The following is a 41,687-nucleotide window of genomic DNA, read 5'->3' as shown; positions in this document are numbered from 1 at the left end:
CGCAGCTGGAGCGCAACCGCGTCGCCAAAAAACCTCGGAGACGCGAAAATCGTCAATTAATCAGCGTTTCCCTAGGGTAGATGTCCGCTTCTCCGAGAATCCAGGTTTCCAGTTTTTCATGTTGAATTCGGAGCAAATCCAACGGTCGATTCGTATAATGTTTCTCAACCGTAGCGCTGGGCTTATGTCCTTGGATTTGTGCGATAACCCCAGCGGGCAAGTCGAGCCATTCTGACAGCGACTTGAACGATCGCCTCAGCCCATGCAATGTTAGCGCCTCAATGCCAGAAACTGCACATACGGACTTGAGTTGATAGTTCGGACTAGTGATATGTCCACCTTTGGTACTTGAGAACACCCAATCATTCCGGCAAGGTAAGGCAGCAAGAAGGGTTGCAACGTATGGGGTCAGCGGAATCTCCCGTTCGCCCTCTACCTTATCCCGAATCGTGAGCCCTTTCCATCGAAGGTTTAGATCGTCCCACCGCATTACCATAATTTCGCCCGGCCGCGCCCCGGTGAGAAGCAGCGTCTGCAAATAAGCCGCCATCACAGGGTTGCCAAGGCTTCGAACTGCGGCAAACCATGCAGCAAGTTGCTCCCGCTGTAGCGAGTCACGTTTGACACCAGGCTTGCCCAAGACCTCCCGTGCCCTCTTGCTGCGGGCACCATTAGTGGTAACGGCGCTACCGTAGACAGGATGTTCGATACACCAGTTCAGAAAAGCCTTGAGCATACGGTGCGCAAGTCTCGCACTCGTCGGCCTTTTGGCTGCCTCTACCTTTGCCCACGCTTCGATTCGTTCTGGTACGAGATCGACAAGGCGCACATCCGCGAGAGCCGCGAGCGGACCAGGTTCCGTTACCTTCTTCTTGCTTCGCGTCCGCGGTTCGCCACCTTCTTTGATGAGCTTAAAGTGGTCAGCGTGGTGGCGCTCGCCCCAGTGCGGCGCCCGATCCGCAACATACGTTTCCCAGACTGTTTTCAAAGTGAGGGCGTCTCGCGCCGCCGCGTGTTTCGCAGCCAGTTCAGCGGCAGCCTTCTCGGCGGCAGCCGCCTTCATGGCGTCGATTTCGTCTTGCTTGACTTGGCGCGGATCCTTACCGCTGTCAACGATGGTTTGCAGCCTCCTAGCCTCGCTCTCGGCCTGTTCGATCGTCCAAGCCTGAGGCGAGCCGATGGTGATGCGAATTGTCTTGCCGACCAAGGTTGATTGAAAGATAAAGGCTTTGGCTCCGGTGCTAGTAGCCCGCAGCGCTAGCTGATGCACCGTCGCGTGCCATAAGAACGACTGCGATTTCCCGTCCTCGCATCTAAACGCCTCGATGCGGCCTGCTGTCAGTTTTACTCTCGACATTCGTTGCTGTGTCCTTGTCCGCTGATGGGTTCCATGTAACGGCTGTGTAAGTGAATTTCGAGTATATCAATGAACTCTCATCAACACCAATAGCCAGCAAGAAAATCATAAGGCTATGATTTCTAAGGATTTTGTCGAAATCTTCAACATTGATCAACGCGCCTAAATACCCATTTTTGCGGACTCATAATCCGTTGGTGCCCGGTTCGACTCCGGGGAGGCCTACCAACAAAATGAACGACTTGGCCCAGCCGATTTGGTTGGGCTTTGTTGTATTTAGACAGCAGGGCTGGATTTCTCGGGCATGCGGTAGGCCAGCGCTAGCATGCGTGCCAGACGTTCGTTCATTACAGGTTTGATGGAGGCCGCGAAGAGCAAAGGTAGAAACGCGGTCAAGTTCGTCGCTTGCGGCATACTAAAAGCAAATGGCCGGACCATTTGCATCATGGCAGCGTTCGCCGAGCACGAAGTCAAGCGAATTAGCGAGCGAACGAAACAACGCACTAAAGGAAGCTACGACCCTTGGCGGTCGTCTCGGCGCGGCAGGTTCTGCCAGAGCAGATCAGTCGGAACTATATGCTTGAACTATTGCCCACCAAAGTTCCCTACGGTGGCGATCAAGGTTGCGCCACAAGTGGTCTTGTGCCCATCGTAGGCGACGGCAACCCCGTCAATGACGTGGTTTGGGTCTCCTTCGGCAATGGTGCATTTGTCATGTCCTTTGATGGGGCAACTGCATATATCCCCAACGCGAGCCACTGGAATGCCATCAACCGTAAAATGATCTGCGTCGGCACTCTCGACCTTGCCGCCGTGAGATGTGGGGTCGCCAAGACGAATCACATTTCGCATGGATTAACCTTTTGTTTGCGGCGAGCTTTGGTCGTTTCGACTTCTTTCGGTTGTGTTGCCACTAGCGTTTTTGGCAGCAACGTTATCGGGAGAACCTTGTACGAGTGTTTGCGTCTCCTCGATTGTGTCGACGTGAACTGGTGCATCGTCATAGCTGACTAGTTTCCACATCGTCGCCGTGCGGTAAGTAGGCCTTTCTCCCTTCAGCTTTTGCCATATGGACGGTTCGCCGAGAGATATCACATGCGGCATACGTTCGCCTGCCTTGATGTGCTGCCGCCGATCACCCTGCGTATCTTTCGGTTCATCCGGCACCCACCAGCCAGTTTGCGGGCATGCACGGCCAGTTGCCGCAAGCTCGCCGAGTGGAAGCCGAGGGGCAGAGTCCGTTTCGGCCGTTTTGACCGCCGCGGCGCCGGTTGGACGCACGCGGATAGTGCTGGTGATCTTGTCCCAAACCGCGATGGCTTCTTCGTCAGTCAGGCTAGCTTTAGTTGCGCCGGCGACGTTGTCGGCAACGCCAGTCTGCATCTGTATTTCTACATAAGGTTTCAGCGGGTCCGACGGCACGCCTCTAAAATCCATGGCGAAGTCATGGATCGAGTGTATTTCCGCCTGTTCTGGGGTACGCGACAGGGCCTCAAAGCCGTTTAGCCACCCGTGGATCTGCCGCTCCCCTCTGCGCAAGTCTTTGGTTTTTATCAGCGGATTGTTGGGATCCTGAGCTTTCTGGTTCTTCTCGAGCTGAGTGAGCCGCCACTCCAGCGAGTGGCTCTCTTCGTAATGGGGATTCGACGGTCCGACAAAAACCGAGAGGTGCGTGTCAGGGAACTCCTTTAACCGAAAGCCGATACGAATGAGTTCTACGGGCGGTTCCTCGCCTGGAGCCGGGTTGTCAGGGAGGAAGGCATATTCGATACAGTTGCCAGGCTCGGCGGGGATTTCGTTTTCAGCGCGTTGCTGCAAACGCCGGGCGATGCTGGTTATGTCTGCGATTACCTGATCTTTTCGAGGCCTTAAAGGGCGTGAGTCGATGACAACACCGTCATTGTTCAATGTAAAGTACCCATTGATTTTTAGCCCATTAATAGCTTCAAAATCTTCGTAACCGACGACTATTTTTCCTTCAGGTTGGTTCACTTCGTGGACCGAAATTAGCAAGGGGACATCGTTTTGATTGATAGCTTTGTCGCTCATTAGTTCATCAATGAATTTTTGTGCCAACGTTTTTACTTCAGCTGTACCGTTAGGGTAGACGTTCACACCCAGAGGCACTGCAACCTCCCCCCAAGCCACGGTCGCTGATGCAGGCACATCGACCATAAAGCGGCCAAAGCATACGGCCTTGGTTTTCTCGAACATGGCTTGCAGGCGAGGTGTGGGAGGGGTCATGTTTGGCGTCTTCCATTCTTTCGGGCTGCGGTTGCAGGCGTTAAGTATTAAAACTGCGGCGAGAGGAACTAAGCACAGGCGTTGAATGACTGACATTTGCAATCACCCTTTATCACAGGTCCATGTTGCCTTTTGGGCAATGCGAACGATGCTGTACAAAGTCGAGGCAATCGCTCGAGGATTCTTGTAACTTGACTGGTGTTCGTATCCAGTCTGCCGGAATACGCCTTTGAACATGCCACTCTTTAGTTGATGGTCGGCAGATTTGGCTGGAACGGTCTGATCGCCTGGAGCCGAAGGTGGCAGGATCGTGGCATGTATCGGTCCGGGCACCTCAAAATCGGTTATTTTGAAAGTTTTACTGCCCGGATGTGAAGGATCCCATCGAACGAGCTCCAGCCGGCCTTGTTTAGTGTCACGAAGGATAGGCCAGTTCTGCCACCCGGCAGGGTCGGCACAGTGCTTGTCGATTTCCCATATGACTTGACCAAAGCTCCGCCGCGCCTGGTCGTTGCCGTAGTGGCTATAACTGTTGGGGTGAAAAGTGTTTGCGATCGCTTGATGGAAGCTCTGTGCCTTATCAAGATATTCGCACGTTCGCTGAAACGTTCCGCCCCCCTTATCGGCAGGCCACCTAGACGGATTGATCCATTCTTCCCTAAACAGGGAAAACCACTTGCCGCGTACTTTGTAGATTTCAATGTAGGGATCGCCTTGTTTCGGCCATGAATCCAAGTCGCGTCCGTTATGCGTTACGCGCAACCATCCATTGCCGTAAGATTCGCTGGGTAACAATTCGAGTCCTCCCTGCGCATTCGCCAGTACCGCTGTGACTTCGTCGCCATAATTGCCAGCCACTTTGGCGGCGATACTGTTTTCGGGGTCAAACGCTACACCGGGATCCTCAAATCCCGCCCTCATGCGCTTATAAGCGGCCGGGGCGCCAATGGCGGGCATTACCCCATGAACGATGCCCAGCACCTTGTCCTGCAAGTTGCCATATTTCAGATGAACTAGTGCCCGTCCGACTAGTCCCCCCATGGAATGGGTTACAACGATTACTTGGTTACATTCATAACCGGACTGATTGAGGTCGTCCATGAGCTGGCCGATGCGTTTAGCAATGATTCTCGCGCTTGAACCATTTGATTGTAGCCAGTTGTAGCCGAACGCATATACCGCAAACCAACATCCAGTCGCAACTTTCTTGAGTTCTGCCTCGGTCAACGCCTGCTGCGGTAGGCTGGGATCGCTCATCCAGATACTTGGATCGACGCCGACGACATCGTGCCACTCCTGTCGTAACTTCCCGTCAAAGAAAGTATTGTTGAGGCGTGATTCAAGATGCTGCAATAACGATCCATAGCTTTTGAAAAAAACCTCGCCCCAGCCTCGCGCCCGGGCCTTCTGTACCGCGCTACGCGGGTTTTTTGTGGTCGGTGGGTCATCCGTTAGCAGTGGGGAACGGAAGTTTTTGTCGAGTGTCACATTGGCATGCCGACCATCTCCGCTGACGTCTGACGGCCCTGCGGGATCATAAATGTCGACTGTGGTTTGCAACGGATCCAGCCTCAGTTGTCGGCTCGCTGGACTTTCATTGGAAGCACCGCGTATGTTTGACGCTCCAAGAATGTCTGGTCGCCACGCAATGTTGTCCTCTTTATGTAGTTCCCTTTGCCGCTGCGTGCTCATGCGTAAGTTCGACCCCATGATTCCGGGCAAAAAAACAATCGGCAATACCCGCTTGGGAAGGAACTTGGCGCATTGCAGTTTTTTGTCCTGCTGCGGTGTGGCAAAGCCTTCAGCCTTCCGAGCAGCGCCTTTGTTTTGTTGAGCAGGTAACGGGTATTCGGCAGTTGTCATTGTGTTCTTTCGCCTCGGTTGAATATCGACTCGTTTGCCATTAACGCTATCAGTCGTCGATAGCTTCGACTGTGTACCGCCCGAAAGCAACGGTACTTGTAAAACGTTCGGTCAACCCGGCCGCGTCGGTGCGCCCCTCGAACGTGCGCCCATCTTCTGTCGTGATGCGATAGCGTTGATTCTTCATCGGCTCGTCTGTGCCGATCCAGCGCAGAACGGTTTGCTGATCGTGCGCCAGCTCGCTCTTGGGCAATTTCACGTCAGGTGGGCTGCCGCTTCCCGGTTTGATATGAGCAAACTTCGACGATTTGATGGTGTGCTCGCCACTGCTTTGCTGCGTGATGGTGCCGCCACCAAGATCCACTTGAGCACCTTGCGCGACGAAGCGCAGTTTGGGGGCCTGCAGCACGATTTCGTCGGCTGCGGTCAACACGATGCGTTTGGCGGAGGTGACCTCGATGTCGTCACCATGTGTGTGTATTTCCAGCTTGCCGCTTGCAGCGATGAGTTTTATGCCGAGTCTATGCGCGAACAGGCTGATACTTTCCGATACGCGGGCGAGCAATTTCTTGCCGACGGAAAGCTGCGTATTGCCGATACTGACCATGTCGATATGCGTTTGCGAGCCAATCGCAATGTTGTCCTGGCTCGTCACTGCCACACCAGCAGGCGCGGACAGTGCCACGACGGGTTGGGCACCGGCGCCCGGGCTGCCGACTTCGGTGTTGCTGCCGGATTCCCACCGCTTCAGGTGAGCAATCAGTTGACTGAGTTCTTTGTCGTCGGTGCCGTCTGCATGATGCGTCGCCGACAGCTCGGACAGGTACTGCTGCACGCCTTGCAGCGCATCTACCAAGCCAATTAATTCATTACGGTCGAGTTGCTTGCCGCTGGCTTGCTGGCGTGCGGAGGCAGTGATGAGTACCCCTTGTGCGCCGCGTACCGCAACAGCGCAATCACTGCGCAACTCTGCCCCTTCGCCTCGCGCCTCGCCCTTGCCGTCATTTCGAGGATGAGTGAGCCATCCTAAATTCAGCTCGCTATGCCCGTGCTCGGAGGCCAGCTGAGCATTGATTTGCCCTGGTGTGTCGTCTAGCCGCAGCTGGTTGTAACGGGTACCTTGCACTTCCTTACTCTTGATGCCCGCTAGGTACCTGTTCCCGGGTAGTTCCCCAATATGGCTGAATGAAGTTGGCTTGATTGTGCCGCCGTAGACCTGCGCCACAATAATGGGCTTGTCGGGGTCCCCGCTTAAAAAATCGACAATGACCTCATCGCCCACACGGGGAAGGGTAATTGATCCCCAGTGATTGCTGGCCCAAGTGCTGGCGACACGTACCCAAGCGGAATCCAAGTCGCTATCGCTAGCGCCGGCCCCTTGCGCATGGCTGTGGTCTTCCGGTTTGGTACTGGGAAAACGCACCTTGACTCGGCCATATTCGTCGCAATGCACTTCTTGGCTGGCCGGACCGACCACAATTACGCTTTGCAGCTGTGGACGCGGCAAATCGGAACGGGGGTCGAACTCGGGAACAATTGGAATACCACGACGCACGCAAGAAAAGCGATTGGTGTAACGCATGCCACGATCTGCGCTGGCTTGCTGTAGAGCGTTGCTGTACGGCCTTTCGTCCCAGCGGTTGAGGGCAAACAGTCGTTCCACCTGCTCGTCTACGGTCTTGGGAAGGTTGTTTTCTGCATCAATGTCAAGGCGCGTGACGATGAACTCGCGCTCTTTTGGCGGATGCATGTCGATTTCTCGATGACCGGTCAGGGCAATCCACTCCCCGACGCGCAATGCGCGCACACTGCTTTCGCCAAAAAAGCACTTGGATTCGTACTCATGGCGCCTCATGCGCATTTCGCCGAGTTGCCGATAGTCGTTGTAGTCTTTCCCTGCATGAGGCACATCGACCAAGTAATCATCGATGCTGACCGCGAACTGGTTGCCCATCGTTCCCTGATTTATACGGGATGGCGCGTTACTTATCATGAAATGGGTTCGCTTGTAATCCCAGCTCTGGCGAGAAAGATTGCCCGGTTTGAGTGTGCGGACCGGGCTCCATGCGGTAACGGTATCTGTTTCCTCCGTGCTGCCATCACGGTGATAGCGCACGGTGCCAGCGGCATTTTTCGGTAGGGTGTATGCGTCATCGAAAAGCACCAGGACGTGGCCGGGAATGTTCTGACTTTGCGACTGGCTAGCTTGACTGGGCCGTATGAACCACGCGATGCCACGCCGTTTCCATAACCGTCGAAGAAAGGCGGCGTCGGACTCGTTGTGCTGCATAGTGAATTCTCGAGTGGGATAGGATCCCTTTACATGCGACCAGTCCACGTCAAACGCTTTGGCCAGCACCGAATTTTTCTGGCGCCACTCACGCAGAATGATTTCCGTGATATCCAGTTCATTTTTATTGCGGAAGACGCGGGTATTAGTGCGATACTCCATCAGAGCTAACGAATCACGCACCACCAATTCGTAGGTCGCCAGAGCGCCATCATTCTGGCCGGCAGCCGCTTGCGCTACGATTCCGCACACGGCGCGCACGTCCCCGCTGTCCGTCACGAACTGGAGCTCAACCGGCAGTGCGATGAATTCCTTCAAAGGTAAATCAGAACTTGTCGATACGCATAAAAGCCGGTATTCAAGTCCGCCGCATAGCGCTTCATTTCCTGTAACGCGTTTGACTAGCAAGACATCGTCCAGCACTTGCTTGGCTTGCGATAGCCGCAAACGGATAGGGCGCTTCGCCTCAGACAAGCCAGCGAAGGCCTGTATCAAATCCTTCAAGTCCATTAGAAGCTTCCTGTCCGAAGAGTGTTGGAGCTGTCCCAGCTGGCTGTGTAGTAAGCGGAAATAGAGCGCGGACAATGATCGATGGTAAAACTTGGAGATAGCGTGACGTTGATACGCTTCAAGTCTCTACGTTTTGGCACGTGCTGCGGTTGTGATTCTGTACGCTCGGCTATATACGGCTGGCCAAAGCTGAGGCAAACGTATTACAAGCAATTGTGCAGTCAGGTTATCCCGGCCTGATTCACATTAATCCGTCTCCACGAAGCCGGGAGATTCAGATCGCCTCCGAAGAGGCCTATCAATGCCATTTCTCGCACACTTTCAATGGCGTAGGGTGTCAATCAAACCAAAGGTCTAACCATTCATCAACGGTTGGCACAACACCACATCTAAACTTTGCGCCAACCGCCTCCTGGTTCATCTACCGCTTCACTGGCTGCGCTCAGCGCCAATTCAATCATCCGCCTCCACCGGCGCCGCCCCCAGCGCATGCGGCCGAATCAAATCCAGCCGCACCGCGTATCCCACCCCGCCGCGGGATGCATCCGCAATGATCTGCCCGGCATCATTGATCCCCCGCGAAAAATCGACGGTCCACCCCGACCGCCGATCAATCAGCGTGTTTAGGCTCTCCATCCGCTTGCCACGGTAGATGAACGGGCCCAGGTGATTGCTGTTGCCAACCACATGCCCATGGTTGTTGATGGCCTGCGCCGTGCTGAACCGGTAGTCGCCGGCCGGGCGCGTGTCGATCAGTTGCGGGCGGCCGTGGGTCCACACGGTCGCCAGCGCCTCGCGGAAGGTTTCCGTCGAGGTGTAGCCGGCGACCTGGCCGCGGTCGTTGATGTCCAGGCCATAGTTGGGTGTGTTGCCGAAGCTGCCGAGCTGGCGGATGACGCCGTTGTTCCAGACAAAGGCATAGAACGGAATTTCCGGAGCGAACAGCGACCCGGACTCGCCGGTGACCTGGTTGCGGTTGTTGAGCGCCTCCGGTTGCGTGGTGGGGTTGGGATAAGGCAGCGTGCCGATGTCGCGGTAGCTGCCGTTCGGCGCGCGCAGGTAGCCGCGCGGGTTGGCCCCGGCAGGGTCCGTCGTGGGCGGAGTGCTCGTCGCCAGGATATACCCGGCATTGTTGATGTCCACATAGCGGGTCGGCTGGCCGCGAACGGCGTTCAGCTGGCGGAAGCTGCCGCGGGAATACACGTAGCCGCGCGCCTGGTCGGTGCTCGTGGTCCAGTTGCCGAGGACGTCGCCCTTGTCGTTGATGCCCACCGCGATGTTCGAGGTGCTGCCCGGCAGGTTCAGGTTGACCACGCCCCGGCCGTAGTTGACGAAGCTGCGGTAGGTGAGGGTACCGGTCGAAATGATGCTGGTGACGGCGCCGGCCGCGTTGATGGCGGTCGGCCGGCTGTTGGCCGGCCCGACGATCGTGACGCGGTATTCCGCGTAGCCAGGGGATGCGCTGGCCAGGCCGGCAGCGAGCGACAGCACGACCAGCGAGATGCGATTGCGTACTAGCATGACAATCTCCAGAAGTTGAAGCCGGCTGTGCAGCACGATGGCACCGGCGGAACGTGAAACCCGCCACCAGGGTGACTTCAGAACTCAAGCGCGGTGCACATCAGTTGCTGTCCTGGTCGCCTTCAAGCTGAGGCGCAGCCAGCACGTCCGGCCGGATCAGGTCGAGCCGCACTGCGTACTGCACCCCATTGCGCATCGCGTTCGCCGCGATCTGCCCCGCATCGTTGATCGCTTGCGGCGAGAAAATATCCCACCCGAGCCGCCGGTCGATCAGCGCGTTCAGGCTTTCCATGCGCCGCCCGCGCCAGATGAAGCCCGACAGATGATCGCTGGCTCCCACGACATGTCCATGGTTGTTGATCCCCGCTCCGGAACTGTTCCGCCCCTCGACCGGCGCCCGCCCATCGATATTGATCAGCCGTCCATTGCTGTACACGAAAGCCACGCGGTCGCGGAACCCTTGCGGCAGCGACATGTAGCCCGTGACCTGCCCGCGGTCGTTGAGCGCCAGGCTGCCATTCGGCGTAAAGCCGAAGTCGCCCAGATCGCGCATGACGCCGGCGGTCCAGGAGAACGCGCGCAGCGGCTGATCCGGGAAGGTCAGCGGACCGGATTCGCCGGCGATCTGCTTGCGGTTGTTGATCGCCAGCGCGTGGTTCATCGTTGCCGGCGCGGTCGACAGACTGCCGATGTCCCTGAACTGCCCGCCCGGCGTACGCAGGAAGCCGCGCTCGCCGGCGGAGCCGGGAAGGAAGACGTTCGCCGTCGCATAGCCGGCGTTGTTGATGTCGGTGTAGGTGGTCCTCGCGTTTGCCGGAACACCGACAGCGGTGCCGATGTCGCGCTGCCGGCCTTGGTAATGAATGAAGCCGCGCTGCTGGCCGTTGCTGGCGGTCCAGTTGCCGAGGATCTGGCCCTTGTCGTTGATGGCCACGGCGCTGCTCGCACTGCCGCCCAGCGTGCCGAGGGTGGTCACACCCTTGCCGCGGTTGACGAAGCCGCGCGAGGGCGAACTGCCTGGCTCGCCAAGATAATAGGTGCCGACCACGACGCCGGCGGCGTTGATGTCGTTGGCGTAGCTGTTGGCCGGTCCGACGACCGAGACCTTGTATTCCGCATAGCCGGGACCGGCGTGCGCCATGGACGCGGTGAACGATAACAGGAGCAGGGAAAGACGATATGGGATGCGCATGATGATCTCCGAGAAAAGGTAAGACGTAACATTGACCAGGAATCTGTCTGATAAAGAAATAATCCTTTAAGAAACAATGGCTTATGTGTTATCGATGCGTTGTCACTCACGGTACGCCATCACTGCCGGGCCGGTTTGGCGCCGCACAAGCCGGAGCCGGCACACGGCAAAGGGAGCACCAGCGCGCCATGTAAAAAACGCAACGCACGACCTTGCTCGGCCGCACCCATTTGCCTAGACTGGTCCAACCCCTCCAGTCCTGTCCCACACCAGACGCATGCGCGCCCCGGGCGCAGCAGCGCACGATGGCCTGAATCCGACGAGCGCTTCGCCGGCCAGGCCCTCCTGTTGTTTGCCACCGCAACCACGAAGGAGGGAATCATGCTTAGTCACATGGAAAGGGTCAGCCGGGTGCGCACGATGCTGCGCCAGGTCTCGCCCGGCGACGACCTCGACTCGCTGCCCATCCCGCCGCCCGACCAGGTCGGCGACCTGCAGCCGATGAGCACGGCCGGCGACCACCGCCCCGGCGCCGTGCCGCAGTTCGGCTATAACGATGCGCTCGAGGGCATCCGCAAGCTGAAGGAACAGCGCGACGACCAGGTCAGCCCCAGCGAGCTGTTCGGTGTCGAGGCGATCGTGCTGGCCCACGACCGGCCGGCCGTGTTCGTGCGCGCCGGCACCTACGACCAGCTGGGCGGCGTCTGGAGCCAGCTCGATACGATGGAGATGCGCAACCGCATCAATCCGCTGCTGGGTTCGATCGGCCGCATCGAACTGCCGAACATGTATACCGTGCCGTATGGCGGCACCGGCTTCCTGGTCGGGCCCGGGCTGTTGATGACCAACCGCCACGTGACGCGCCTGTTCGCCGAAGGGCTCGGCGTCGAGGGCCTGATCTACCGGCCGGGCGACGCGCTGGTCGACTTCGCATGCCAGATCGACAGCGATCCGGCCCAGGCGTCCTACCTCACGGTCGAACGCGTGCTGATGATCCATCCCTACTGGGACATGGCCCTGGTGCAGGTGAGTGGCTTGCCGCCGAACTATCAGCCGCTGACGCTGTCGGTGCGCGCGCCCGAGGACCTGGTCAACCGCGACATGGTGGCGGTCGGTTATCCGGCGCGCGACGACCGCAACGACCTCGTCTTGCAAGACCGTATCTTTGCCGGCGTCTACAACGTCAAGCGCCTGCAGCCGGGCAAGATCCGGCGCCGCACGCGGGTGCGCAGTTTCGAGAACGAGGTCAACGCGATGGTGCACGACAGCTCGACCTTGGGCGGCAACTCGGGTTCGGCGCTGATCGACGTGTCCACCGGCCACATCGTCGGCCTGCATTTCGCCGGCGAATACCTGAAGGCGAATTACGCCGTGCCCAGCTACGAGCTGGCGCGCGATGCCCGCGTGGTAGCGGCCGGCGTGCAATTCGATGGCCGGATCGCCGTCACCGACCAGTGGCAGCCGGCCTGGCACTTTGCCGACGGCAGGGGCGGGCGGCGCATGTACGAGGGGGCGCAGGTTCCGGTGCAGGCCGTCCAGCCAGCAGCGCGTGAAACCGGCGACACCGGCACACTCCAGATCCCGATCAACCTGCGCATCACGGTGGATGTCAACGGCACGCCGCAAGTCGGCCCCGGCGCCACGCCCGAGGAAAGCACGATGGCCCGGCCCGGCGTCAAGCCGCCGTCCGGGGCGCGCGGGAGCATGTCGATGCGGGAATTGACCGAGATGATGCGCGACCCGAGCGTCAGCGAAACCGCGCTGCTCCCCTATTTCGTGGGCGATCCGATGCTGGCGAAACCGTTCGCGCCGGGAATCATTCCGAATCCGGAACTGGTCGACATCGCCCCGCCGCGCGATATCGTCGAGGGTGCGATGGCCATGTCCTGGGCGAATGGCCTGAGCCGCATGCGGCGCCAGGCGGCCTTCCAGACGCGCATCGCCGCCGGCGACCGCAAGCCGGTGCTGGTGTCCGAGGGCGATTCCTGGTTCCAGTTCCCGGTGCTGCTGTCGGATGTGATCGACGGCTTGACGGGCGACTACAACGTCTGGAGTGTCGACGCGGCCGGCGACACGCTGCAGAACATGGTCTTCGATGGCGCCGAGTACATGCAGGCGCTGCGCCGCAACGCCGGCAACGTCAAGGCCTTCCTGTTCTCCGGCGGCGGCAACGACATCGTCGGCGAGGATGGGCGCGGCAAGTCGGTGGTAACGCAAATCGTCAAGCGCCTCCAGGCAGGGCAACCAGTCAGTTGGTATCTCGATACGCCGGCGGTGGAGCAGAAGCTGCGCTTCGTCGAAGACTGTTACCGCCGCGTGCTGGACAACGTGGCGCGCGAGTTTCCGAATCTGCCGGTGGTCTGCCACGGCTACGATTACGCGGTGCCGGGCGGTGGGCCGGGCGAGACGCGCCATCCCAGCTGGGCCGCGGTCGACAAGTGGCTGGGGCGGCCGATGCGCGAAGAGCTCGGCATCGAAGACCCGGCGCTGCAGCGCGCCATCGTGCACGAGCTGATCGACCGCCTGAACCTGGTCTTGCAGCGCCTGTGCGGGGCCAGCTATCCGTCCGGCCTGTTCCGGAATGCCTGGCATGTGGACGTGCGCGGCACCGTCGGCGCGCGCTGGGCCGACGAGCTGCATCCGACCGACGATGGGTTTGCCTCCGTGTCCGGGCTGTTCGGCAACGCGCTGCGCAAGGCCCTGCGTTCGCCGGATGAAAGCGTGGGGCCGGACATGCGCGAGGAGGTGCGTACGCCGAATATCGGTGACGATGTCGGCGAGCAGGCGCCGGGCACCGGGCCGGAGCTGGCGCCGCTGTCGTCTTCCTACATTGATTCGGCGCGGCCGTGGCGGCTGGCGAAGGCGATCACGGCCTTGCGCGAGGAGGTGAACCGGCAGGCGCCGAACCGCAGCAAGCTCAGCGATGGCACCATCGGCGACGCCGCGCACCGCTCGCGCGACTCGGACCACAATCCCTGGATCGAGGATGGCAGCACGGGTGTCGTGTCGGCGATCGACATCACCCACGATGCTGCGGGCGGATGCAGTGCCGAAACGCTGGCGCAGTCGCTGCAATCGGGGCGGGATGGGCGGATCAAGTATGTGATCTGGAACCGGCGGATCATGAGTTCGTATGCGCACAACGGGACGGCGCCGTGGGTGTGGCGCAGCTACAGCGGCTCGAATCCGCATACCAAGCACGTGCACATCTCGCTGAATTCGGAGAAGAGCGACTACGATTCGACGGTGCCGTGGCGGATAGCGGTGTAGGCGTACTGTTACCGCTTGGATGGCTTCGTAGGGTGGACCGGGCCACGAAAGGCGGGTTTCCCGTCCACGCGTTCAACCACACTTGGCGCTGCCGTAACGCTGGCTTTGTTTGAACGCGTGGACGGCAAGCCGCCTCTCGTGGCCCGGTCCACCCTACGTGCTTATCGGAAATATTTGATCTGCCTCAAGGACCGTCCTTGCATCCTGCTTCATCCTTGCGTTCGCTCAACCGAACGTACAAGAAGCCGCGTCCCGCCGACGCCACCACCGATGACCAGAAAAAAGTTCGACATCGACGCCATGACTGACCTCATGGCGCCGGATTCCGCCACGTCCGCCCAATACCGCGCCTACCTCGAATTCGACGAACGCGATGCCCAGCTGCTGCGCGACGTCCATCCCTACCTGCAGGCGCACCAGTCCGAGGTCGTGCTTGCCTTTTACGACCACCTGCTGCGCTTCCCGCGTCCGCAACAACTACTCGACGACCGCCACGCTTTCGCCCGCCTGAAGCACTTGCAAGCCATGTATTTCGACAGCCTGACAGCCGGCGACTACGGCGACGCCTACGAGCGCAACCGCGTGCGCGTGGGCCTGGTACACCAGCACGTGGGCCTGGAAATCCGCTGGTACATCCGCGCCTATCGCAAGTACCTGGCGGAACTGGCGCCGATCCTGCGCCAGGCCCTGGCCGCCACACCCGAGCGCTACCAGCCGACCTATGACGCGCTGCTGAAACTGATGTGCCTCGACATGAGCCTGGCCCTCGACACCTACGAGCAGGCCGGCCGCATCGAACTCTCGGGCCTCAAGAATTACGCAGAACAAGTGATCACCAGCTTGCCATCAGGCGTGATGGTGATCGATGCTGCACGCCAGGTGCGCACCGTGAATCCGGCAATGTGCGCGATGCTGGGGGTGGCGGCGCCCGCCGGGGACATCGATTTCGGCGACTTCCTGCACCTGCCGGAACTGTGCGAACGCATCGACGTCGCCCTGCGCGTGCCCAGCCATTGCGAGGAGCTGATGCTGACCCTGCCGGCCGAGCTGCCCGCCGCGGAGCCGCGCTACCTGCGCTGCGCCCTGTCGCGCGCCTTGCTCGACGGCGAAAACCTGCTGCTCCTGATCGCCGAGGACCTGACCGTGCCGATGCGCGCCAAGGCCGCGCTGCGCGACAGCGAGGAACGCTTCCGCATCGCCTTCGATCACGCCGCCGTCGGCCTGGCCCAGGCCGCGCGCGACGGGCGCTGGCTGCGCGCCAACCGCAAGTTCCAGGAAATCGTCGGCTACAGCGAGGAAGAATTGAAAACCATGAGTTTCCGCGAGATGTCGCTGGAGTCCGAAATGCTGGCCAGCGAAGCATCCTTGCGGCTATTGCTTGCGGGCGAAATCCCGAGCTACGCCATCGAGAAGCGCTATGTGCGCAAGGATGGCCAGCCGGTGTGGGTGAACGTGGCGGTGTCGCGCATGGTGTCGGGCGATGGCGAGGTGAACCTGATGATTGTTGTGGAGGACATTGCCCGCCGCAAGCAATACGAGCACGAGCTGCGCCACATGGCCAGCCACGACGTGCTCACGGGTCTTGCGAACCGCAGCCTGCTGATGGACCGCCTCGACCAGGCGCTGGCGCTGGCCCACCGCGACCGTCACGAAGTGGCGCTCCTGTTCATCGACCTCGACCGTTTCAAGACCATCAACGATAGCCTCGGCCATGAAGCAGGGGACCACGTGATCGTCGAGGCGGGGCGGCGCCTGGCCGCCATCGTGCGCGAAGGCGATACGGTGGCGCGGCTCGGCGGCGACGAGTTCGTGGTGCTGATGCCGGACATCCCGGATAGCAGCGCCGCCGCCGTGTTATCGAGCAAGCTGCTGGAAGCGCTGCTGCTGCCGATGAACGTGCTCGGCCACGAATTCTCGCCGGTGGGCAGCATCGGCATCAGCATCTATCCGCGTGACGGCCTGGACAGCAACGCGCTGCTGAAGAATGCCGACGCCGCCATGTACCGCGCCAAGGAACTGGGACGGGGCAATTTCCAGTTTTATACGGAAGAGATGAACGCGCGCACCCTGGACCGGCTGCGCATGGAAAGCGGCCTGCGCCGTGCGCTCGAACGGCACGAGTTCGTGTTGCACTACCAGCCGCAGATCGACCTGGCCACGGGCGAGCAGGTGGGCGTGGAAGCGCTGCTGCGCTGGTGTCCGCCGGGCGGGGAAGCGGTGGCGCCCAGCGAATTCATTCCGATTGCCGAGGAAACAGGGATGATCGTCGAGATCGGCGCCTGGGTGCTGCGCGCCGCCTGCGAGCAACTGGTCGCCTGGTGCGAGGCGGGGCTGCCGCCCATGACCGTGGCGGTGAATTTGTCGGCGCGCCAGTTCCACCAGCAAAACCTGGTGCAACTGGTGGGGCAGATCCTGGCCGAGACCGGCTGCGACGCCTCCTTGCTGGAACTGGAAATCACGGAAAGCGTGGTCATGGCCGACCCGGCCGGCGCCACCGCGACCCTGCACGAGCTGAAGGAAATGGGCGTGAGCCTGTCGATCGACGATTTCGGCACGGGGCACTCGAGCCTGAGCTACCTGAAGCGTTTTCCGATCCACGCTTTGAAGATCGACCGCTCCTTCGTGCGCGACCTGACCACCGATGCCGACGACGCGGCCATCGTCTGCGCGGTGATCGCGCTGGCGCATACGATGCAGTTGAAGGTGATTGCCGAGGGCGTGGAAACCGAGGAGCAATTGAAGTTCTTGCGCGAGCACGATTGCGACCAGTTCCAGGGCTTTTTCTACAGCCCGCCGGTCAGCGCCGAGCGCCTGCGCAGTGCAATGGAGAGGCGCAGCCGCGCGCACTTGCGCACCTTTGTCGGCCCGTCGACACGGCTGCAGCTGGCAAGGTCTTGATGGCGCGCAGGCCCCCGCGCCTGCGCGATCGCGTCACACGCATCGGAACGTGATTTCCGCGGACGAGGTGCGGACGAAGGGAATCGCGTTCTTGGCGTCGCTGGAGATCAGCTCGGTTTCCTTGGCCGACTTTGCGCAGAAGGTGTTTGCCTCTGCAATGATGTCGGTCTTGACGGTGGCGCCCGGAACGGCCAGGCCGCCTGCGCTGCGTTTCGAGATCATGTAGGTGTTCTGGCCAATCTGGACCGGACCGCTCGATGCGCAGCCAGCCAGGACGACGGCTGCGAGAATCAGGTATTTTTTCATATCGTTGTATTGCCGGCATCTGCGCGTGCCGTATCGCGCCGCGAGTATATCCTGCTAGCAATACCTGAAATCTCACCAATTATGTTGATACGGCAATGACGATGCCTGCCGCGCGCGTGCATGGATCAGGTCATCACCGGCGCCAGTTCGCCCTGCCGGTCGAGCGCGTAGCGGTCGAGGTCGCGCGCCAGGAAGAGCCTGCCGCCGTAGGCCGCGCGCGCCTCCTGCTCGATCTCTCCCAGCTCGTGGTAGCGCGGGCTGAAGTGGGTCAGCACCAGGTTCGGCAGGCTCACCTCGCGCGCCAGGGCGGCCACCATCCTGGCCGAGCTGTGCATTGGCGCCGGGCCGACCTTGTCCAGGATCGCCTCGGTGTAGGTGGCTTCGTGGACCAGCACGTCGGCGCTTGATGCTTCCTGCGCCAGCAGCGCGGGCGTGTCGTTGTCGCCGGCAACGACGATCTTGCGCGGCTTCCTCGGCTGCTGGATGTAGTCGGCGCTGCGCACGGGAGTGCCGTCCGGAAGTTCGATGTCCGTGCCGGCCTGCAGCTGGCCCCAGCCGGGGCCGGACGGAATGCCGTCGCGGCGCAGCTTGTCGGTGTCAAGGCGGCGTTCGATCTGTTTTTCCGTGAAACTGTAGGCAAAGGTCGGCACGCGGTGCGAGAGCTCCGTGGTACGCACGGCCAGGTCGGGCAGGGCGTCGATGTCCATCGCCGCCGCGACGTCGATGAAGTCGATGGGGTAGGGCAGGGCCAGCTCGGTGGTTTCGCGCACCGCGTCCACGAAGCGCCGCACCGAGGGCGGCCCCACGATCAGCAGCGGCGCCGTGCGGTTCAGCAGGCCGGCGCTGGCGAGCAGGCCGGGCAGGCCGTAGCAGTGGTCGCCGTGGATGTGGGTGATGAAGATGGCTTGCAGGCTCATCAGCGAATAGCCGGTGCGCAGGATGCGGTGCTGGGTGCCCTCGCCGCAATCGACCAGCACCCAGGCCCTGGCGCCGGCGCGCAGGGCCAGGCCGGTGACGTTGCGGGCCCGCGTCGGGGTGCCGGCCGAGGTGCCGAGGAACTGGAATTCCATTGTTGTTCTCTGTTGGTCGATATCGCTTAGGATTATCGGACAAACGCGGCAGCACGGCAGTTTCATGCCGCGCGTCACGTCAACGAAAGGATCTATGCATCTCCGAAACAAGGAACTCGACGCCGCCTGCGCGCAACTCGCGCGCATCCTGCTGGCGCGCCAGAACAGCGTGTCGCACGACATCCTCGACACCGTCACCACCCGCCTGCTGCAGGACGCGGCCCGCCATGCCGACTACGTCCAGCAACTGGGCCGCGACCCGAACATGGTCACGCGCGCCGTGCTGTACCTGATCGATACCCATGCGCATCCCGACCTGGGGGGCGACACCGCCTGGTTCCGGCCGATGCTGGCCTGCCTGCTGGAACTGGCTGCGCCGAGCCTGGCCTTGTCGGGCGCCGGGGCAAGCTTCCTGCTCGATGTGGAAGAGGGCGTGGCGCAATCGATTGCCGACAACGACGCCCGGAAATAGCTTAGCTGCGGCTGGTACGCAGCGTCGGCAGGTAGCGCCACAGATACAGGCTGACGCTGGCGCCGATCAAGACCAGCGCCACGCGCAGGCCCAGGTGCTCGAAGCGCACGATCGCGACCAGCAGCGAGCTCCACATCATGACCGAGGCGACGATCTTGGCGCGCAGCGGTATCCCGTTGCCGGCCTCGAAATTGCGCAGGTAGACGCCGAACACGCGATGGTTCAGCAGCCAGCCGTGCAGGCGGTCCGAGCCGCGCGCGAAGCAGGCCGAGGCCAGCAGCAGGAAGGGCGTGGTCGGCAGCAGCGGCAGGAACAGGCCGAGGATGCCGAGCAGCACGGCGAGCACGCCGATGATATTGAAGAGCAGTTTCATAGGTCGAAGAGGGTGATGGGGGCATTATGCATGACCCGGCAGCGATGAAATAATATTTCGTCAAATACGGCAGTTTGAAAGAATATTTCATGCAATCCACATGTTTCTCAGCAGCAAAACAACGGAAACACCTGTTTTCCTTGCCGCTGAGATACTTCAGCTATAAAATTTGCATGTAATTTTTCGTCAACTGTCGTCAGCGGCCTCTCTCTTGCCGGGGCGCACCCGGCCCATGCCCCACCAGATCGATACCTCGCTGCGTTTTGTCCGCGCGGCGCGCGCCTATTTCCATGGTCGTGTGCTGTTGCGGCTTGCCGTGTTCCTGGCTGTCGCGCTGCCGTTGACCTGGCTGCTGATCTACCGCGCCCAGGTCGAGCTGCGCACCACCGCGCACGAGGAAAGCAACCGCAACGTCCAGAACCTGTCGCACGCCTTTGCCGAGGAAGTGCGCTCGACCGTCACCACGATCGACCTCTCGCTCAGCCAGCTGCGCCTGAGCTGGCTGCGCAATCCGGCCCAGTTCGGCGCCATCGTGGCCGAGCTGAACACCCACCTGCAAGGCCAGCTGCTGGTGAACGTGATCGTCACCGACGCGCGCGGCATGGCGGTGTTCTCCAGCGCCGGCAAGCTGACCGGGCCGGTCGACCTGAGCGACCGCGAATACGTGCGCGCCGTCCTCGACAGCGGCGGACGCGACGCGCTCGCCATCGGCCAGCCGCGCAAGGGCCGCGTCACCGGCCTGTGGACGGTGCAATTCTCGCGCCCCATCCTGCGCGCCGACGGCAGCCTGGCCGGCGTCATCGTCGCCGGTGTGGCGCCGAGCTATTTCTCGCGCTTTTACGACAGCATCGACCTCGGCACCGACGCCTCGATTTCCCTGGTGCGCAGCAACGGCATCGTGGTGGCGCGCACCACGCGCAACCAGGCCGTCCAGGACAGCGGCCGCATGCTGACGGGCGCACCCTATGCGCCGGGGAGCGGCCCCTTCGGCAGCTTCCACCGCGTCAGCCGCCTCGACGGCATCGAACGCTACTACGGCTGGCGCACGCTGCCCGAATACGGGCTGGTGGTCACCGTCGGCCAGGCGGTGAAGGATGCGCAGGCGCGCTATGCCGGCCAGCGCCGCCTGCTGCGCGCCATTGGCGGCGTGGTGTCGCTGCTGCTGGTGCTGGGCGGATGGATCGCGCTGGCGGCGTGGGAAAACCGGCGCCGCGCCGTGGCGGCCCTGGCCGCGGCCGAGGCGCGCTGGCAGCTGGCGCTGAATGCGGCCGGCGAGGGCGTCTGGGACTTCAGCTTTGCCAGCGGCATGATCACGCTGTCGCCCAGCGCCCAGGGCATCGTCGATGCGTCCGGCGTGCTGCTACCGTTCGACCGCGGCGTGTTCCGGCGCATGGCGCACCCGGACGATGTCGAGGGCGTGCTGCGCGGGCTCGACGAGCACCTGCAGGGCGCCACGCCGCACTATGCCGGCCAGTACCGCACGCGCCTGGGCAACGGCAACTGGCGCTGGATCCTGGTGCGCGGGCGCGTGGTCGAGCGCGCGCCGGGCGGACGGCCGCTGCGCATCGTCGGCACCGTGGCCGACATCGATGCGCGCAAGTTGCAGGAAGACGAGATCCGCCACCAGGCCCACCACGACATGCTGACCGGCCTGCCGAACCGCCTGCTGTTCAACGACCGCCTGCGCCAGGCCTTGCTGGGCGCCCAGCGCGAGGGCAACAGGCTGGCGGTGATCTTCTTCGATCTCGACCGCTTCAAGCCGGTGAACGACACCCACGGCCACGCGGTCGGCGACCTGCTGCTGCAGCAGGTGGCAACAAGGGTGCGCGGCGCCCTGCGCGCCTCCGATACCCTGGCGCGCATCGGCGGCGACGAATTCGTGGTGCTGCTGCCGCGCATCGGCGCCGCGCCGGATGCCCGCCGCGTGGCCGAAGACATCCTCAAGGAACTGAACCGTCCCTTCATCACGGAAGAGCACAGGCTGGAGATTTCCGGCAGCATCGGCGTGGCCGTGTACCCGGACAGCGGCAGCAATGCCGACGAGCTGATGCGCAGTGCCGACCAGGCGATGTACGACGCCAAATTACAAGGACGCGCCTGCGTGGCGGAACGGACGAGCGCCTGACGCGGTTCAGCGTGCCGGCCGCAGCGCTTCCATCATGAAGCCGCTGGCCGGCAGCGTCGGCATGCGCTCCAGGTTGATGCCCAGGTCTTGCGGCGGCACCTCGTAGGCCACTTCCGCCGCCAGCAGGCGCAGCGTCGCTTTCGTGATCTCCACCGTCACCATTTCACCGGGGCAGCGATGGCCGCTGGCGAAGTCGCCGCCGCCCTGGGCGACCAGGTTGTAGCCATTCTCCGCGCGGCTGTCGAAGCGTTCCGGACGGAAGACCTCGCCATCGCTCCAGCTGCTCGGGTGGCGGTTCGTGCCGTAGATGTCCAGCAGCACCCAGTCGTTCTTCGCGAAGTGCATGCCTTCCCAGTCGAAGGCTTCCAGCACGCGTCCGCCGATTGCCGGGAAGAAGGGGTAGAAGCGCCGTACTTCCTGCACGAACGTGTGCAGGGTGGCATCGTCGCCGCTGGCCAGGCGCGTGCGCCATTCCGGGTACTGGTGCAGCGCCAGCGCGCCGAACACGATGTAGCGGCCGACCGCCACCACCGGGCGCAGGATGTTGAGCAGCTCGATTGCCGCCTGCTCGGTGGACAGCACTTCGCCGTCGGCATCGACGTGGAAGGCGATCGCCGCCACCGGGCTGTCGGGATCGACCGGGGCACCCATGCGGATCGCCTTGATGTGGTCGCAGGCCCATTGTTTGGTATGGCGGCGCAGCGCCTGGCCCATCCAGTTGCGCGGCCCGACGGCGCCGGCGCCGTCGATCATGGCCGAGAACTCGGCGGTGCGCAGCACGGCTTCCTCGATGTTCGCCAGCGGCACGCCGGCCCAGGCGCATGCAGCGCGGCACAGCACGGCTTGCGCTTCCTGGATCAGGACCACCTGGCGCAGGCGCGTCCAGCGCCTGAACTGGGCCAGCCATTCGGATTCGACCAGGGCCACCAGGCGCGCGCGCTGCTCGGGCGACTGCAGCTGCATCATGAGCGCCTTGCGCACGCGGTGCGCTTCGCCGTCGAGCACCTGGGTGCTGCCCTTGTCCTGCAGCAGCGACAGCGCGGTTGGCGGAATCGCGCCCTTGCGCGTGAAGCGGCCGGGCTGGTAGAACATGCGCGAGGCGGGCTCGCCGCGGATGCAGACCACGCGCTTGAGCATCAGGCGGGTACTGAAGATATCGGACCCGAGCGCGTCGCAGCGGTTGCCGATGAAACGGTAACCCTCGTTCAGGAGGGCGTAGGTATTGTCGAAGCCTTCTGCCTGGGGGATGGCGCGGTGGACCGGCAGGGCAGGCTGACTGAGCTCGTGCATGGCAATCTCCTTTGACGCCGAGTGTGCCAGAGCCCGCGTGCGCGCAATGTGCGCCAGCGCCCGTATGGCCGGGATTGACGGGTGAACGCAACGGTTTGGTGGGCCTTGCATGTGGCTGCGGACATGGCAGATGCTGCGGCGCAATGTATGGTGGGCTCTCGAGCCCACGCGGTGATCGTTATCGGCTCCGATTACGGGCTCAATGATCTTGCAGCTAGCTATCACCGCGTGGACTCGGGAGTCCACCCTACACCCCCGTCTTGCGCGATGTCAGCCGTGCTCCACACCGCCACGGGAACCGCGCAAGCATGCGCACGTTCCAAGCATGAAGCAATCCACCACAAGAGGCCCTTCATGCACGCCGCCCGCTACCGCAAGCGCCTGCCCCAGCTGGGCGGGCAGCTGTTCCTGTCCGATGCCGGGCTGGAAACGATGCTGAGCTTCCAGCAAGGTTTTACGCTGCCCTCGTTTGCCTCCTTCGTGCTGCTGCGCGAGGCGCAAGGCCGGCAAGCCCTGCACGCCTATTTCGACCTGTTCGCGCGCATGGCCCATGAACACGGCCTCGGCGCGGTGCTGGAGACGCCCACCTGGCGCGCCAACCGCGACTGGGCGCGCACCCTCGGCTACAACGCGCTCGAACTGGCCGAGGCCAACCGCGCCGCCGTCGCCCTGCTGGCCGAAGTGCGCGCAAGTTGGGACAGCCCGGCCACGCCCATCGTCATCAGCGGCAACATCGGCCCGCGCGGCGACGGCTACCGCGCCGACCGCCGCATGCCCGCCGGCGACGCGCGCGACTACCACCTGGCCCAGGTTGCCACCTTCGCCGGCAGCGAGGCCGACATGGTCGGTGCTTTCACCATGACCTATCCCGAGGAAGCCATCGGCGCGGTCGATGCCGCCGCGGCCTGCGAGATGCCGATCGCGATTTCCTTCACCCTCGAAACCGATGGCCGCCTGCCTTCCGGCGACACGCTGGCCGACGCCATCCTGCGCACCGATGCCGAGACCGGCGATTACCCCGTGTACTACATGATCAATTGCGCCCATCCCAGCCACGTCGAGCCGGCGCTGATGGAAGACGGCCCCTGGCGCGAGCGCATCCATGGCCTGCGCGCGAACGCCTCGCGCCGCAGCCATGCCGAGCTCGACGAAGCGCTGGAACTCGACGACGGCGACCCGGAAGCGCTGGGCGACGAGTACCTGGCATTGCGCACGCTGCTGCCGCGGATGAACGTGGTGGGCGGCTGCTGCGGCACCGACGAGCGCCACGTCGAAGCGATCGCGCGCAGCCTGGCGCCTGGCCCGGCAGGCAAGGGGCCGCCGGGAAGGGGAGGCGCACGCCAGCCCGGCGCGCCGCGCGCTTAAGCTAAGCTGGCGGCGCCACGCCTGTTTCGTCGCGGCAGCGCGGCAGGTAGATGCTGACCGTCGTGCCTGCGTCCGGCACGCTGGCCAGGCGGATGTGCCCGCCGCTCTGCTTGACGAAGCCGTGCGCCATCGACAGGCCGAGCCCGGTGCCCTTGCCCTCGGGCTTGGTGGTGAAGAAGGGTTCGAAGGCGCGCTCCATCACCTCCGGCGGCATGCCCTGGCCGGTGTCGGCCACCGCCACCAGCACGTAGTCGCCGGGAACGATGCCCGGATCGGCGGCCACGGCCTCAAGCCCGGCATTTTCCAGGCGGATCGTCACCTTGCCGCGCCCGTCCATGGCGTCGCGCGCATTGATCACCAGGTTCAGCAGCACGTTCTCGAGCTGGTTCGGATCGACCAGGGCCGGCCACAGGGCTTCGCCGTCGGCGCCGCTGCGGGCAATATCCACTGATTCGCCGGCGGCGCGGTGCAGCAGGCTGTCCATACGGTCGAGCAATTGATCGATGTGGACGACACTCGGATGCAGCGGCTGGCGCCGCGCAAAGGCCAGCAGCTGCGAGGCCAGCTTGGCGCCGCGCTCGACGGCGGCGAGGATGCCGTGCAGGCGTTTTTCGCCGCTGCCGTTCCCTGTGTCGCCCGCCTTCAGCATCAGCTGCACGTTGGCGCTGATGATGTGCAGGATGTTGTTGAAGTCGTGGGCCACGCCGCCGGTCAGCTTGCCCACCGCTTCCAGCTTTTGCGAACGCGCCAGCGCGGTGCGCGCTTCGTCCAGGCGCGCCTGGCGCAGGCGTTCGCGTTCCTCCGCCGCCTTGCGCGGACGCAAATCGCGCACGAAGGCGCTGGCGCCCTTGCCGACCTCGGCCGGCAGCAGCGCCACCACGATCTCCACCGGCAGGGTGGCGCCGTCACGCTGCCGGGCGCGCAGCTCGGCCGGCTGGCCCGGCACGATGGGCTCGCCGTCGCTGGCGCGGAACTGGGCAAAGCCCTCGGTGCCGGGCACCCGCGCCTCGGGCGGCAGCAGGAGCGCGCCGGCATCCTCGCCGATCGCTTCCTGCGCGCTCCAGCCGAACAGGGTGGCGGCCCGGGCATTCCAGTCGGTGATGCGGCCGCTGGCGTCGAGCGCGACAAAGGCGTCGTAGGCGTTCTGCAGGATCACATGCATGCGCGCCTGCTCGGCCTCGATGCGCTCGTAGGACTGGCGCAGCTCCAGCGTCATCGCGCGCGCGAGGTGCACCGCGCGGCGCCGCGCGCCGGCCAGCAGCCAGACCACCAGCGCCAGCAGGAAGGCCAGGCCGATGCCGGTGCCGGCGATCACGCGCGGCCGGTTGGTGTCGAGCCGGGCCTCGAAGGCGGCCGAGGACGCGATGGCCAGCGTCCAGCGCCGGCCCGAGATGTCGGCCTGCACCGTGTGCCGCAGCCGCGGCGCGCGCCAGGCGGTGGCGCCTTGCGAATCGAACAGCAGGGCGTCGGGCACGGCCTGGGCGCCGTCGTAGATCTGCACCTCGAGGTCGTCGGCATCGGCACCGCCGACCCCGCGCATCAGGTCGTTCATGCGGAAGGGCGCATACACCCAGGCGACGATGGCGGCGCGCCGTTCGTCCGGCGTCGCGGTCGGCATGCCCTCGCGGTAGACCGGCAGGTACATCAGCACGCCGGCTTGCGGATTGCTGCCTTCCTGCACCAGCACCACCTTGCCCGACAGCGCCGCCCGCCCGCTGTCGCGCGCGGCCGCCATCGCGCTGCGTCGCACCGGCTCGCTGTACATGTCGTAGCCGAAGGCGCGCAGGTTGCGGCCGGTAAACGGTTCGATGTGGGTGATCGAACTCAGCAGCGGCCGCGCACCCTCGGGATGCACGTGGTAGCCGGGAAAGCCCTGGGCCCGCACCGCCGCCTCGTGGGCAGCCAGTTGGGCGGGCGCCACGATGGCGGCGATGCCGAGCGCTTCGATGCCAGGGAAATGTTGCTGCAGGTTTTGCAGGCGGAAATAGTCGGCAAAGTCCTGGCGGTCGACCTCGGCGCTGCCGCGCATGAAGCCCTGGGCGCCGCGCAGTACCTGTTCGTAGACGGCCATGCGGCGCACGGTGGCGGTGGCCAGGTCGCGCGCGCGGTAGTCGAACTGGGCAGCGAGGTCGGCGGCGGTATCGCGCCGCGCGCCGCTCCAGGCCAGCCAGGTCACCAGCAGCGACAGCGCACACACCAGCCCGGCCAGCATCAGGGGGCCCCATCCCCGGCGCACCGTTGCGCGGGGGATGGGGCTGCTCTGGTCGGGTTCTGGACGCGGCATGGGTGGTTGCGGTGCGTCCGGCTGGACGAGTAAGTGAGGAAAAAGTGAGGGAAGCTTCCGGTGGCCCAAGCATACGCATGTCGCCCAAGCCGGGGCGCACGGAAGCAGGTGCCGCAGGGCAATTCTTTGAGGAGCGGATTTTACAGGAATCAATATTCTCGGTATAAAATCGGCCGCCGCATGCTTGCGCATGCCTGCTCCCACGCCGCCGAAGAGGACCCCCATGCATCCCGTTTTCCGCCGCTATTCGCCGCTCTGGGCGCTTGCCGCCTGCGTGCTGCTGGCGCTGCTGTGGGGCGCGCTGGCGCCGCTGCGCTACCCCAGCCACGAACGCCTGTTCGAGATTCCGCCGGATGCCCTCGGCGCGGGCAGGCAGCCGGCCGCGCGCCGCGTCGCCCTGCCGCGCGTGCTGACCCTGACGCTCGGCGTGCAGGACGTGCTGCTGCTGCGCAACCGCGACCGCGTCGGCCATGTATTCGGGCCGCTGCAGCTGCGCCCGGGCCAGGATTTCCGCCTGCCGTTCGAGCAGCCGGGCAACTATGTGTATGCCTGTCCGGCCGTTGCCGGCGGCGAATTGCTGGTGCGCGTGGTGCGCTCGCCGGACCCCGGCTGGGAGCGCCTGCGCTGGCGTGTCGCGGGCCTGGTCCAGTCGCTGCGCCACCTGCCCCTGGTCGCGCCGCAGGACTAGTTTCATCGGCGACATGCAGGCAGGGCGGAAGTCGGCAATCGTGCCGCCGTCCGGGGAGCGATTCTGTCATGATGGAGCATGGCCACGATTTCCCTTCCCCTGTTCCCGCTCAGCACGGTGCTGTTTCCGGACGGCGTGCTGCCGCTACAGGTGTTCGAGGCGCGCTACCTCGACATGGTCAGCCGCTGCCTGACCGAGGACACGCCCTTCGGTGTGGTGCTGCTCACCGGGGGACAGGAAGTGCGCCAGCGCGGCGGTCCGCCCGAGCGTTTCGTCGAGGGCGGCACCCTGGCCACGGTGTGCGACACCACCGCCACCTCGCCCGGCCTGTTGCAGGTAGTCTGCCGCGGCGGGGCACGCTTCGAAGTCAAATCGTCGCAACAACGATTGAACGGATTGTGGATGGCGGAGGTCGAACTCGTCGAGGGCGACCAGGCGGTGCATATTCCTGCCGAATTGCAAGGCGCGGCCGATGCGCTCGACCGGGTGCTGGGTTCATTGCACGACGTGCCCCAGGAACGCTGGCCGGTACAGCCGCCGTTCCGGCTCGACGATTGCGGCTGGGTCGCCAACCGCTGGTGCGAACTGCTGCCGCTGCCGAACGCACAGAAACACAATATGCTCATGCTCGACAATCCGGTGATCCGGCTCGAGCTCTTGCACGATGTGCTGGACGAACATGGCCTGATCACTTCCTAGCGCTGCGATGAAATTTTCTGACGAACTCTTACTTGCATTCGTCAACGGCGAGCTGGCCGAGCCGGAGCGCGCCGCCGTCGAGCGCGCCATCCGCGCCGACCCGGCGATCGCCGCGCGCGTGGCCCAGCACCGGGCCCGGCGCAGCCGCGTCTACGGCGTCGTCGCCGGCGGACGCGATAGCGGCGGCCACGCCCATCCCGCCGGCCACCACGGCGGCGCCAAGGTGGTCCAGCTCGACAGCATCCGCGCCGCCCGCCTGGGGCCGCTGGCCACGCCGCCGCCGGCGCCCGCCTGGACGCGCCGCCACTGGGGCGCGCTGCTTGCCGCGCTGGCGGTCGGCGCGCTGGCCGGCGGTGTCGGCTGGCATGCGCTGCAGGGCGACGCCGCGCTGGCCTCGCTGGGCGGCAGCAGCGGGGCGCTGGTGGCGCAAGGCAGCCTGGCCGAGGCCCTGAGCGCCCAGCTGGCCAGCCCCGGACCCTCGGGACGGGTGCGCATCGGCATCAGTTTCCTCGGCAAGGACGGGCGCTATTGCCGCAGCTTCGTGATGGACACCACCGCCGGCCTGGCTTGCCGCGACGGTTCGCAATGGAAAATGCCGGTGCTGGTGCAGGGCGCGGCGGGCGCGGCCTGGATGGATGGCACGGTGCTGCCGTCGGCGGTGCTGGAAGCCATCGACGCGCGCATCGATGGCACGCCGCTGAGTTCGGCTGCCGAGCGCACCGTGCAGGCGCGCGGCTGGCGCTGAAGCCCGGAGCTGAAACCCGGAGCGGCAATCGCCCGGGCGTCCGTGGTCAAGCCGTGATATCGAGGCGCGAGGCGCTGTCCTGCGGCGTGTAGGCCTGCTGCACTTCCTGCGCACGCGAACGTTCGGCCGGCGCCGGGCCTTGCGGTTCCTGTGCGCTCTTCTCGGCCTGCGCTGCCAGCTTCTTCTCGTAAGCGGCGCGTTCCTCGTCGCTGACCTTGCGGTCGCTGTTGGTATCCGCCTCGGCGATGTAGTCGCTCGATTCGCTGCTGCTGGAGGACGCACCGCCGGCGCCGCCTGCCGCCCCTGCGCCGCCTGCCGCCGCACCGGCCTGGGCGGTTGCCGTGGCATCGGCGGATCCGGTTTCCGTCGACGCTGATGCTGACGCAGCCGCGGTATCGTCGGCCGGTTCGATCTCGCCCTCGATCCCCGCGCCCGGCGGCGGACCGCTTGGCGGCGTGCCTTGCGCCACACCGTCCGGCGGCGGCGGCGCTTCGCCGTCGTCGGCCGGGCGCAGGCGCGCCGCGTCGGCCTGGGCGGCAAGCTGCTCGCCCAGGCGGTCCGTCGCGCTCGACAGGGCGCTGCGCGTCACGGCGGTGGACGCACTGTCGTCGTCGCCGGCCGCCGCCGCGGTGCTGGCTGTCGTCGTTGCGGCCGTGGCCTGGGCGCTTGCCGCCTGGGCCTGCTCGGTCTTGCGGCTTTCCGCGCGCGCCAGCAGCGATTGCGCAAGGGTCGAGCCGCCGATACTTGAAACCATGTTCCATCCTTTATAGAAGTTGTCTTGTCTCCATTTACGGCAGGCGCGGGCCGCAGCGCAGGGCAGGGAATGTAAAGCCGGGTAAAGCCGGACTTGCAAGATCGGCAAGCGCCGGCGGGCCTCCTGTACAGGATTCCATATACACCCACCTGGTTTTGAGGTAACCTTGAGGATGCTATTGAGTGTCTCTACGTGCGCGCCTGCCAATCGATTGCCGGCGCAGCGTGCCTACCGAGCCGGCCATGGGGCCGCGCACCAGTCGGCGGCAAGCCCGCCCATCCAGAGTTTTGCGCGTCGACATGCGTCCGGGGCGAGGCATCAAAGCGAAGCGGCCGTAGAGCGGAACGATTACATGCCTGGAAAGAATAATGTCTGAAACACCGATGAACAACGAGGCAGATGCCGTGGCCGCGCCGGCCGTGCGCTTTGCCGACTTCGGCCTGGCGCCCGAGATCCAGCGCGCCCTCGCCGACCAGGGCTACGTCCATCCGACCCCGATCCAGGCCCAGGCCATCCCGGTCGTGCTGCAGGGCCGCGACGTCATGGGCGCCGCCCAGACCGGCACCGGCAAGACCGCCGGCTTCTCGCTGCCGATCATCCAGCTGCTGCTGGCCCACGCCAACAGCAGCATGTCGCCGGCGCGCCACCCGGTGCGTGCACTGGTCCTGACCCCGACCCGCGAACTGGCGGTGCAGGTGGCCGACAACGTCAAGGCCTATGCCCAGCACACCCCGCTGCGCTCGACCGTGGTGTTCGGCGGCATGGACATGAAGCCGCAGACCGAAACCTTGCGCAAGGGTGTCGAGATCGTCATCGCCACCCCGGGCCGCCTGCTCGACCACGTCGAGCAGAAGAACATCAGCCTGGCGCAGGTGCAGATGCTGGTCATGGACGAAGCCGACCGCATGCTCGACATGGGCTTCCTGCCCGACCTGCAGCGCATCATCAACCTGCTGCCGAAGAAGCGCCAGAACCTGATGTTCTCGGCCACCTTCTCGCCCGAGATCAAGAAGCTGGCCAACAGCTTCCTCGACCAGCCGGTCTTGATCGAAGTGGCGCGCAGCAATGCGACTGCCGAAAAGGTCACGCAAGTCGTCTACAAGGTCGACGAAGAGCAGAAGCGCGACGTGGTCGAATTCCTGATCCGCCAGCGCGCGCTGAAGCAGGTGATCGTGTTCTCGAACACCAAGATCGGCGCCTCGCGCCTGTCGCGCCACCTCGAGCAGTGCGGCATCAAGGCCTCGGCCATCCACGGGGATAAAACCCAGCAGGAACGCATGGCGGCGCTGGAAGCCTTTAAAAAGGGCGAGATCGAGGTGCTGGTGGCGACCGACGTTGCCGCGCGCGGCCTCGATATTTCCGACCTGCCTTGCGTGATCAACTTCGACCTGCCGTACAACGCCGAAGACTACGTGCACCGCATCGGCCGTACCGGCCGCGCCGGCGCCTCGGGCGATGCGATCTCTGTGTACTCGGACAAGGACGAGCGCCTGCTGGCCGACATCGAGAAACTGATCAAGCAAACCGTCCAGCGTGGCGAGCTGAGCAACTTCACGCCGCGCGCACGCAGCCGCGACCGTGACGGCGAACGCGCCGAACGTGGCGAGCGCCGTCCGCGCGCCGGTGCGCCGGAGTCGGGACGTGGCGAATCGGGGCGCGGCGAATCGGGCCGTGGCGAACGCGGCGAGCGTCCGGCGCGCAGCTACGGCGCCGGCCCGGTTCCGCGCCGCGAGAAAATCGATCCGTGGTTCCTCAAGCCCTACGAGCCGTCGAATGCGCCGCGCCGCGAGGCGACCCAGGCCGCCGCGGGCACGCCGGCCAAGCCGAAGCAGAAGCTGGCCGCCTTGCTCGGCGGCTTGCCGAAACCGCAGGCGTAAATGCAGGAAGGCGGGCGGCCCCGGCTGCCCCACCTTCAGGCGGCGGACGCTGGGCCGCCGCCGCGCTTACCTTTTTCATCCTTCCTCATGCCGCTCGTGCATGATCCTCAGCAGGTAATCCCCATAGCCGCTGCGCGCCAGCGGCTCCGCCAGGCGCGCCAGCTGGGCGGTATCGATGTACCCCATGCGCCAGGCAATCTCCTCGGGGCAGGAAACCTTCAGGCCCTGGCGTTTCTGGATTGCCGCGATGAACTGGCCGGCGTCGAGCAGCGAATCGTGGGTGCCGGTATCGAGCCAGGCGGTGCCGCGTCCGAGTACTTCCACCTGCAGCTTGCCCTGTTCCAGGTAGTGGCGGTTGATGTCGGTGATCTCGAGCTCGCCACGTTGCGAAGGCCGCAGGCCGGCGGCGATCTCGCACACCTGGTTGTCGTAGAAATACAGCCCGGTGACGGCATAGTGCGACTTCGGCCGCAGCGGCTTTTCTTCCACGCTCACCGCGCGCCGCGCCGCGTCGAACTCGACCACGCCATAGCGTTCCGGATCGTTGACGTGGTAGGCGAACACGGTGGCGCCGCTGTCGCTGGCGGCGGCCGCTTGCAGCCGCGACCCGAGGTCGCTGCCATAGTAGATGTTGTCGCCCAGGATCAGCGTCGATGGCGCATCGCCGAGGAAATCGCGCCCCAGGACGAAGGCCTGGGCCAGCCCGTCGGGCGCGGGCTGGACGAGATAGCTGAGCGCGAGTCCCCACTGGCTGCCGTCGCCCAGCAGCGCCTGGAAGCGCGGCAAGTCCTCGGGCGTGGAGATGATCAGGATCTCGCGCAGGCCCGCCAGCATCAGCGTGCACAGCGGGTAATAGATCATCGGCTTGTCGTAGACCGGCAGCAGCTGCTTCGACACCGTCGTCGTGACCGGATACAGGCGCGTGCCCGCGCCGCCCGCCAGGATGATGCCCTTGCGCCTCGACGCCGTCTTCATGCGCGCCTTTCGCGGCCGGCCTGCAGCGCGGCCATCCAGCTGGCATGTTCCAGGTACCAGGCGACGGTCTTGCGGATGCCGCTGGCAAAGGACTCGGCCGGCGTCCAACCGAGCTCGCGTTCGATCTTGCCGGCGTCGATGGCGTAGCGGCGGTCGTGGCCCGGGCGGTCGGCCACGTGCGCGATCTGGCCGGCATACTGGCCGCCTGCCTGCGGCGCCAGCTCATCGAGGATGGCGCAGACGGTGCGCACCACCTCGAGGTTCGCCAGCTCGTTGCGCCCGCCGATGTTATAGGTCTCGCCCGGACGGCCGGCCTCCAGCACGCGCCGCAGCGCCGCGCAGTGGTCGCCGACATACAGCCAGTCGCGCACTTGCTGGCCGTCGCCGTACACGGGCAGGGGCTGGCCGGCGCGCGCCCGGGCGATCATCAGCGGAATCAGTTTTTCGGGGAATTGGTAGGGCCCGTAGTTGTTCGAGCAGTTGGTGGTCAGCACCGGCAAGCCATAGGTGTGGCCGTAGGCGCGCACCAGGTGGTCCGACGCGGCCTTCGAGGCGGCGTAGGGATTGTTCGGCGCGTAGGGCGTGGACTCGGTAAAGGCGGCCGCGCCCGGCGCCAGGCTGCCGTAGACCTCGTCGGTCGAGACGTGCAGGAAGCGGAAATCGCGGCGCGCCGCAGCGTCCAGCGCCTGCCACCAGGCGCGCACCGTCTCGAGTAGCGTGAAGCTGCCGTTGACGTTGGTGGCGATGAATGGCGCCGGTCCGGCGATGGCGCGGTCGACGTGGGTCTCGGCGGCGAAGTGGAGCAGGGCGCGCGGCTGGTGGCGCGCCAGCAGGCCGGCCACCAGGTCGGCATCGCCGATGTCGCCGTGCACGAACAGGTGGCGCGGATTGCCGGCCAGCGCGGCCAGGTTGTCCAGGTTGCCGGCGTAAGTGAGCTTGTCGAGGTTCACGACCGGCTCGTCGCTGCGGGCCAGCCAGTCGAGAACGAAATTGGAGCCGATGAAGCCTGCTCCGCCTGTCACTAGAATCATGCGAATGTGTCCTGGTAGCGCCGCAAGCGGCGGCTCGGTGGCAGGCGGCGCAAGGGCGTGCGGCGCCTGGCCCGTAGGCGCCGGTATTGTACGCTGCGCCGGCGGGGATCCGCTTCAGCCGTCCGGGCGCGCCGGCAGGATCGCGCGCACCCGCGACAGCAGGTCTTCCTGGCGGTAGGGCTTGGTGAGGATGTCGAGCGACTGCGCGCGCGAGGCCGCCGGCAGCTCGTCCATGTAGCCGGTGGTGATCAGGATCGGCGTGCCGGGCCGGCGCGCGCGCACCTGGTCGGCCAGCTGCAGGCCGTTCATTCCGCCCGGCATCAGCACGTCGGTGAACACCAGGTCGATTCCCTGGTCTTCTTCCAGCAAGGTCAGGGCTTCTTCGCCGCTCGGCGCCGAGACCACGGCATAGCCGGCCGAATCGAGCATGCTCTCGGCCAGTTCGCGCACATCCTCGTTGTCCTCGACTACCAGGATACGCGGCTTGTCGGCCTCGCGTTCCTGGTCCTGGTCCGCCGTTTCGTGGTCAGCGGCGGGCGCGTCGGCGGCCGTGTCGGCAACCGGGAAGACCATGCGCACCGTCGTGCCCTTGCCCGGCGTGCTGTCGAGCTCGAGGCGGCCGCGCGACTGCTGCACGAAGCCGTGCACCATTGCCAGGCCGAGGCCGGTGCCCGGCCCCTTGGTCGTGAAGAAGGGCTCGGTAGCGCGCTGCATCACTTCCGGCGTCATGCCTTCGCCTTCGTCGGCGACGCAGATCACGACCCCGCCGCCGTGCGCCAGCGAGGTGCCGACCTTGACCAGGCCGCCGTCCGCCATGGCGTCACGCGCATTGATCACGACGTTCAGCAACGCCATTTCCAGGTGCGTGGGGTCGAGCGTGCAGTAGGGCAGGCCGGGCTTCAGGTCCAGGTGCAGCTCGACCTTGTCGCCGAGCGTGCGTACCAGCATTTCCGAGAACTCGACCAGCAGGGAATTCAGGTTGATGCGGCGCGGTTCCAGGCGCTGCTTGCGCGCAAAGGTGAGCAGTTGCTGGGTCAGCTTGCCGGCCTTCATGGCGGCGCGCTGGGCGCGGCGGATCGGATCGGCGGCCTTGCCGTTGGCGCTGTTCGTGTGGTTGTTGGCGCCGAGGGCCAGCAGCGACAGTTCCAGGTTGCCGTTGATAACTTGCAGCAGGTTGTTGAAGTCGTGGGCCATGCCGGCCGTGAGCTGGCCGATGGCTTCCATCTTTTGCGCCTGCATCGACGACTGCTGGGTGGCGTGGCGCTCCGACACGTCCATCTGTGAAGCGAAGAAGTAGAGCAGCCGGCCTTCGTGGTCGAAGATCGGTCCCAGGTAGAGCGCATTCCAGAACGGCGTGCCGTCGGCCTTGTAGTTCAGGATGTCGAGCGCCACGGCGCGCTCGTCGGCGATCGCGTTGCGGACTTCGGTGACGGTGGCCGGATCGGTCTGCGGGCCCTGCAGGAAACGGCAGTTGCGGCCGATAACGTCGTGCTCTTCGTAGAGGGTGAGGTCGAGGAAGGCGCGGTTGATGAAGACGATCGGGTTGTCCGGCTGGCGCGGATCGGTCACGACCATCGGCATGCGCGTCATTTCGACGGCGGCGAAGAAGATGTTGCCGCGGTCTTCGAGGCCGCTCTTGTCGATGTAGCTGGCCTGCCAGTGGCGCTTGCCGGGGTTGCCCAGCGGGTTGAACACCGAACCCTCGAGTTCGCCGTCCGCAGGCACGCCCACGCTCTGGCCGCCGCCCTGCGTGTCGAGGTCCTTGCTGTCGTCGTCTTCGCGGTCTGATCCGGTTGCCATGGGTGCGCCTGTCGTATTTTGCTTCACCCCTGCCGGTAAGGGAACGGAAGCGTGGTCAGGATCATCATAGGGCAGTGTACCTGGGCAGACTGTGCGCGGTTTCACGCAAGCGCAGGTATGCGGGCAACAGGCGACAGGGAGGCGGAGCCGGAAAAAAATGACGCTTTTAGTACTGTAGACTAAAATGTTATCTTTTTGGCCGCTTTGGGTGGAATGCCCAGGTCATTTGTTCCACTGCCTGAGAAAAATGGGTGCTGACTTGCAGATTGTGATTCCAATGTCCGGCTTCGGCGAACGTTTTCGCCGTGCCGGCTATGCTGTTCCCAAGCCATTGATCGAGATCGACGGCAAACCCATCATCGCCCACGTGATCGACATGTTCCCGGGCGAGCATGATTTTATTTTCATTTGTAACCAGGATCATTTGTCGAATCCGGAATACCGGATGGCGGACATTCTTGCGCAATATTGCCCGACCGGTCGTGTGGTCGGCATCGCACCGCACAAGCTCGGCCCCATTCATGCCGTGCGCCAGGTCGAGCACCTGATCGATCCTGCGCGCCCGGTGGTCGTCAATTACTGCGATTTTACCTGCTACTGGGACTGGAACCATTTCAAGGCATTCGTTGCCGCCACTCACTGCGATGGCGCACTGCCGGCATACAAGGGATTCCACCCGCATACCCTGGGCAGCACGAATTATGCGTACATGCGCGAAACCGGCGGCTGGGTCGAGGATATCCAGGAAAAGCAGCCCTATACGAATAACCGGATGGAGGAATATGCCTCCAGCGGCACCTATTACTTCGCCTCGGGCGCCTTGATGAGCGACATGTTCCGTAAGACCATGGAGCAGAATATCCAGGTGGGCGGCGAATATTATGTCAGCCTGGCTTACAAGCCGCTGCTGGCCGAAGGCAAGTCGGTCGCCGTGTACCCGCTCGAGCATTTCATGCAATGGGGAACACCGGACGACGTGGCCGAATACAATGGCTGGTCCTCGGCCTTCCGCCGCCTGGCCGAGCCGGCCGCGCCTGCCGGGCCTGCCGCCGGCGCGCTGGTGGTGCCGATGGCCGGCCTGGGCCAGCGCTTCGCCAACGAAGGCTATACCGTCACCAAGCCCCTGATCCCCGTGTCCGGCCGTTCGATGGTCGCGCAGGCCACGCATGACCTGCCGCCCGCGCAACAGCACGTGTTCGTGCTGCGCGCCGACATGCCGGGCTTCGAGACCGTCAGCGACGAATTGCGCCAGCTGTATCCGGATGCCATCGTCGACACCATTCCGGCCGTGACCGAAGGGCAGGCGTGCACCGCCCTGATCGGCCTGGCGTCGCTGGAGCGTGCGCTGGACGGCGCCGAGGCGGGCCCGGTCACCTTCGGCGCCTGCGACAACGGCCAGCTGTACGACCTGGCCGCTTTCCGCCTGCTGAGCGAGCGTCCCGACGTCGACCTGATCGTCTGGGGCGCGCGCGGCCTGGCGAACGCCGTGCGCCATCCGCAGATGTTCGGCTGGATCGACGCGACGGACGGCCGCATCGAGCGCATCTCGGTCAAGCAGCCGCTGGCAAACCCGGCAACCGACCCGATCGTGATCGGCATCTTCACCTTCCGCCGCGGCGCCGATGCGCGCAAGGTCATCGAGCGCCTGATCGCCCGCAATGGCCGCGTGAACGGCGAGTTCTACCTGGATTCCTGCGTCAACGACGCGATCGAGCTGGGCATGAATTGCCAGCTGTTCGAAGTCGACAACCTGCTGTCCTGGGGCACGCCGAACGACCTGCGCACCTTCGAGTACTGGCAGTCCTGCTTCCACAAGTGGAACAGCCATCCCTACCGCCTCGAGCGCGATGGCCGTATTCCGGCGCAGGCCCTGCCGGAACTGGAAGCACGCTACCAGGCCATGGTGCCAGCCCTGCCTGGCGCGCGCGCATGATACGCCGCGAGCTCAAGGTTTTCCTGATAGTCGGCTCGCTTACCGTTCTCATCGACTTCCTGTCCTACCGCGCGCTCCTGTGGAGCGCGCTGGTGCCGGTCGGTGGGGCCAAGGCGGCGGGCTTCCTGATCGGGACGGCCTTCGCCTATTTCGCGAACCGCGCCTGGACTTTCGGCAGCCGCCCGCATCGCCCCGGCAGTGCCTGGCGCTTCGCCTTGCTGTACGCCGTCACTCTGGGCGCGAACGTGGCCGTGAACGGCGCCGTGCTGCGCATGGCCGGCGGCTTCGATCATGCCGTCCAGCTGGCCTTCCTGGCCGCAACCGGCGTGTCGACCTGTCTCAACTTCCTGGGCATGAAGCTGTTCGTGTTCCGGGCTCACACCCAACCGGAGGCATCGTGAGATTTTCGCTGGTCATCCCTTGTTATAACGAGGCGGCCAACCTGCCGCTGCTGCTCGAACGCTGCAAGGGCGTCGCCGGTGCCGACACCGAAGTCATCCTGGTCGACAACGGTTCCACCGACGACAGCCCGCAGGTGCTGGCACGGCTGCTGCCCGCCTATCCGGGTTGCCGCAGCGTGCGCGTGGAGCAGAACCAGGGCTACGGCTTCGGCATCCTGAGCGGCCTGCGCGCCGCGCGCGGCGAGATCCTCGGCTGGACTCACGCCGACATGCAGACCGACCCCCAGGACGCCCTGCGAGGGCTGGAACTGTTCGCAAGCCATGGCGCGCGCTCCTTCGTCAAGGGGCGCCGCTATGGGCGGCCGCTATCGGACGTCGTCTTCACCCTGGGCATGAGCGTGTTCGAGACCGTTTTGCTGGGCAAGCCGTTCTGGGATATCAATGCCCAGCCAACCATGTTCACGCGCGAATTCTTCGCCACTTGGTCGAACCCACCGCACGATTTTTCGCTCGATCTCTACGCCTACTACGAAGCACGCCGCCAGGGGCTGGCCGTGCATCGCTTCCCCGTGCATTTCGGCGACCGCGCCCACGGCGTGTCGCACTGGAACGTGAACTGGGCGGCCAAGCGCAAGTTCATCAAGCGTACCGTTGATTTCAGCCTGCAATTGAGAAGGAACGTAAAGCAATGAAACTGATTTCCCACCGGCGCAACCTGCGCTCGGAGCTGGCGGCGACCCCGACGCAGTACGGCGTCGAAGTCGACATCCGCAGTTGCGGCGAAAAGCTCATCATCCACCACGATGCGTTCGCTGCCGGCGAATCCTTCGATGACTGGATTGCCGGCTACCGCCACGGTACGCTCATCCTGAACGTCAAGGAAGAGGGGCTCGAAGCACGCCTGATCGCCCTGATGAAACAGCACGGCATCGCCGACTGGTTCTTCCTCGACCAGTCCTTCCCCTTCCTGGTGAAGTGGTCGAAGGCGGGCGAGCACCGCTGCGCGGTGCGGGTCTCGGAATTCGAGTCGATCGATACCGCGCTGACCCTGGCCGGCAAGGTCGACTGGGTCTGGGTCGACTGCTTCACGCACTTCCCGCTGAGCGGTACCGACGCCGCGCGCCTGCAGTCCGCCGGCTTCAAACTGTGCCTGGTATCGCCGGAATTGCAGGGACGCCCGGCCGATAGCGAGATTCCGCAACTGATCGCCCTGCTTGCCGAACGCGGCATCGTGGCCGACGCGGTCTGCACCAAGCGGCCCGACCTGTGGGAGCACGTGGCATCAGCATGAAAAAGACTGTCCTGAATCCGCTTTTCCTGCTTGGCCTGGCCATCCGCATCCTGCTGGTATGGGCCGTGCTGCCGGCCCCGGTCAGCAATTGGTATGTGCCTTTCCTCGATGCCAGCACTTCGCAGCTGAGCCTCGATCCCTGGGGCGTATGGCTGGCCGGAGGCGGTACGCCTGCGGCCTTTCCCTACGGCTATGTGATGTGGCTGGTCTTCCTGCCATTCACACTCGTCTGCAAACTGCTTGGCATGCCGTTGGCCTTTGGCTATGGCGCCACCCTGATCGCGGCCGATTTTGGCCTGATGCTGCTTCTGCAACGCCTGCTGAATGCTTCCGAGCGCCTGCTGCTGGCGATCTACTGGCTGTCGCCGATCGTCATCGTGGCCAGCTATGTCTTCGGCTTCAACGACCTGGTGCCGGTGTTGCTGCTGACCCTATCGCTGTATTTCGTGCGCCGCGCGCGCCTGAGCTGGGCGGGAGCAACGGCCGTGGCTGCCATCTCGGCCAAGCTGAGCATGGTGATCGCGTTGCCGTTCTTCCTGATCTACCTGCTGCATAACCGCGCCCTGCGCCAGCACCTGCGTTTCTTCGCCAAGGGCCTGGCGGCCGGCGCGGTGCTGGTGCTCCTGCCTTTCCTGTTCTCGGGGGCAGGCGTCGCCATGCTGTTCACGAATCCGGAAATGGGCAAGGTCTACCGGCTCGCCTTCAACCTCGACGGCGGTTCGCTGATCTACCTGGTGCCTTTCGTCTACCTGCTGATGCTGTACGCGGCCTGGCGCATCCGCCGCCTGAACTTCGAGCTGTTCACGGCGATGATGGGTATCGCCTTCCTGCTCGTGGTCCTGCTGACGCCGGCGTCGCCGGGCTGGTTCATCTGGGTGCTGCCGCTGCTGGTGGCTTACCAGGCCTCGACCGACCGCATCGGCATCGTGCTGACCACCGGCTTCTCCGTGCTGTATGTGTTCAGCAGCCTGCTGCTGAACCATGGCGTGCTGCCCCAGGTCGATGGCTGGAACGGCGGCGCCGACGCATTGCCCGGCCTGCTGCTGGTGAGCTCGCTGGTGCATACGGCCATGGTCGCCACCGGCGTGGTACTGGCAGTGCGCATCTGGCGCGAGACGGTCAGCCACAATGACTACTTCCGCCTCAGCCGCAAACCCTTCGTGATCGGCGTGGCCGGGGATTCGGGCGCGGGCAAGGACACGTTCTCGGATGCGATCAAGGGCCTCTTCGGCGGCCATTCGGTAACGACTCTGTCGGGTGACGACTACCACCTGTGGGACCGCCAGAAGCCGATGTGGCAGGTGATGACCCACCTGAACCCGATGGCGAACGACCTCGAAGGCTTTGCCAATGACCTGGTGACCCTGACCGACGGCAAGCCGATCAATGCACGCCACTACAACCACACAACGGGGCGCATGAGCCGTCCGTTCGTCACGCACAGCAATGACTTCATTATTGCCAGCGGCCTGCATGCGCTCTACCTGCCGATCTTGCGCCAGTGCTACAACCTGAGCGTGTACCTCGACATCGACGAGAGCCTGCGCCGCCATTTCAAGATCGAGCGCGACGTCAACAAGCGAGGCCATACGCTGGAAAAAGTACTGACCTCGTTCGAGCGGCGCGAGCCGGATTCGGCGCGCTTCATCCGCCCCCAGGCCAGCCACGCCGACCTGGTGTTGTCGCTGCAGCCGATCCATCCGCGCATGCTCGACACGATGAAGGGCAAGTCCGAGCTGCGCTTCAAGCTGGTGGTGCGTTCGCGCCACGGCCTGAACGAATTGTCGCTGACGCGTGTGCTGGTCGGCATCTGCGGCCTGCACGTCGACATGCAGGTCAGCGCCGACGGCTACGAGGTGGAACTGGCGATCGAAGGCGAAACCAGCGCCCAGGACATCGAGATGGCGGCGCGCATGATTTCGCCGCGCATCTTCGAGTTCCTCGACTTGCAGCCGGAATGGAAAGACGGCGTCATGGGGTTGATGCAGCTCGTCACCTTGTCCCACATTAATCAAGCCCTTACAAAACGATTCATATGGTAAAAGTTTATTCGCCCGAACGCTTCGACCGTCTGCCCGACGCCATCCTGTTCGACACCGACAACACGCTGTATCCCTACAATCCGGCCCATGCCGCCGCCTACGCGGCGGTGCGCGACAAGGTGGTGGCGCGCTTCTCGATCAAGCCCGAGCAGTTCGACACCGCCTTCAAGGAAGCGCGCGACCAGGTCAAGACGCGCCTGAAGCACACCGCGTCCTCGCACAGCCGCCTGCTCTACCTGCAGCGCATGCTCGAGATCATGGGCCTCGGCTCGCAGGTGCTGCTGGCGCTCGATTTCGAGCAGACCTACTGGCGTACCTTCCTCAGCAACGCGATCCTGTTCGACGAGGTCAAGGAACTGCTCGACGACCTGCGCCTGCTGGGCATCCCGACCGCGATCGTCACCGATCTGACCGCGCAGATCCAGTTCCGCAAGGTGGTGTATTTCGGGCTGGACCATTATTTCGACTTCATCGTCACCAGCGAGGAAGCCGGCTACGACAAGCCGCATGCGGCGCCATTCGAGATCGCGCTGGAAAAGATGCGTCCGAAAGGCGACTGCATCTGGATGATCGGCGATAATCCGGTCAACGATATCCGTGGCGGCCGCGAGACCATCAATGCCGTCACGCTGCAGAAAGTCCATGAAGGCACGCCACTCGGCACCGGGGAGAATGCGCCCCATGCGAGCTTCGGCGAATTCGGCGAACTGCGCAGCCTGATCGCGCGCCTGGGAGGAACGACGTGAACGGAGACCAAACCATGCGCGACGCCGTCGTCGCTTTCTGCGCCGCGGCCGGCAAGGAACCGCTGCTGGTACAGGGCGCGGGCGGCAACGTCTCGTGGAAGGACGGCGATACCCTATGGATCAAGGCATCCGGCACCTGGCTGGCCGACGCCGCCGAGAAGGATATCTTCGTGCCGGTCGAACTGGCGCAGCTGCGCGCGGCCGTGGCCGCGGGACAGTTCGACGTCAAGCCGGTGGTGCGCGGCGAATCGGCACTGCGTCCGTCGATCGAAACC

32 protein-coding genes (1 of these 32 only partly in view) are annotated in these 41,687 nt (G+C 64.2%); 16 read left to right on the top strand and 16 right to left on the bottom strand.

The features are described from left to right. Positions 1 to 52: 52 nt before the first annotated feature. The 7 genes from QPK31_RS24520 to QPK31_RS24490 form a co-directional block, all read right to left on the bottom strand. Positions 53 to 1,357 (bottom strand): integrase family protein, encoded by a 1,305-nt coding sequence (locus QPK31_RS24520; protein ID WP_290425514.1) that lies wholly within the window; start codon positions 1,355 to 1,357, stop codon positions 53 to 55. Between the two features lie 585 nt (positions 1,358 to 1,942). Continuing rightward, on the bottom strand, positions 1,943 to 2,209 hold the full coding sequence (locus QPK31_RS24515; protein WP_290425513.1) for a PAAR domain-containing protein: 267 nt from the start codon (positions 2,207 to 2,209) through the stop codon (positions 1,943 to 1,945). 3 nt (positions 2,210 to 2,212) lie between these two features. Then, complete coding sequence (locus tag QPK31_RS24510) at positions 2,213 to 3,697, bottom strand: T6SS immunity protein Tli4 family protein (protein WP_290425512.1); 1,485 nt, start codon at positions 3,695 to 3,697, stop codon at positions 2,213 to 2,215. Positions 3,698 to 3,703: 6 nt separating this feature from the next. Further along, on the bottom strand, positions 3,704 to 5,464 hold the full coding sequence (locus QPK31_RS24505; protein WP_290425511.1) for a hypothetical protein: 1,761 nt from the start codon (positions 5,462 to 5,464) through the stop codon (positions 3,704 to 3,706). 49 nt (positions 5,465 to 5,513) lie between these two features. Then, positions 5,514 to 8,264 carry a type VI secretion system Vgr family protein gene (locus QPK31_RS24500; RefSeq protein ID WP_290425510.1) on the bottom strand — a complete coding sequence of 917 codons (2,751 nt, stop codon included), beginning with the start codon at positions 8,262 to 8,264 and terminating at the stop codon, positions 5,514 to 5,516. Positions 8,265 to 8,717: 453 nt separating this feature from the next. Continuing rightward, positions 8,718 to 9,785, bottom strand: coding sequence for an HAF repeat-containing protein (locus tag QPK31_RS24495; RefSeq protein WP_290425509.1), 1,068 nt, complete (start codon positions 9,783 to 9,785; stop codon positions 8,718 to 8,720). A gap of 100 nt (positions 9,786 to 9,885) precedes the next feature. Continuing rightward, positions 9,886 to 10,977, bottom strand: a complete 1,092-nt coding sequence (locus QPK31_RS24490) for an HAF repeat-containing protein (protein ID WP_290425508.1) — start codon at positions 10,975 to 10,977, stop codon at positions 9,886 to 9,888. A gap of 381 nt (positions 10,978 to 11,358) precedes the next feature. Between QPK31_RS24490 and QPK31_RS24485 the strand changes: the two genes are divergently transcribed. After that, positions 11,359 to 14,247 carry a serine protease gene (locus tag QPK31_RS24485; protein WP_290425507.1) on the top strand — a complete coding sequence of 963 codons (2,889 nt, stop codon included), beginning with the start codon at positions 11,359 to 11,361 and terminating at the stop codon, positions 14,245 to 14,247. Between the two features lie 270 nt (positions 14,248 to 14,517). Further along, positions 14,518 to 17,145, top strand: coding sequence for an EAL domain-containing protein (locus tag QPK31_RS24480; protein ID WP_290425506.1), 2,628 nt, complete (start codon positions 14,518 to 14,520; stop codon positions 17,143 to 17,145). 33 nt (positions 17,146 to 17,178) lie between these two features. Here QPK31_RS24480 and QPK31_RS24475 read toward each other — a convergent pair whose 3' ends face one another. Both QPK31_RS24475 and QPK31_RS24470 read right to left on the bottom strand, forming a co-directional pair. Then, positions 17,179 to 17,451, bottom strand: coding sequence for a hypothetical protein (locus tag QPK31_RS24475; RefSeq protein WP_290425505.1), 273 nt, complete (start codon positions 17,449 to 17,451; stop codon positions 17,179 to 17,181). A 125-nt stretch (positions 17,452 to 17,576) separates the two neighbouring features. Beyond that, positions 17,577 to 18,521 (bottom strand): ribonuclease Z, encoded by a 945-nt coding sequence (locus QPK31_RS24470; RefSeq protein WP_290425504.1) that lies wholly within the window; start codon positions 18,519 to 18,521, stop codon positions 17,577 to 17,579. Positions 18,522 to 18,615: 94 nt separating this feature from the next. Here QPK31_RS24470 and QPK31_RS24465 point away from each other — a divergent pair, with 94 nt between their 5' ends. Continuing rightward, positions 18,616 to 18,993, top strand: coding sequence for a hypothetical protein (locus QPK31_RS24465; protein WP_290425503.1), 378 nt, complete (start codon positions 18,616 to 18,618; stop codon positions 18,991 to 18,993). A gap of 1 nt (position 18,994) precedes the next feature. Here QPK31_RS24465 and QPK31_RS24460 read toward each other — a convergent pair whose 3' ends face one another. Next, positions 18,995 to 19,366: a YbaN family protein gene (locus QPK31_RS24460; RefSeq protein ID WP_290425502.1), complete on the bottom strand. Its 372-nt coding sequence runs from the start codon at positions 19,364 to 19,366 to the stop codon at positions 18,995 to 18,997. Between the two features lie 232 nt (positions 19,367 to 19,598). On the opposite strand from QPK31_RS24460, the gene QPK31_RS24455 reads away from it, so the two are divergent. Then, positions 19,599 to 21,491 carry a diguanylate cyclase domain-containing protein gene (locus tag QPK31_RS24455; protein ID WP_290425501.1) on the top strand — a complete coding sequence of 631 codons (1,893 nt, stop codon included), beginning with the start codon at positions 19,599 to 19,601 and terminating at the stop codon, positions 21,489 to 21,491. Positions 21,492 to 21,497: 6 nt separating this feature from the next. On the opposite strand, the gene QPK31_RS24450 is transcribed toward QPK31_RS24455, so the two are convergent. Beyond that, complete coding sequence (locus QPK31_RS24450) at positions 21,498 to 22,781, bottom strand: cytochrome P450 (RefSeq protein WP_290425500.1); 1,284 nt, start codon at positions 22,779 to 22,781, stop codon at positions 21,498 to 21,500. 354 nt (positions 22,782 to 23,135) lie between these two features. Here QPK31_RS24450 and QPK31_RS24445 point away from each other — a divergent pair, with 354 nt between their 5' ends. Further along, positions 23,136 to 24,146 (top strand): homocysteine S-methyltransferase family protein, encoded by a 1,011-nt coding sequence (locus QPK31_RS24445; RefSeq protein ID WP_290425499.1) that lies wholly within the window; start codon positions 23,136 to 23,138, stop codon positions 24,144 to 24,146. A gap of 1 nt (position 24,147) precedes the next feature. Here the strand turns inward: QPK31_RS24445 and QPK31_RS24440 are convergent, their stop codons facing one another. After that, positions 24,148 to 26,430, bottom strand: coding sequence for a CHASE domain-containing protein (locus tag QPK31_RS24440; protein ID WP_290425498.1), 2,283 nt, complete (start codon positions 26,428 to 26,430; stop codon positions 24,148 to 24,150). Between the two features lie 223 nt (positions 26,431 to 26,653). On the opposite strand from QPK31_RS24440, the gene QPK31_RS24435 reads away from it, so the two are divergent. From QPK31_RS24435 to QPK31_RS24425, 3 genes are all read left to right on the top strand, one after another. Beyond that, complete coding sequence (locus QPK31_RS24435; RefSeq protein WP_290425497.1) at positions 26,654 to 27,118, top strand: hypothetical protein; 465 nt, start codon at positions 26,654 to 26,656, stop codon at positions 27,116 to 27,118. A gap of 78 nt (positions 27,119 to 27,196) precedes the next feature. Continuing rightward, positions 27,197 to 27,817, top strand: coding sequence for an LON peptidase substrate-binding domain-containing protein (locus tag QPK31_RS24430; protein WP_290425496.1), 621 nt, complete (start codon positions 27,197 to 27,199; stop codon positions 27,815 to 27,817). 7 nt (positions 27,818 to 27,824) lie between these two features. Continuing rightward, positions 27,825 to 28,562 carry an anti-sigma factor gene (locus tag QPK31_RS24425; protein ID WP_290425495.1) on the top strand — a complete coding sequence of 246 codons (738 nt, stop codon included), beginning with the start codon at positions 27,825 to 27,827 and terminating at the stop codon, positions 28,560 to 28,562. A gap of 46 nt (positions 28,563 to 28,608) precedes the next feature. On the opposite strand, the gene QPK31_RS24420 is transcribed toward QPK31_RS24425, so the two are convergent. Then, positions 28,609 to 29,316, bottom strand: coding sequence for a hypothetical protein (locus QPK31_RS24420; protein WP_290425494.1), 708 nt, complete (start codon positions 29,314 to 29,316; stop codon positions 28,609 to 28,611). Between the two features lie 368 nt (positions 29,317 to 29,684). Here QPK31_RS24420 and QPK31_RS24415 point away from each other — a divergent pair, with 368 nt between their 5' ends. Then, positions 29,685 to 31,193, top strand: coding sequence for a DEAD/DEAH box helicase (locus QPK31_RS24415; RefSeq protein WP_290425493.1), 1,509 nt, complete (start codon positions 29,685 to 29,687; stop codon positions 31,191 to 31,193). 75 nt (positions 31,194 to 31,268) lie between these two features. On the opposite strand, the gene rfbA is transcribed toward QPK31_RS24415, so the two are convergent. The 3 genes from rfbA to QPK31_RS24400 form a co-directional block, all read right to left on the bottom strand. Continuing rightward, positions 31,269 to 32,168, bottom strand: a complete 900-nt coding sequence (rfbA, locus tag QPK31_RS24410) for a glucose-1-phosphate thymidylyltransferase RfbA (protein WP_290425492.1) — start codon at positions 32,166 to 32,168, stop codon at positions 31,269 to 31,271. Beyond that, positions 32,165 to 33,199 carry a dTDP-glucose 4,6-dehydratase gene (gene rfbB, locus QPK31_RS24405; protein WP_290425491.1) on the bottom strand — a complete coding sequence of 345 codons (1,035 nt, stop codon included), beginning with the start codon at positions 33,197 to 33,199 and terminating at the stop codon, positions 32,165 to 32,167. The genes rfbA and rfbB overlap by 4 nt, the downstream gene beginning before the upstream one ends. Before the next feature lie 114 nt (positions 33,200 to 33,313). Beyond that, on the bottom strand, positions 33,314 to 34,999 hold the full coding sequence (locus tag QPK31_RS24400) for a response regulator (protein WP_290425490.1): 1,686 nt from the start codon (positions 34,997 to 34,999) through the stop codon (positions 33,314 to 33,316). Positions 35,000 to 35,246: 247 nt separating this feature from the next. Here QPK31_RS24400 and QPK31_RS24395 point away from each other — a divergent pair, with 247 nt between their 5' ends. The 7 genes in view from QPK31_RS24395 to QPK31_RS24365 are tightly spaced (each overlapping or abutting the next) and all read left to right on the top strand, a layout consistent with a single transcriptional unit that may run on beyond the window. Continuing rightward, the gene (locus QPK31_RS24395) at positions 35,247 to 36,932 is read left to right on the top strand and encodes an NTP transferase domain-containing protein (protein ID WP_290425489.1); all 1,686 of its coding nucleotides are present in this window, start codon (positions 35,247 to 35,249) and stop codon (positions 36,930 to 36,932) included. After that, positions 36,929 to 37,333, top strand: coding sequence for a GtrA family protein (locus QPK31_RS24390; RefSeq protein ID WP_290425488.1), 405 nt, complete (start codon positions 36,929 to 36,931; stop codon positions 37,331 to 37,333). The genes QPK31_RS24395 and QPK31_RS24390 overlap by 4 nt, the downstream gene beginning before the upstream one ends. Further along, positions 37,330 to 38,025 (top strand): glycosyltransferase family 2 protein, encoded by a 696-nt coding sequence (locus QPK31_RS24385; protein ID WP_290425487.1) that lies wholly within the window; start codon positions 37,330 to 37,332, stop codon positions 38,023 to 38,025. Before QPK31_RS24390 ends, QPK31_RS24385 begins: the two co-directional genes overlap by 4 nt. Next, positions 38,022 to 38,624 carry a phosphatidylinositol-specific phospholipase C/glycerophosphodiester phosphodiesterase family protein gene (locus QPK31_RS24380; protein ID WP_290425486.1) on the top strand — a complete coding sequence of 201 codons (603 nt, stop codon included), beginning with the start codon at positions 38,022 to 38,024 and terminating at the stop codon, positions 38,622 to 38,624. The genes QPK31_RS24385 and QPK31_RS24380 overlap by 4 nt, the downstream gene beginning before the upstream one ends. Continuing rightward, on the top strand, positions 38,621 to 40,666 hold the full coding sequence (locus QPK31_RS24375) for a uridine kinase (RefSeq protein ID WP_290425485.1): 2,046 nt from the start codon (positions 38,621 to 38,623) through the stop codon (positions 40,664 to 40,666). Before QPK31_RS24380 ends, QPK31_RS24375 begins: the two co-directional genes overlap by 4 nt. Beyond that, positions 40,660 to 41,412, top strand: a complete 753-nt coding sequence (locus QPK31_RS24370) for an HAD family hydrolase (protein WP_290425484.1) — start codon at positions 40,660 to 40,662, stop codon at positions 41,410 to 41,412. The genes QPK31_RS24375 and QPK31_RS24370 overlap by 7 nt, the downstream gene beginning before the upstream one ends. Then, positions 41,409 to 41,687, top strand: the 5' end (the start) of a protein-coding gene (locus QPK31_RS24365; RefSeq protein WP_290425483.1) for a class II aldolase/adducin family protein. 744 nt of this gene lie beyond the right edge of the window; only the first 279 of its 1,023 coding nucleotides appear in the window; the start codon lies at positions 41,409 to 41,411; its stop codon lies beyond the right edge, outside the window. The genes QPK31_RS24370 and QPK31_RS24365 overlap by 4 nt, the downstream gene beginning before the upstream one ends.

The sequence above is a fragment of the Massilia sp. YIM B02769 genome (assembly GCF_030411995.1).
GTDB lineage: Bacteria > Pseudomonadota > Gammaproteobacteria > Burkholderiales > Burkholderiaceae_D > Telluria.
Note: the sequence above shows the minus strand (reverse complement) of the source record. Positions and strands in the feature narration are given on the sequence as shown.

Excerpts from the sequence above, each read along its gene's own strand:
- QPK31_RS24500 (WP_290425510.1), bottom strand. The coding sequence starts at position 8,264 with ATGGACTTGAAGGATTTGATACAGGCCTTCGCTGGCTTGTCTGAGGCG.
- QPK31_RS24485 (WP_290425507.1), top strand. The coding sequence starts at position 11,359 with ATGCTTAGTCACATGGAAAGGGTCAGCCGGGTGCGCACGATGCTGCGC.
- QPK31_RS24400 (WP_290425490.1), bottom strand. The coding sequence starts at position 34,999 with ATGGCAACCGGATCAGACCGCGAAGACGACGACAGCAAGGACCTCGAC.
- QPK31_RS24380 (WP_290425486.1), top strand. The coding sequence starts at position 38,022 with ATGAAACTGATTTCCCACCGGCGCAACCTGCGCTCGGAGCTGGCGGCG.
- QPK31_RS24445 (WP_290425499.1), top strand. The coding sequence starts at position 23,136 with ATGCACGCCGCCCGCTACCGCAAGCGCCTGCCCCAGCTGGGCGGGCAG.
- QPK31_RS24460 (WP_290425502.1), bottom strand. The coding sequence starts at position 19,366 with ATGAAACTGCTCTTCAATATCATCGGCGTGCTCGCCGTGCTGCTCGGC.
- QPK31_RS24455 (WP_290425501.1), top strand. The coding sequence starts at position 19,599 with ATGCCCCACCAGATCGATACCTCGCTGCGTTTTGTCCGCGCGGCGCGC.
- QPK31_RS24415 (WP_290425493.1), top strand. The coding sequence starts at position 29,685 with ATGTCTGAAACACCGATGAACAACGAGGCAGATGCCGTGGCCGCGCCG.
- QPK31_RS24425 (WP_290425495.1), top strand. The coding sequence starts at position 27,825 with ATGAAATTTTCTGACGAACTCTTACTTGCATTCGTCAACGGCGAGCTG.
- QPK31_RS24520 (WP_290425514.1), bottom strand. The coding sequence starts at position 1,357 with ATGTCGAGAGTAAAACTGACAGCAGGCCGCATCGAGGCGTTTAGATGC.
- QPK31_RS24510 (WP_290425512.1), bottom strand. The coding sequence starts at position 3,697 with ATGTCAGTCATTCAACGCCTGTGCTTAGTTCCTCTCGCCGCAGTTTTA.
- QPK31_RS24390 (WP_290425488.1), top strand. The coding sequence starts at position 36,929 with ATGATACGCCGCGAGCTCAAGGTTTTCCTGATAGTCGGCTCGCTTACC.
- QPK31_RS24375 (WP_290425485.1), top strand. The coding sequence starts at position 38,621 with ATGAAAAAGACTGTCCTGAATCCGCTTTTCCTGCTTGGCCTGGCCATC.
- QPK31_RS24480 (WP_290425506.1), top strand. The coding sequence starts at position 14,518 with ATGACCAGAAAAAAGTTCGACATCGACGCCATGACTGACCTCATGGCG.
- QPK31_RS24435 (WP_290425497.1), top strand. The coding sequence starts at position 26,654 with ATGCATCCCGTTTTCCGCCGCTATTCGCCGCTCTGGGCGCTTGCCGCC.
- QPK31_RS24430 (WP_290425496.1), top strand. The coding sequence starts at position 27,197 with ATGGCCACGATTTCCCTTCCCCTGTTCCCGCTCAGCACGGTGCTGTTT.
- QPK31_RS24470 (WP_290425504.1), bottom strand. The coding sequence starts at position 18,521 with ATGGAATTCCAGTTCCTCGGCACCTCGGCCGGCACCCCGACGCGGGCC.
- QPK31_RS24490 (WP_290425508.1), bottom strand. The coding sequence starts at position 10,977 with ATGCGCATCCCATATCGTCTTTCCCTGCTCCTGTTATCGTTCACCGCG.
- QPK31_RS24475 (WP_290425505.1), bottom strand. The coding sequence starts at position 17,451 with ATGAAAAAATACCTGATTCTCGCAGCCGTCGTCCTGGCTGGCTGCGCA.
- QPK31_RS24420 (WP_290425494.1), bottom strand. The coding sequence starts at position 29,316 with ATGGTTTCAAGTATCGGCGGCTCGACCCTTGCGCAATCGCTGCTGGCG.
- QPK31_RS24495 (WP_290425509.1), bottom strand. The coding sequence starts at position 9,785 with ATGCTAGTACGCAATCGCATCTCGCTGGTCGTGCTGTCGCTCGCTGCC.
- QPK31_RS24440 (WP_290425498.1), bottom strand. The coding sequence starts at position 26,430 with ATGCCGCGTCCAGAACCCGACCAGAGCAGCCCCATCCCCCGCGCAACG.
- QPK31_RS24465 (WP_290425503.1), top strand. The coding sequence starts at position 18,616 with ATGCATCTCCGAAACAAGGAACTCGACGCCGCCTGCGCGCAACTCGCG.
- QPK31_RS24395 (WP_290425489.1), top strand. The coding sequence starts at position 35,247 with ATGGGTGCTGACTTGCAGATTGTGATTCCAATGTCCGGCTTCGGCGAA.
- rfbA (WP_290425492.1), bottom strand. The coding sequence starts at position 32,168 with ATGAAGACGGCGTCGAGGCGCAAGGGCATCATCCTGGCGGGCGGCGCG.
- rfbB (WP_290425491.1), bottom strand. The coding sequence starts at position 33,199 with ATGATTCTAGTGACAGGCGGAGCAGGCTTCATCGGCTCCAATTTCGTT.
- QPK31_RS24370 (WP_290425484.1), top strand. The coding sequence starts at position 40,660 with ATGGTAAAAGTTTATTCGCCCGAACGCTTCGACCGTCTGCCCGACGCC.
- QPK31_RS24515 (WP_290425513.1), bottom strand. The coding sequence starts at position 2,209 with ATGCGAAATGTGATTCGTCTTGGCGACCCCACATCTCACGGCGGCAAG.
- QPK31_RS24450 (WP_290425500.1), bottom strand. The coding sequence starts at position 22,781 with ATGCACGAGCTCAGTCAGCCTGCCCTGCCGGTCCACCGCGCCATCCCC.
- QPK31_RS24505 (WP_290425511.1), bottom strand. The coding sequence starts at position 5,464 with ATGACAACTGCCGAATACCCGTTACCTGCTCAACAAAACAAAGGCGCT.